Origin of the sequence: Nocardiopsis sp. NPDC006832, assembly GCF_040635885.1 — a bacterium.
Lineage (GTDB): Bacteria > Actinomycetota > Actinomycetes > Streptosporangiales > Streptosporangiaceae > Nocardiopsis.
Genome location: NZ_JBEYLC010000007.1, coordinates 54,163 through 110,266, shown reverse-complemented (window position 1 = coordinate 110,266; position 56,104 = coordinate 54,163). Strand labels below are relative to the sequence as shown.

General features: G+C 68.7%; 54 protein-coding genes and 3 pseudogenes (2 of these 57 running past the window's edge). 25 read left to right on the top strand and 32 right to left on the bottom strand.

Annotated elements, in window-relative coordinates:
* The 4 genes from ABZ717_RS05650 to ABZ717_RS05635 all read left to right on the top strand — a co-directional run.
* A protein-coding gene (locus tag ABZ717_RS05650; protein ID WP_067599601.1) for an SDR family oxidoreductase crosses the window boundary here: on the top strand, positions 1-466 show its 3' portion. It extends 269 nt beyond the left edge of the window; 466 of the gene's 735 nt are visible here — the last part of the coding sequence; its start codon lies beyond the left edge, outside the window; the stop codon is at positions 464-466.
* A 179-nt stretch (positions 467-645) separates the two neighbouring features.
* The gene (locus tag ABZ717_RS05645; protein WP_157090958.1) at positions 646-1,134 is read left to right on the top strand and encodes a hypothetical protein; all 489 of its coding nucleotides are present in this window, start codon (positions 646-648) and stop codon (positions 1,132-1,134) included.
* A 178-nt stretch (positions 1,135-1,312) separates the two neighbouring features.
* Positions 1,313-1,921, top strand: coding sequence for a DUF3887 domain-containing protein (locus tag ABZ717_RS05640; RefSeq protein WP_358506219.1), 609 nt, complete (start codon positions 1,313-1,315; stop codon positions 1,919-1,921).
* A 53-nt stretch (positions 1,922-1,974) separates the two neighbouring features.
* Positions 1,975-2,946, top strand: a complete 972-nt coding sequence (locus ABZ717_RS05635; protein ID WP_358506105.1) for a CPBP family intramembrane glutamic endopeptidase — start codon at positions 1,975-1,977, stop codon at positions 2,944-2,946.
* Between the two features lie 359 nt (positions 2,947-3,305).
* On the opposite strand, the gene ABZ717_RS05630 is transcribed toward ABZ717_RS05635, so the two are convergent.
* On the bottom strand, positions 3,306-3,602 hold the full coding sequence (locus ABZ717_RS05630) for a YrhK family protein (protein WP_067599614.1): 297 nt from the start codon (positions 3,600-3,602) through the stop codon (positions 3,306-3,308).
* 882 nt (positions 3,603-4,484) lie between these two features.
* Here ABZ717_RS05630 and ABZ717_RS05625 point away from each other — a divergent pair.
* Positions 4,485-6,614, top strand: a complete 2,130-nt coding sequence (locus tag ABZ717_RS05625; protein ID WP_358506101.1) for a UvrD-helicase domain-containing protein — start codon at positions 4,485-4,487, stop codon at positions 6,612-6,614.
* A gap of 109 nt (positions 6,615-6,723) precedes the next feature.
* On the opposite strand, the gene ABZ717_RS05620 is transcribed toward ABZ717_RS05625, so the two are convergent.
* The 7 genes from ABZ717_RS05620 to ABZ717_RS05590 form a co-directional block, all read right to left on the bottom strand.
* Positions 6,724-7,359: a histidine phosphatase family protein gene (locus ABZ717_RS05620; protein ID WP_067599620.1), complete on the bottom strand. Its 636-nt coding sequence runs from the start codon at positions 7,357-7,359 to the stop codon at positions 6,724-6,726.
* On the bottom strand, positions 7,356-8,468 hold the full coding sequence (locus ABZ717_RS05615) for an ABC transporter ATP-binding protein (protein WP_358506098.1): 1,113 nt from the start codon (positions 8,466-8,468) through the stop codon (positions 7,356-7,358). Before ABZ717_RS05615 ends, ABZ717_RS05620 begins: the two co-directional genes overlap by 4 nt.
* A gap of 38 nt (positions 8,469-8,506) precedes the next feature.
* The gene (locus ABZ717_RS05610) at positions 8,507-10,285 is read right to left on the bottom strand and encodes an iron ABC transporter permease (protein WP_067599623.1); all 1,779 of its coding nucleotides are present in this window, start codon (positions 10,283-10,285) and stop codon (positions 8,507-8,509) included.
* 50 nt (positions 10,286-10,335) lie between these two features.
* Positions 10,336-11,502, bottom strand: a complete 1,167-nt coding sequence (locus ABZ717_RS05605) for an ABC transporter substrate-binding protein (RefSeq protein WP_358506094.1) — start codon at positions 11,500-11,502, stop codon at positions 10,336-10,338.
* Between the two features lie 83 nt (positions 11,503-11,585).
* Positions 11,586-12,419 (bottom strand): MurR/RpiR family transcriptional regulator, encoded by an 834-nt coding sequence (locus ABZ717_RS05600; protein ID WP_358506091.1) that lies wholly within the window; start codon positions 12,417-12,419, stop codon positions 11,586-11,588.
* A gap of 123 nt (positions 12,420-12,542) precedes the next feature.
* The gene (locus tag ABZ717_RS05595) at positions 12,543-12,785 is read right to left on the bottom strand and encodes a hypothetical protein (RefSeq protein WP_067599639.1); all 243 of its coding nucleotides are present in this window, start codon (positions 12,783-12,785) and stop codon (positions 12,543-12,545) included.
* Positions 12,782-13,063 carry a hypothetical protein gene (locus tag ABZ717_RS05590; protein ID WP_358506088.1) on the bottom strand — a complete coding sequence of 94 codons (282 nt, stop codon included), beginning with the start codon at positions 13,061-13,063 and terminating at the stop codon, positions 12,782-12,784. Before ABZ717_RS05590 ends, ABZ717_RS05595 begins: the two co-directional genes overlap by 4 nt.
* 98 nt (positions 13,064-13,161) lie before the next feature.
* Between ABZ717_RS05590 and ABZ717_RS05585 the strand changes: the two genes are divergently transcribed.
* Both ABZ717_RS05585 and ABZ717_RS05580 read left to right on the top strand, forming a co-directional pair.
* Positions 13,162-13,923 (top strand): Scr1 family TA system antitoxin-like transcriptional regulator, encoded by a 762-nt coding sequence (locus tag ABZ717_RS05585; RefSeq protein ID WP_358506086.1) that lies wholly within the window; start codon positions 13,162-13,164, stop codon positions 13,921-13,923.
* On the top strand, positions 13,920-14,105 hold the full coding sequence (locus tag ABZ717_RS05580) for a DUF397 domain-containing protein (protein ID WP_067603829.1): 186 nt from the start codon (positions 13,920-13,922) through the stop codon (positions 14,103-14,105). Before ABZ717_RS05585 ends, ABZ717_RS05580 begins: the two co-directional genes overlap by 4 nt.
* Positions 14,106-14,293: 188 nt before the next feature.
* Here the strand turns inward: ABZ717_RS05580 and ABZ717_RS05575 are convergent.
* Positions 14,294-14,506 (bottom strand): annotated as a pseudogene (locus tag ABZ717_RS05575) (Uma2 family endonuclease); the annotation flags it as partial.
* Between the two features lie 457 nt (positions 14,507-14,963).
* Between ABZ717_RS05575 and ABZ717_RS05570 the strand changes: the two are divergent.
* Positions 14,964-16,469: a hypothetical protein gene (locus ABZ717_RS05570; RefSeq protein ID WP_358506083.1), complete on the top strand. Its 1,506-nt coding sequence runs from the start codon at positions 14,964-14,966 to the stop codon at positions 16,467-16,469.
* A 149-nt stretch (positions 16,470-16,618) separates the two neighbouring features.
* On the opposite strand, the gene ABZ717_RS05565 is transcribed toward ABZ717_RS05570, so the two are convergent.
* Together ABZ717_RS05565 and ABZ717_RS05560 are read right to left on the bottom strand one after the other, a co-directional pair.
* Positions 16,619-19,216, bottom strand: coding sequence for an FtsX-like permease family protein (locus tag ABZ717_RS05565; RefSeq protein WP_358506080.1), 2,598 nt, complete (start codon positions 19,214-19,216; stop codon positions 16,619-16,621).
* 6 nt (positions 19,217-19,222) lie between these two features.
* Complete coding sequence (locus ABZ717_RS05560; protein ID WP_358506216.1) at positions 19,223-19,981, bottom strand: ABC transporter ATP-binding protein; 759 nt, start codon at positions 19,979-19,981, stop codon at positions 19,223-19,225.
* A gap of 499 nt (positions 19,982-20,480) precedes the next feature.
* On the opposite strand from ABZ717_RS05560, the gene ABZ717_RS05555 reads away from it, so the two are divergent.
* Positions 20,481-21,671: an FAD-dependent oxidoreductase gene (locus tag ABZ717_RS05555; protein ID WP_358506077.1), complete on the top strand. Its 1,191-nt coding sequence runs from the start codon at positions 20,481-20,483 to the stop codon at positions 21,669-21,671.
* A 10-nt stretch (positions 21,672-21,681) separates the two neighbouring features.
* Positions 21,682-22,617 (top strand): sigma-70 family RNA polymerase sigma factor, encoded by a 936-nt coding sequence (locus ABZ717_RS05550; protein ID WP_358506074.1) that lies wholly within the window; start codon positions 21,682-21,684, stop codon positions 22,615-22,617.
* A gap of 49 nt (positions 22,618-22,666) precedes the next feature.
* Here the strand turns inward: ABZ717_RS05550 and ABZ717_RS05545 are convergent, their stop codons facing one another.
* Together ABZ717_RS05545 and glsA are read right to left on the bottom strand one after the other, a co-directional pair.
* On the bottom strand, positions 22,667-23,770 hold the full coding sequence (locus tag ABZ717_RS05545) for an Rv2578c family radical SAM protein (protein ID WP_358506071.1): 1,104 nt from the start codon (positions 23,768-23,770) through the stop codon (positions 22,667-22,669).
* 244 nt (positions 23,771-24,014) lie between these two features.
* Complete coding sequence (glsA, locus tag ABZ717_RS05540; protein ID WP_358506068.1) at positions 24,015-25,286, bottom strand: glutaminase A; 1,272 nt, start codon at positions 25,284-25,286, stop codon at positions 24,015-24,017.
* A gap of 150 nt (positions 25,287-25,436) precedes the next feature.
* Here glsA and ABZ717_RS05535 point away from each other — a divergent pair, with 150 nt between their 5' ends.
* A complete protein-coding gene (locus ABZ717_RS05535) occupies positions 25,437-26,177 on the top strand; it encodes a helix-turn-helix domain-containing protein (protein ID WP_358506066.1) in 741 nt (246 codons plus the stop codon).
* Between the two features lie 151 nt (positions 26,178-26,328).
* Here ABZ717_RS05535 and ABZ717_RS05530 read toward each other — a convergent pair whose 3' ends face one another.
* Complete coding sequence (locus ABZ717_RS05530; RefSeq protein ID WP_358506063.1) at positions 26,329-26,637, bottom strand: hypothetical protein; 309 nt, start codon at positions 26,635-26,637, stop codon at positions 26,329-26,331.
* On the opposite strand from ABZ717_RS05530, the gene ABZ717_RS05525 reads away from it, so the two are divergent.
* A complete protein-coding gene (locus ABZ717_RS05525) occupies positions 26,605-27,066 on the top strand; it encodes a hypothetical protein (RefSeq protein WP_358506060.1) in 462 nt (153 codons plus the stop codon). The genes ABZ717_RS05530 and ABZ717_RS05525 overlap by 33 nt on opposite strands.
* A gap of 118 nt (positions 27,067-27,184) precedes the next feature.
* Positions 27,185-27,640: a DUF6653 family protein gene (locus ABZ717_RS05520; protein ID WP_358506058.1), complete on the top strand. Its 456-nt coding sequence runs from the start codon at positions 27,185-27,187 to the stop codon at positions 27,638-27,640.
* Positions 27,641-27,661: 21 nt separating this feature from the next.
* Here the strand turns inward: ABZ717_RS05520 and ABZ717_RS05515 are convergent, their stop codons facing one another.
* Positions 27,662-28,288, bottom strand: coding sequence for a TetR/AcrR family transcriptional regulator (locus ABZ717_RS05515; protein ID WP_358506055.1), 627 nt, complete (start codon positions 28,286-28,288; stop codon positions 27,662-27,664).
* 62 nt (positions 28,289-28,350) lie between these two features.
* Here ABZ717_RS05515 and ABZ717_RS05510 point away from each other — a divergent pair, with 62 nt between their 5' ends.
* Positions 28,351-29,760 (top strand): aldehyde dehydrogenase family protein, encoded by a 1,410-nt coding sequence (locus tag ABZ717_RS05510; protein WP_358506052.1) that lies wholly within the window; start codon positions 28,351-28,353, stop codon positions 29,758-29,760.
* 106 nt (positions 29,761-29,866) lie between these two features.
* Here the strand turns inward: ABZ717_RS05510 and ABZ717_RS05505 are convergent, their stop codons facing one another.
* The 3 genes from ABZ717_RS05505 to ABZ717_RS05495 form a co-directional block, all read right to left on the bottom strand.
* Positions 29,867-30,589, bottom strand: coding sequence for a polysaccharide deacetylase family protein (locus ABZ717_RS05505; RefSeq protein WP_358506049.1), 723 nt, complete (start codon positions 30,587-30,589; stop codon positions 29,867-29,869).
* A gap of 195 nt (positions 30,590-30,784) precedes the next feature.
* Positions 30,785-32,446, bottom strand: coding sequence for a polysaccharide deacetylase family protein (locus ABZ717_RS05500; protein ID WP_358506046.1), 1,662 nt, complete (start codon positions 32,444-32,446; stop codon positions 30,785-30,787).
* Positions 32,447-32,594: 148 nt separating this feature from the next.
* Complete coding sequence (locus ABZ717_RS05495) at positions 32,595-33,665, bottom strand: pyroglutamyl peptidase (protein WP_358506044.1); 1,071 nt, start codon at positions 33,663-33,665, stop codon at positions 32,595-32,597.
* 175 nt (positions 33,666-33,840) lie between these two features.
* On the opposite strand from ABZ717_RS05495, the gene ABZ717_RS05490 reads away from it, so the two are divergent.
* From ABZ717_RS05490 to ABZ717_RS05480, 3 genes are all read left to right on the top strand, one after another.
* Complete coding sequence (locus tag ABZ717_RS05490; RefSeq protein ID WP_358506041.1) at positions 33,841-35,388, top strand: aldehyde dehydrogenase family protein; 1,548 nt, start codon at positions 33,841-33,843, stop codon at positions 35,386-35,388.
* A gap of 167 nt (positions 35,389-35,555) precedes the next feature.
* A complete protein-coding gene (locus ABZ717_RS05485) occupies positions 35,556-36,053 on the top strand; it encodes a MarR family transcriptional regulator (protein WP_358506038.1) in 498 nt (165 codons plus the stop codon).
* A 14-nt stretch (positions 36,054-36,067) separates the two neighbouring features.
* A complete protein-coding gene (locus tag ABZ717_RS05480) occupies positions 36,068-36,493 on the top strand; it encodes an organic hydroperoxide resistance protein (RefSeq protein ID WP_358506035.1) in 426 nt (141 codons plus the stop codon).
* Here ABZ717_RS05480 and ABZ717_RS05475 read toward each other — a convergent pair.
* On the bottom strand, positions 36,468-37,478 hold the full coding sequence (locus ABZ717_RS05475) for a DMT family transporter (RefSeq protein WP_358506032.1): 1,011 nt from the start codon (positions 37,476-37,478) through the stop codon (positions 36,468-36,470). The genes ABZ717_RS05480 and ABZ717_RS05475 overlap by 26 nt on opposite strands.
* Between ABZ717_RS05475 and ABZ717_RS05470 the strand changes: the two genes are divergently transcribed.
* Positions 37,477-38,880 (top strand): PLP-dependent aminotransferase family protein, encoded by a 1,404-nt coding sequence (locus tag ABZ717_RS05470; protein WP_358506029.1) that lies wholly within the window; start codon positions 37,477-37,479, stop codon positions 38,878-38,880. The genes ABZ717_RS05475 and ABZ717_RS05470 overlap by 2 nt on opposite strands.
* Positions 38,881-38,896: 16 nt before the next feature.
* Here ABZ717_RS05470 and ABZ717_RS05465 read toward each other — a convergent pair whose 3' ends face one another.
* On the bottom strand, positions 38,897-39,493 hold the full coding sequence (locus ABZ717_RS05465) for an XRE family transcriptional regulator (RefSeq protein WP_358506026.1): 597 nt from the start codon (positions 39,491-39,493) through the stop codon (positions 38,897-38,899).
* Between the two features lie 81 nt (positions 39,494-39,574).
* Here ABZ717_RS05465 and ABZ717_RS05460 point away from each other — a divergent pair, with 81 nt between their 5' ends.
* Together ABZ717_RS05460 and ABZ717_RS05455 are read left to right on the top strand one after the other, a co-directional pair.
* On the top strand, positions 39,575-40,582 hold the full coding sequence (locus ABZ717_RS05460) for an NAD(P)/FAD-dependent oxidoreductase (RefSeq protein ID WP_358506023.1): 1,008 nt from the start codon (positions 39,575-39,577) through the stop codon (positions 40,580-40,582).
* Positions 40,579-41,253, top strand: coding sequence for a class I SAM-dependent methyltransferase (locus ABZ717_RS05455; protein ID WP_358506020.1), 675 nt, complete (start codon positions 40,579-40,581; stop codon positions 41,251-41,253). Before ABZ717_RS05460 ends, ABZ717_RS05455 begins: the two co-directional genes overlap by 4 nt.
* A 54-nt stretch (positions 41,254-41,307) precedes the next feature.
* Here the strand turns inward: ABZ717_RS05455 and ABZ717_RS05450 are convergent, their stop codons facing one another.
* Genes ABZ717_RS05450 through ABZ717_RS05440 form a run of 3 tightly spaced genes read right to left on the bottom strand, consistent with a single transcriptional unit; the run spans position 41,308 to position 42,463 of the window.
* Positions 41,308-41,757: a DUF6292 family protein gene (locus ABZ717_RS05450; protein WP_358506017.1), complete on the bottom strand. Its 450-nt coding sequence runs from the start codon at positions 41,755-41,757 to the stop codon at positions 41,308-41,310.
* Entirely contained in the window at positions 41,754-42,197 is a 444-nt protein-coding gene (locus ABZ717_RS05445; protein ID WP_358506014.1) for a hypothetical protein, read from the bottom strand. The genes ABZ717_RS05450 and ABZ717_RS05445 overlap by 4 nt, the downstream gene beginning before the upstream one ends.
* Complete coding sequence (locus tag ABZ717_RS05440) at positions 42,194-42,463, bottom strand: helix-turn-helix domain-containing protein (protein ID WP_358506011.1); 270 nt, start codon at positions 42,461-42,463, stop codon at positions 42,194-42,196. The genes ABZ717_RS05445 and ABZ717_RS05440 overlap by 4 nt, the downstream gene beginning before the upstream one ends.
* A 511-nt stretch (positions 42,464-42,974) precedes the next feature.
* Here ABZ717_RS05440 and ABZ717_RS05435 point away from each other — a divergent pair.
* From ABZ717_RS05435 to ABZ717_RS05425, 3 genes and pseudogenes are all read left to right on the top strand, one after another.
* On the top strand, positions 42,975-43,934 hold the full coding sequence (locus ABZ717_RS05435) for a tyrosine-type recombinase/integrase (RefSeq protein WP_358506008.1): 960 nt from the start codon (positions 42,975-42,977) through the stop codon (positions 43,932-43,934).
* Between the two features lie 563 nt (positions 43,935-44,497).
* Positions 44,498-45,262, top strand: a complete 765-nt coding sequence (locus ABZ717_RS05430; protein WP_358506005.1) for a hypothetical protein — start codon at positions 44,498-44,500, stop codon at positions 45,260-45,262.
* Positions 45,263-45,996: 734 nt separating this feature from the next.
* Positions 45,997-47,787: pseudogene (locus ABZ717_RS05425) on the top strand (Tn3 family transposase).
* Between the two features lie 6 nt (positions 47,788-47,793).
* Here the strand turns inward: ABZ717_RS05425 and ABZ717_RS05420 are convergent.
* From ABZ717_RS05420 to ABZ717_RS05395, 6 genes are all read right to left on the bottom strand, one after another.
* A complete protein-coding gene (locus tag ABZ717_RS05420) occupies positions 47,794-48,060 on the bottom strand; it encodes a hypothetical protein (protein ID WP_358506003.1) in 267 nt (88 codons plus the stop codon).
* Between the two features lie 71 nt (positions 48,061-48,131).
* Positions 48,132-48,296, bottom strand: a complete 165-nt coding sequence (locus ABZ717_RS05415) for a hypothetical protein (protein WP_358506000.1) — start codon at positions 48,294-48,296, stop codon at positions 48,132-48,134.
* Positions 48,297-48,433: 137 nt separating this feature from the next.
* Positions 48,434-49,444, bottom strand: a complete 1,011-nt coding sequence (locus ABZ717_RS05410) for a hemolysin family protein (protein WP_358505997.1) — start codon at positions 49,442-49,444, stop codon at positions 48,434-48,436.
* Entirely contained in the window at positions 49,441-50,820 is a 1,380-nt protein-coding gene (locus ABZ717_RS05405) for a hemolysin family protein (protein ID WP_358505994.1), read from the bottom strand. Before ABZ717_RS05405 ends, ABZ717_RS05410 begins: the two co-directional genes overlap by 4 nt.
* A gap of 251 nt (positions 50,821-51,071) precedes the next feature.
* The gene (locus ABZ717_RS05400; protein WP_358505991.1) at positions 51,072-51,632 is read right to left on the bottom strand and encodes a TrmH family RNA methyltransferase; all 561 of its coding nucleotides are present in this window, start codon (positions 51,630-51,632) and stop codon (positions 51,072-51,074) included.
* 126 nt (positions 51,633-51,758) lie between these two features.
* Positions 51,759-52,418 (bottom strand): methyltransferase, encoded by a 660-nt coding sequence (locus tag ABZ717_RS05395; RefSeq protein ID WP_358505988.1) that lies wholly within the window; start codon positions 52,416-52,418, stop codon positions 51,759-51,761.
* Positions 52,419-52,576: 158 nt separating this feature from the next.
* On the opposite strand from ABZ717_RS05395, the pseudogene ABZ717_RS05390 reads away from it, so the two are divergent.
* Both ABZ717_RS05390 and ABZ717_RS05385 read left to right on the top strand, forming a co-directional pair.
* A pseudogene (locus tag ABZ717_RS05390) lies at positions 52,577-52,904 on the top strand (DUF1876 domain-containing protein); the annotation flags it as partial.
* A 220-nt stretch (positions 52,905-53,124) separates the two neighbouring features.
* Positions 53,125-54,390 carry an APC family permease gene (locus ABZ717_RS05385; protein WP_358505985.1) on the top strand — a complete coding sequence of 422 codons (1,266 nt, stop codon included), beginning with the start codon at positions 53,125-53,127 and terminating at the stop codon, positions 54,388-54,390.
* Between the two features lie 53 nt (positions 54,391-54,443).
* Here the strand turns inward: ABZ717_RS05385 and ABZ717_RS05380 are convergent, their stop codons facing one another.
* The 3 genes from ABZ717_RS05380 to ABZ717_RS05370 all read right to left on the bottom strand — a co-directional run.
* Entirely contained in the window at positions 54,444-55,220 is a 777-nt protein-coding gene (locus tag ABZ717_RS05380; RefSeq protein WP_358505982.1) for an NUDIX domain-containing protein, read from the bottom strand.
* A complete protein-coding gene (locus ABZ717_RS05375; protein WP_358505979.1) occupies positions 55,220-55,945 on the bottom strand; it encodes an HAD family hydrolase in 726 nt (241 codons plus the stop codon). Before ABZ717_RS05375 ends, ABZ717_RS05380 begins: the two co-directional genes overlap by 1 nt.
* 128 nt (positions 55,946-56,073) lie before the next feature.
* Positions 56,074-56,104, bottom strand: the 3' portion of a protein-coding gene (locus ABZ717_RS05370; protein WP_358505976.1) for a VWA domain-containing protein. 917 nt of this gene lie beyond the right edge of the window; the window shows 31 of its 948 coding nt (coding positions 918-948); its start codon lies off the right edge, out of view; the stop codon is at positions 56,074-56,076.

The following is a 56,104-nucleotide window of genomic DNA, read 5'->3' as shown; positions in this document are numbered from 1 at the left end:
CGCTGGCGTCATGCCGTTGTCGCCGCTTGCCGCGCTCAAGACGGACGAGTGGACTCGCATGCTCGACGTCAACGTGCGTGGACTGCTGCACGGCATGGCCGCGGTACTCCCCGTGTTCGAGGCCCAACGCGGCGGCCACGTCGTGACGATCGCCTCGGTCGGGTCCCACGAGGTGTCGCCCACGGCGGCCGTCTACTGCGCCACCAAGTCCGCCGCCTGGGCGATCACCGAGGGGTTGCGCCTGGAGAGCGAACCCTGGCTGCGCGTATCGACGATCACGCCCGGCGTGGTCGAGTCCGAACTCGCGGAGACGATCACCGACCGCACCGCACGCGAGGCGATGGTCGCCTATCGGGCCAACACGATCCCGGCGGCGGCGATCGCCCGCGCCATCGCCTTCGCCATCGAGCAGCCAGAAGAGGTCGACGTCAACGAGATCGTGGTGCGGCCGACCGCGCAGCGTTGAGGTGAAGCGGCCGGTGCGTCCTACGTGGTTCCCAGGGGCCCGAGGGACGCACCGGTCCCGTTCTCGCTAGGCTCTCGCGAAAAGAATCGAACAGATGGGCGACGATGCAGACGAATCCGGTACGCCACACGGTCAACGCCGTCACCCTCACGTCTTTGATGTCCTTTATCGTTCTTTTGATGCTGGTCATCTTCGTGATGTCGACCAAGAGCGGTGTCAATTCCTCGGACACACTCCTGCGAATCCACCTATGGGGATCGCTCGCCCTGGCCGTCGTCCTGTGGCTCACCTTCAAGGTGGCCACCCGTCAAGTGTTGATCACCGACACAGGATTCGAGTTGCGGGGCATGTTCGTCGACCGCTTCGTGCCCTTCCACCTGGTCGACTTCGTGACCATCACCGGAGGGCTCGCCCTGGTGCTGACCGATGGCGGACATCGGCCGATTCCCGGATTCGACCCCTCGCCCTATGGGGAAATGCGGCGCTACCGGCTCCACCACGCCCCGGGGGATCGACTTCAGGAGGAACTCGACCGCTCTCGGCTTCGGGACGTGGAAGGGGAGGCGCACGAGACGACTCGGTTCCGGCCGGACCTGCTCGTACTCGTGGCGACCCTGGTTTTGAGCTTCCTCTCCGCCCAGGCTATCGAGTACCTCTTCGCGTCCTGACAGCAGCACCAGAAGTCCATCGCGCTCTCCGCGGAGGTACCGAACTCCGCCGCGTAGTCCACCGCCTCCGCGACCGACTTCGACGACGCCCCTGAGGATGCCTCCGCGCCCCCGTCGCGCCACACCGTTGCGCTCGCTGGCTTGACAAGAGCCCTACGTGTCAACTTATGCTTTACGCATGCAAGAGAAGTTAACAGAAGCGCTGCGGGCTTTGAAATCCCACACGGACGCCCTCCTCGCGTCACGCGTCCTGACCGCCACCAACGACTGGGCCAACCCGATCGGGCACGCCGTGAGCATGCAAACGGCAGCCGAGGACGTTGTGCGCGCGGTCGTGGAGCAAGCACGCCAGAACGGCGCTACGTGGCAGGTGATCGGCGACGCCCTCGGCGTGAGCAGGCAAGCGGCGTTTCAGCGCTACGGCAAACCCATCGACCCCAGAACAGGACAACCCATGAACAACACCCCGCTCCCCGGCACCGTCGAACTGGTCGCTTCCGTGATCGAAGACCTCGCCTCCGGGCACTGGTCACGTGTCACCGAGCAGTTCGACCCGACCATGCGCGACGGACTTTCAGAGGACGCGCTCGCCGCCGCGTGGGCGCAGATCGTCGGCCTGTCGGGAGCGTTCGAGGGGCAGGGAGAACCGGAGGTCGCCCGGGCCGGTGAATTGACGGTCACGAACACGCCGATCTCGTTCGAGGCGGGCGACTACACCGCACGGATCACGTTCCGTGACGACCGCACCATCGCCGGGCTGCACATCCTCGAAAGGCAGACGTCGTGACCATGAAACCTCCAGTCGGCTCGAAGACGGCCCAGGCCCGAGGCGGACCCCGCATGAACAGACGCGACCTGCGATCCATCAGCGTGTTCACCATCTTGTCGTTCGCGCTCGCCTGGTTGCTCGCGCTCCCGCTCTGGCTCGGCGATGGACTCACCAGCCCTTGGTTCCCCGCCGTCGCCGTCGCGACGATGATGACACCGACGATCGCCGCCCTGATCGTCGTGTTCTTCATGGAACGACCGCGGCACAAGGCGTGGACGCTGGGACTATGGCCGCTCAGGCCGGCTCCAAGGCTGCTCGGCTACGCCGCCCTGGGGATCTTCGTGCCCATCGCACTCGTCCTGGTTGCGCTCCCAGTCGGCGCGCTCCTGGGGGTCTACCCGGCCGACTTCGCGAACTTCTCCGCCTTCCAGCAGTCCCTCGACGAGCAAGTGGGCACATCGGGAGCGGCCGAAACCCCGATCCCGATCGGCGCGCTCATCGCCCTCCAGCTCGCCACACTCCCCCTGGCGGCGTTCATCAACCTCATCCCAGCGCTGGGCGAGGAACTCGGGTGGCGGGGATGGCTGCTTCCCAAGCTGATGCCTCTAGGCACTCTTCCGGCTCTGCTGGTCTCCGGCGTGATCTGGGGCCTTTGGCACGCCCCGCTCATCCTGCTCGGGTACAACTACCCCGGCGCGCCGGGCCGGCTCGGCCTGACCGCGATGGTCATCATGTGCGTCCTGGTCGGTGCGGTCTTCGGCTGGCTGCGGCTCCGATCAGGATCGGTATGGCCCGCCGCCCTCGCCCACGCCGCGTTCAACGGGGCCGGCGGCAGCTACCTCCTCTTCGCCATGGCGGGCGAGCACATCGACACCACGCAAGCGACGATCCTTGGCTGGAGCGGTTGGATCGTACCGCTCGCGTTCGTGGTGATCCTGATCGCCACCGAACAGTTCGACCCGGCCAAGCACCCGACCACCCCGCCACGGAAATCCGAGTCACCGTCACCATCTACCCATCGAATCAACGACTCGGAACACTAGGCGTTCGCGAAAAGAAGCGAACCGGTAGGCGACGATGCGGACGAAACCGGTATGCCGCACGGTCAACGCCGCCACCCTCACGTCTCTGATGTCCTTCACCGCCCTGTTGACGCCGGCCATCACCGGAGGGCTCGCCCTGGTGCTGACCGATGGCGGACATCGGCCGGTCCCCGGCTTCGCCACGCCCCGGGCACCCTTCTCCAGAACGAATTCGACCGCTCTCGGCTCCGGGATGTGGAAGGGGAGGCGCACGAGAGAACCCGATTTCGCCCGGACCTGCTCGTACTCGTGGCGGCCCTCGTTCTGAGCTTCCTCACCGCCTACTCCCTCTTGTGCCTTTTCGCGTCCTGACCGGGGCACTAGAAGTCCATCGCGGTCTCCGAGGACGTGCCGCCGGATCCACCTTGGCCCTGAATGCTCCGAATGTGCACCAGGCGGGTGAGTCGAATGGCCGGGCGGATCAGGAGTTCGATGCTGCCGATGAGAAAGCACCAGGTCCCGGGGACCATCATGCTCGAATAGAAGAACATGATGCTCCCGGCGATGAACCACGCCGCGATCAGGATGTCGTTGCAGATGCTGACGACTTCGTAGCGACGCCGGATGACCAGCTCATGGTGGCCGATGTGCACGGTCAATGGCCGGTGCTCGGGCATGTGTCCTCCCTCGGGTACCTCCTCGTATCCTGCACGTGCTGTACATGCCGGACACGCTCCGTGATGGGGCGTGTCGCCCAGAATCCGTTTTTCCCGCTCGTATCCGGGGTCTGAGCGCCTCGTCCATCCCTCTCCGCGAGGGGTGCTCCCGCAGGAGTGCCCGCCGGTCGTTCTGCGTGCTGTCACCGTCCGGTGCCCGAGTGATGAACGTGTTGAGTCGGATGGTTCCGCGTTCGATCCAGGACCGGATCGTGGCTCGAATCGTTGGAGCACGAACGAACGCGGACGACCTGTTGACGTGTCTTCCCGAGGAAGGTGCGGAGACCGACCCGCGCGGAACGAAGGCGGGATGAGACTCCGGTCGAATCTCAGGTCTTGGTGGCCACGAGCCGGTTCGCGGTCGTTCGGGGATGCTCGACCGCGCTGGTGTGGTCATTCCCCGAACACGCGAACGGCCACCGTCCGATGAGCCAGGACACCACCTTCGGCATTCCTGTTCCTCCTCGGTCGAGGGGAAGACTCTGGGAAACCGGGTTCGGAATTCGGGATGACAATCGAGAATGCGGAATTCGGTATTCGCTAACAGACACCGGGGCCTCACGCAACCGTCTGGCCGTGACCACAAGATAGGTATAATGCCATCGACGGTCACTGTGATGTCAGGGACTTCCGCGCCATCGGATGACGGGTTGCATTAACATCGAAGATGTGGCCTAGCGTTCATGACGCCCATCGAACCCGATGGGCGATAAGCGCCCCGGGTCGTCCTTTCCGGCAAGCACGACTCAGGTATGACTCTCCTCGCGGACGCCCCTGATATCCCACGACGTCGTGATGGTTCGCTCTTTCCGATCATCGTGAAGCATAGAGAACGGAGTGCGAGTGCACCTGGACAGTGTCTCCACACCACTGAACGAAGACTCCGCCGCGCACGCGGCGGCCGTGGCCGAGGAGCAGTCGGTCCTCGACGAGGCCTTCGCCCGCCGCGACGAGCTACTCCAACACCTCGACGCCGAACTCGCGATCCCGGCGGGCGACGCGACCGGGCATGCCCGGATGCGCGTGTTGGCCGCCCACCGCGAGGAGCTGCGGCGCGCCGACCAGGGTCTGATCTTCGGCCGACTCGACGCGCTCGACCGGACGGTCCTGCATGTGGGGCGGGTCGGCATCTCCAGCGCCGGAGACGACGATGATCCCCTGGTGATCGATTGGCGTGCACCGGCCGCACGGGCCTTCTACACCGCGACACCGATCGACCCCCAGGGCCAGGGCCGACGTCGCCACGTACGCGTCGACGGGTGCGTGGTGATCGGCGTCGATGACGAACCACTCGATGGGTCGGGTGCGAACGAGCTGGTCGGTGAGGGCGCCCTGCTCGCAGCCCTCGACGAGCGGCGCACCGGCCGAATGGGCACCGCCGCGGCCACCCTGCAACGTGAGCAGGACTATGTGATCCGCGCCGACCCCCGCGGGCCGCTGGTCGTCCAAGGCGGCCCGGGCACCGGCAAGACCGTGGTGGCACTGCACCGAGTGGCGTACCTGCTCTTCACCCATCCGCGGCTCGCCGCACAGGGCGTACTGGTTCTCGGACCGTCACTGCGTTTCCTGGACTACATCACCCAGGTGCTGCCGGCACTCGGGGAGACCGCCATCGTCTCGGCGACCTGCGACACCCTCGTGCCGGGAATCGGTGTGGAGCGTGCCGAGTCGCGCGAAGTCGCGGAGATCAAAGGTCGGGCGCTCTGGCAACAGGCACTCTCCGAGTACTCCGCGACGCTCGTCCCGCGGCCCGTCGACCTCGAACTGGAGTGGGAGGGGGAGCGGTACACGATCGATGAACGACGGGTCGCCAGAGCCCTCGCCTCGGCTACCTCGGGGCACTCCTACCACGCGGCGCGCGCCGGCTTCAGCGAACAGGTCCACCATCTTCTGACCGATGCGATAGCCGAACGCAACGAAGAGACACTGGCGAGAATGGAGGAGGGCTTCGAGGACATACTCGATCGGTTCGACGCCGGATTCGCTCACTCCGACAATCGTGCCGCGAGCAATGGCACCACCGGCACCGATGTCGACGGGGAACTCACGGAGGAGGACCTGGAGCGGCTGCACGACCGGATCGCCACCGACCCCGGCGTGGCCGCGACGTTGCGGGAATGGTGGCCGACCCGCGATACGAAGGTGGAACTACGTCGGCTCCTTGGTGACGAAGCGCTCTTGCGCCGATGGGTGCCGGGGCTCACCGACACCGAAAGAGGAATGGTTCTCGCTGAACCGCGGGAGTGGGCGAGCAGCGACATCCCCCTGTTCGATGCCCTGGCCGACTCGCTGGGTGATGCTCGGTCGAACGGTGAGCAGGGGGAGTTTCTGACCGATCGTGCCGCGGCGCGCAGGGACTGGGTCTACGGACACGTCGTCATCGACGAAGCCCAGGAGCTCTCGGAGATGCAGTGGCAGATGGTGATGCGCCGATGCCCTTCGCGGTCGATCACCGCTGTAGGCGACATCGACCAGGCCGAGGCGCCGCACCGGCACACCACCTGGGAGGAGGCGGTCGGTGCGGCCTTCGGCGAGAGGTGGACGGAGGCCCGATTGACCATCTGTTACCGCACTCCGTTCGAGGTCATGGCTCTCACCGGGCCGGTGCTCCAGAACGCGGGTAGCCGGAACGAGCCGCCTCGCGCGGTCCGGGCCTCAGGCGTCGAGCCCTGGGAACGCGCTGTGGAAGAGGGCCATCTCGTGGCCGAGGCGGCACGTGTCGTCGAGGAGCTGTCGAAACGATGGACGGGAGGGCTGGTCGGTGTCATCGCGCCCCTCGAACGCGTGCCGGCTTTGCGCGCGGCGCTACCCGACGTATCGGTTCTCTCCGCGACCGAGGCCAAGGGCCTGGAATGGGACGCCACCCTGCTCATCGACGCCCCGGGCATCGTCGCTGAACCGCGAGGCTGGAACGGGCTCTATGTCGCGCTCACCCGATGCACCCAGGAACTGGGGCGACTGCATCTGACGTGAAGGGATCCCGTTCCCACCGATCGCTTCGCCGGACGCTCGGCCGGGGTTCCCCGGCCGAGCGCCGTGCGTGGTCGACCACCGGGTCCGGTCGTCGACCTTCGCACGGCCGTCAGTCCGGCGGGTCCAGCGGTGACATCGCGGGGGAGTGGTTGAACAACCGGAGTTTGGCCGCCCCCGGTTCGATGAGGGAGACGAAACCCGAAGCGACGTCGACGATGCTCAGACTCGCCGGATGGCTCGGCACCGTGCGACTCGGGTCCAGTCCCACGGCGGCCCCGAGGAAGGCCCGGACCGGCCCGCCATGGGTGACGACCAGGAGCGTCCCATGGTCACCCTCCCTCGCCCGCCGCACGGCGGCGTCCACCCCGGCGACCACCCGATCGGTGAGTTCGCCGAAGCTCTCGGCGCCCGGGGGGTGGAACCTCCCCGCCCGCCACTCGGTGTACTCTGCGGCGTCCTCCTCCTTGATCTGCGCCGAGTACCGCCCCTCCCAGTCGCCCAGGTAGGCCTCGTTGAGCCTGGGATCGCACACATCCGGTTCGACACCGAGCACCTCGGCGGTCTCCCGCGTGCGACACAGACTCGAAGTGACGACGTACCCGGGGGCCAGGTGAGCGACCGTCCGCGCCAGCGCGGCGACCTGCCGGCGCCCGTCCTGCGACAGGCCGATGTCCTGCTGCCCTTGGAGACGGCGCTGTCCGTTCCACGCGGTTTCGCCGTGGCGGACCAGGATCAGTCGCGTCATCGGACCACCTCGGTGTCCAGAAGGGCGCCATCGACGTCGAAGTAGGCGTCCGGAGCCTGCGGTGGCCGCAGCCCGATCCCGTCGCCGGGCAACAGGTCGACCGGTGTGTCGCGGGAGACGCTCACCCGCGTACCGTCGAGAAGGTCCACGCCCACGACCCACTTGTCGGCCATCGGAACCTGGTCGGCGAACGTCGCCTCCAGACATCCGGAAGCCGACGCCCCAAGATCGATTTCGATCGAACCCGCCCGGTACATCGCCTTGAGCGCCCCGCCCCGGACCGAAGCGGGGGCGGCGCCGCAGTCGACGCCGAACGCCGACAGACGCCCGCCGGCGACCTCGCAATCGATGATGTTCGCCGGTGGGGTGCCGATGAACGTGGCGGTGAACGCGGTACGCGGTGATTCGAGCAGTTCCCGCGGAGTGCCGAACTGTTCGATCCGGCCGTCCTTCATCAGCGCGATGTGCGTGGCCATGGTCATCGCCTCGACCTGGTCGTGCGTGACGTAGACGCTCGTGGCACCGGTCGACCTGTGCACGCGCATCAGTTCGCCACGGGTGTCCACCCGAAGTTTCGCGTCGAGGTTGGACAACGGTTCGTCGAACAGCAACACCTTGGGCTGCGGGGCGATCATGCGGGCGATCGCCACGCGCTGCTGTTGACCGCCACTGATCTCTCCCGGATACCGGTCGGCCAGGTCGGAGATCGACAGCAACGACAACACCTCCTCGCCCCGGGCCCGCCGCGCCTCCTTCGACCACTTGGCCACGGTCAGCGGCCAGGTGACGTTCTGGAACACGGTCTTGTGCGGCCACAACGCGTAGGACTGGAAGACCAGACCGGCCTCGCGTTCGGCGGGTGGCACCATCTCGGTTCCGTCACCGCGGGCGATGACGCGGTCGCCGAAGCGGATCTCACCCCCGGTGGGATCCTCCAACCCCGCGAGCATCCGCAGAGTCGTCGTCTTTCCGCACCCGGACGGCCCGAGCAGCACCAGGAACGAGCCCTCCGGTACGTCGATCGATATGCCGTCGACGGCCGGGGTGTCGCCGAAGTCCTTGCGCAGGTCGGTGATGGTCAGGGAGGCCGAGGAGGCTCGGGGTCGCATGTCGGTCCTTTCGACCCGGTGAAGGCCGGTCCTTGAGGTCATGAGTTCGAGTTCCAGGGCTGGGCGGCGCCTTCGAAACGCCGGGCGATGATGGTCGCCGCGACCGAGATCACCGCGATGACGACCGTGACCGCGTTGGCCAATTGAGTGAAGTTCTCCGAGGAGTACTGGTAGGTGAGGACGGCCAGGACCGGCATCGCCGGGGTCGCCAGCAGCACGACCAGGGAGAGGTCGCGCACCATCTGGACGAACACGAGCACCCCGCCGGTGAACAGACCACGGGCCGTCAACGGCGCGATGATGGCGCCGATCCTGCGGAACAGACCGGCGCCGGCCATCACCGCGGACTCCTCGACGTCCTTGGAGACCTGGCTCAGGGCCGCGGTGCCCGACCGGACCGAGAACGGGATCGTCGCCGCGATCCCGGCCAACACGAGGATCGCGAACGTTCCGTACAGGCTCGGAAGAGGGCCGATGGGCGCCCCGAACTGCGCGATGAACGCCGCGCCCAGCGCGATTCCCGGGATGAGGAACGGCACGAACGAGGTGACGTTCAAGGTCCCCACCAGCCACTTCGGGCCGCTCGACCGGGTGATGACATAGGAGATGAGCAGCCCGAGGACACCGGCGCCGATCGCCACGCACACCCCGAGCAGGACGGTGTTCCAGGTGGCCTGAAGGATCTGCGGGTTGTTCAGCACACCCGGCTGTCCCTGGGCGAGCGCGGGGTCCGAACCACCGATCCAGTAGTGCAGGGTCAGCCCGGAGGTGAAGTCGTTCGTGTGTCGGGTCAGCGAACTGAGCACCAGCACGATGCCGGGCACGATCGTGGTGCACGTGACCAGCAGCCACGCGAGCCCGGCCACGGGGCGCCCCAGGATCCCGAGTTCGACGCCCCGTCGACGGCCGCCCTTGCCGGTGATCGTCTCGAAGCTCCGTCGACCCCCGGTGACGCGGGTCGACGCGTACATGATCAGCGCCGCGACGAGGATGAGCACGATCGACAACACGTATCCGCGTGAGACGTCACCGGTCGAGATCGCCCCGTACAACCGGGTCGAGAGCGTGTGGAACCGGACCGGCAGACCCAGCAGGGCGGGTGAGACGAAGTTGGAGACCCCTTCGGCGAACGCGAGCAGCGCGCCGGAGATCATCGCCGGGGCCACCACGGGCAACGCGATGTCCTTGGCCACCCGCAGCGTGGAGGCGCCCGTCATCTCAGCGGCCTCCATGAGGTCGCCGTTGACACCGGCCAGCGCCGCCGCGATGAGCATGAACGACAGTGAGAAGTAGTGGGCCGTCAAGGTCGCGGCGATCGGCACCGGGCCCCAGGCCAACCAGTCCGGGACGGAGATCCCCAGGTTCACGAGGATTCCGGTGGATCCGCCCACCAGGTCGTTGCGAAAGACCGACTCCCACGCCAGCGCCAGCGCGAAGCTCGGTAGCGCGAAGGGGATCATCGCCAGCAATCCAAGGAGCCTTCGCCCGGGGACGCGGGTCATCACCACGACCCAGGCGAGGAATCCACCGATCACCGTGGAGCCCACGGCCGTGGCGACCCCCATGAGGATCGAGTTGCCCATGGGCCGCCACAGCAGGTTCTGCGACATCGGGCTGGCGAACACGTCCGACCACGCCTGGCGGTTATCGCTCTGCAAGGTCGTGTTGACCAGCCCGATGAGCGGTGCCATCACCAGGACCAGGAGGACGAGCAGGGTGCCGGCCCCCAGCACCACGGTCGGCCGGGTGAGCGCCGTGCGCGCACGGGCCACCGTACGGCCGACCGTGGTGCGGCGGGGAGCGGGTGCCGTTGACATCGGGTCCTTTCGGGCGGTGAGGAGATGGAGAGAGGGGCGGGGCTATGGGGTCACAGGGTCAGCAGGAAGTCCGCCACGTCCGAGCGGATCTCCGCGGTCGCCTCGGGGTCGATGTCCCAGGCACCGAGCTCGTCGAGGGAGGCGGCGTCCTCGGGCTGGTCCATGTCGGTGCGGACCGGGTAGTCACCGGGGACGTAGAAGGGCTCGTAGCCGGCGCCGCCGGTCGCGGAGTCGTCGCCCATGAGGAAGTCCGCGACCAGGCGTGCGGCGGCGGGGTTCTCGGCGTCCTGCACCATGCCGATGTAGGCGGGGAAGGTGATGCCGAGCGAGGGAGTGGTGTCCAGGGAGGCCTGGAGCGCCCAGCCCTCCTCCTCGTTGTCCCGGCGGTCGGAGTAGGAGGTGATGCCGACCGGCGGGTCCTCCTGCCCGGTCTGGCCCACGGCGGCGTTGACGTTGTCCGTGTCGTCGACCAGGACCAGTCCGTTGGCGTAAAGGTCCTTGACGAACTGCTGTCCGGCGTTCTCGACGTCGTCGTCGAGCTCGATCTCGGACCCGTTCAGCTCCTCGTAGGCCTGGGCCATCTCCTCGGACTGGCGGACGATCTCCGTCATGAGGTCGAGGTAGTCGCCGCGCACCCCGGGGTCGACCATGACGACCTTGCCGTTCCACTCGTCCTCGGTCAGCTGCCACAGGTTCTCGATCGGGCTGCCGTCGGGGTGGGCCTCCTCGTTGTACATGAGGATCTTGGTCGAGAGTCGGTTGGCCAGCAGCGGCTCCTGGTACTCCTCGGGCACGGAGTCCGCGACGCGCTGTGGCACGTGGTTCCGCAGGATGCCGCTCGCGAGCAGTTCGGTGATGACCACCGGCGCGTCGGAGATGTAGGCGACGTCCGCCGATGGGGTTCCGGCCTGTGCCTCGGACTGCAACCGGGTGATCTGCTCGGAGGAGGAGATGTCGTGGCCGACGAAGTCGATGCCGGGGTACTCCGCCTCGAAGGCCTCCTCGACCGAGGTGATGCGTGAGGTGAAGGAGTAGACGGTGACCTCTCCCTCCTCCTCGGCCAGTTCGACGAGTTCCTCATGGGTGGCGTCGTCGAGTTCGTGGGATTGGGCGGCCGCGTCGGCGTCGGGGGTCTGGGGAGTGCCGCCACCGCAGGCGGCGAGCGTCACGACGAGTGGGAGGGCGATGGAGGTGGTGAGCAGTTTCGAGGAGCGCATGACAGTCCTTTGTGTCGGTTTTCGCGCATGGGGGAGCGAGACCGGTGCGAACCGGCCGTCGTGTGGAAGGGGGGACCGAGGTGTCAGTCGAACGCTGTGAGCAGGTCGTCCAGTCGGTCCAGGGCGGGCAGGATGGTTTCCGGGTGCCGCTGGGCGATGGTGAGCACGATGGCGTTCGCGATCATCATCGGGACGCTCAGGGAGGAGAAGCCCTCCTGATGCCCGCGCGGGGCCGAGAGCACGGTGGTGGGAGCCGGGTCGAGGGTGTGGAGGGTGTCCGTGACGAGCACGGAACGAGCCCCCACCTCGGCGGCGTGGGCGTATAGATCCGTGAGGTTGCGTGGAGCGCGACGAAACGCGAACGACACCACGACGTCGGAGTCCGACATCGCCAGGACACGCTCGGCGACCTGCCGGCCGGGGCCGAGGAGGTTGACCGCGTGCATCCCGAACCGTCGCAACCGACTATCGAGAAGCTCGGCCAGGACCCCCGCGTTGCCGCGGGCGAAGAGGTAGACCACGCGCGCGCCGACGAGGCGGTCGGCGACCTCGTCGATCCGTGCCTGGTCCACGTGGTGGGCGACCGCGGCGAGGGAGTCGAGTTCGGTGGCAAGGAGTGTGTCCAGGACACTGCTCTGACCCTGCTCTCGAAGTTCCGCGCGGAACCGGTCGCCGGCACCGTTGAGGTGTGCTTCGTGGGCTTCGCGCAGGTCTTCGCGTAGTTCCAGGTAGCCCTGGTACCCGAGCCGTTGCGCCAGCCGGGTGGCGGCGGCGGGGTGGACCCCCGCACGTTGGGCGACCTCTCCGCCCCGCCACAGCGGGGCCTCGGCCGGGTTGGAGAGAAGTTCGTCGAGAAGGACGCGATCCGACTTGGTCAGCCGGTCGCGGTACCTGTTCATTCGCTCCTGTAGGTTCACGACGCCCACATTACGAGCAATTTTTCTTGCGACAAGGTGTGAGATGGCAATTTTAGTTGCAGTTCATGAGGGCTTCACCGTCCCACCTGGAGGTTGGCGCCGTGTTCACCCGAGCGCCCGTGCTCAGCCGGTGTCTCCCGGTCCCTCTTCGGGAGGTCGCGCCTTGGCTTTGTCACGCCAGGGTTGGGGGAGTGGTTTACCGGCGCGCAGCCAGGCGTGGAGGGCGTCGAAGGCCCGGTCCGCGACACGCAGGGCGTCGAGTGCTTGGGCCGGGTCGTCAGGGATGTGGCGTAGCGCGGCGGAGAGTTCGTCGAAGAGGAAGTCGGCCTGCTCCTGAGGTGTGGTGGTGGCGTGCCGGTCGGTCATGGCAACCGGTCCAGGAGCTCCCGCGCCAGTTGCCGGCCCAGGGCTTCCTCGCAGCCCTGGGCCGCCAAGCGGACGGCGGAGCCGGGACGTTCGGGAAGGTGTCGCACCCAGCCGTCATCGGTGAGGTGGACGGTGACCCGGCGGTAGCCGAACTCCACGGTCACCGATCCGTCGTCGGGATTCTCCCAGGGTGCGAGCCCGCGTCGCCGCAAGGCGGAGAGCAGCGCACACAGCGCGATTTCTTCTGAGTCTGTTACGGGGTCTTTACGAGGAGTCATGGTCCGATGGTGTGCACTCCAAGAGGCATCTCACAGGGTTTCGATCAAACTTGGGATTTGCTGTGCGAGGTTGGAGTCTTGAGGGTAAAAATGAAGACGTGGCCCCCAATGATTTCGCCGAAGCCCTCGCTCGATTGCGTGAAGTCGCAGGTCTCACCCAGTTGCAGTTGGCCAAGAGATCTCAGACGGCGCACTCATCCGTGAACCGTTGGGAAAAGGGTGGCTCCCTCCCAAAACGGGACAACGTTGAAGCCTTGGATGAAGCCCTACAAGCAGACGGGACACTGCTGGCGGCTTGGCGTGCCGTGACCACGGGCAACGGATTGCCTGAGTGGGCCAGGAACCTTGACGCCATAGAGAGAGCGGCAAGACAGGTGACGATCGTGGCTCCCGCGCTCGTGCCCGGCCTGCTTCAGTGCTCCGAGGTGGCTCGGGGGGTGTTCCGGGCGGCGCATCCGCTCGCCACCTCGGACGACCTCGACCGATTGGTCGCGCTGCGTACCGGCAGGTTGAAGGAACTCCCCGAACTGGAAGTGACCGCTGTCTTTCCGGTGACGGCCGTCTCCGCTCTCACCGAGCCGCTCCGTCGGGCCCAGGCGCTTCATCTCATTGAGTGGGTCGAAACCGGGCGTGTGGGCGTCCATCTCGTACCAGAGGGGACAACGCTGCTGGCGCCTTCCGCTCCACTGATGCTGTTCCGTCTCGCTTCGGGGGAACTGGCGGTCGTGAGCGATCACGCTGACGGTAACGTGATCCACGAAGACGGTTCGCATGACAGGCTGTCCAGTCAGGCCACCGCAGCGCTGGCAGCGTCTTTGCCACTCACATTCTCACTCGAAGTACTGAGGAAGCTCACATGAACACCACCTCCGAATGGCACAAGTCCAGCTACAGCGCTAATGGTGGAAACTGTGTCGAGCTGCGCGAGGGTGTTGACGGAGCGGACGTGCGTGACACCCAGAACCGCGAGGCCGGGCACCTGACCTTTGCCCGCGATGAATGGGTGGCATTGCTGTCCGGGGTGCGCTCCGACTTGCGCTGACTCATAAACCACAACGGCCCTTCGCTCCGGCGAGGGGCCGTTTCCGTGTTGGAGGTCCTCAATCCATTCCTGGATCCGGTGCTGTCTTCGTGGAGCCTCGCCTATCGCTGGTGGCCGGCCCGTGAGGAGTTGTCGAAGTGCCTCACTTAGCCGTCTCGCCGCAGGCCCCCGCAACGGCCCTTCGGTGATCAGCGGGCGAAACGCTTGAGAGACTCGGTGTCCAGGGCGACCCCGAGGCCCGGAATGGGGACGGCCTCGCCATGGAAATGGGTGCTGCGTTCCAGGTACTGACCGTGGGCGGGGCGGCTGTGGACTACGACGGTGTTGGTGTCGCGATCCACCAGCAGGTAGACGCCGATGCCTGTCGCCGCGTAAGCGGCCGGCTTCTCGACACGGTTCCGGTCGTGGGCCTGCCCTTCAGGGCAGGCGTATGCGAGGGGTCCCGCAGAACCTACCCGGGCCGATCGCCGGGCTCTGTGGAATGGCCTCGCCGAGCGTGTTACGCGAAGGGTCGAAGGTGGCCTTGAAGCGGGTCGGGGCTTTCCAAGGCCCATCTTGGAAAGGGGTTTGGGTAGGAATCCCAGCTCTCACTGCGGTCAATAAGCTGGCATATCGATCCAAATCGAACCAATCGGGAAATGCCGACATTGTGAACCGGTGGGGCCAAACTCCACTCTCGGGCAAGTGTGGATTTGAGAGAAAGACCCACGAACTCGGTTTAGTTCGGCTAGCTTGAATGTCGACAAGAAAAAACCCGACCGGGTGCAATCAACACCAGGTCGGGTTTTGGTCGACGCCTGCGCAAACAGGTGTGTCGGCCGTGCCACCTACCTGTACGCACCAGGAAGGCGACTCGCCGTGAACTCTACCGCCTCGGCCCCCGCCACCACAGCCCAATCGCCGAATCCGCCCGGTCTTTCTCTGGCCCGCAAGCGTCGCAAGGGTGAGTTCGAGGGCATCGGCTTCATCCTCTCCCTGTGGGTTCAGCGGCTGTACCGCAAGGGGCGGCTGCCCACGGCCCGCTCGTTCCTGTTCCTGGTGGCCCTGGCCGAACTGGTGGACGTCGACGGCCGCTGGAGCTTCTGTTACCTGGAGAACCTGCCCGAACGCTGTAATGGGTTCCTCAGCGTCAGCAGCATCAAGCGGGCCATCGAGGACCTGATTGAGGCGGGTCTGATCCGCAAGTTGAGCCGTTCGGAGACGCTGGACTTCTTCGCCGCCGACATCGCCCGTGGCCGTTCCATCTACCGGCTGCCGTGCGTGCTGGAGGTCCTGGTCCCGGCCGAGGTCTACCCCGAGCCGGTTTTGGCCGAGATCAACGCCTGCCGGGAGAGCCTGGGGGAGGAGCCGCTCACCCCGCACAATCGTCCCCCTTTGAAGCGGATACCGAAGGCCGGGACCCGAGCTCAGAATGGGCTGGGCCCCAGCTCAGATCGAGCTACAGACTCTTTTGATGGCGACTGTTCGGGGAATGGGGTGGGTGGTTCCGTCCGTGGCAGCGAAACCACAGAGGAAGAAAATCGGCAAAGGCGGCAAAAGTCGGAAAACGGACCGCACGGAATCATCGATCGCATTCATGATCGGTTCCTGTCCGATCCGCAAGCCGACCGACAACAGCTCGGCGAAGCGGTGGACCACCTCCTGAGTCAAGGCCTGAGCGTGGGGCAGACGCGAGCCCTACTTTCGGGGCTCGATGGGGTGCGGCGGCCCTTCCCGGCCCTGATGATCCGAATGCGCAGTCTGCAAGCCGCCCACGCGTTCCTGGCCGGAACCCTGGGCAGGGGCATGGACGCTTCGGGGTCCTCGTGGGCGGGACCGCCCACGATTTGGCCGACCACCGGCGAGCCCGAACCCTTCGCCCTACCCGAACGGTTCCTGCTGGACAGCCAGGGCAAGGCCGACCAGACCTGCCCGGTGCACCAGAGCACCCGTAACGAACCCGGTGGCACCTGTGCGATCTGTGGCCGGCGGTGTCGGTCGGTGCCGAACGAACTCATGCACGATCCTCTGCCGGAAACGACCGCTCCATCCGAGGACCGGAGGTCCGCTCCCATCGCACTGAAAGCGGTACCGGAACTCCCCGCCGTCCCCGAGGAAGGGCTGGATCCGGCACTTCGAGCGCTCATCGCCGCCTCCTTGGAGAGGGCGGGCGGATCGGCTCCGCCGCCGCCCTCGGTACCCGACGCCGGCCCATGGAAGACCCTGGGCTCGGGCATCTCGCCCACGAGCCGGACCGTCCTCGACGGACTGCGCACGGAACTCGGCAAGGGGCGCGCCGAGGGCCTGGTCCCGCCACCACGAACGGCCCTGGATCTGACGACTGCGCGGGCGATGTGGGGTGTTCCGGAGTCGTCCGGGACATGATTGGTCCTCCACGATGACACCCGATGTAATCTACGAGGTAAAGGTGCCGGGTCGGTGGCGTCGCACGATCGTCCCCGGACATGCGAAGACCGGGGTGGCCACCTGGACGGTGGGGCCACCCCGGTCGGGTCACACGCTCCCGGTTCGGGTCACTGCGAGGCGAGCGCCCCGGTGATGGAGGTACGCGCCGCCCGGCGAGCGGGCAGCAGGGAGGCGACCAAACCGGCCACGATCGCGATGGCCAAGAACGTGGCCACCTGACCGATGGGGAACCCGAAGACGATGTTGGGCAGGGTCGCGGAGATGGCAGCCCAACCGAATACCACGCCGAGCAGGACACCGATGCCGGCACCGATCAGGCACAGCAGCACCGCCTCGACCCCCAACATGCGGCGCATTTGTGCCTTGTTCAAGCCCAGGGCCCGCAGGATCGCGGACTCGCGGGTGCGCTCCAGCACCGACAGCGCCATGGTGTTGGAGATACCGAACACCGCGATGATGATGGCCAGACCGAGCATCGCCGCGATCGCGTAGAAGGCGATGTCCAACATGTCCTCGAACTGCTGGCGCATCTCGCCCATGGACATGACGTTCAGGGTCGGGTGGTCGTCCACCGCGGAGTAGACGACCTCGCGCAGCTCCGAGGACGACGCGGAGTCACTGCCCCGGATCATGACGCTGGAGTCACCCGTGATCTCGGGAACCACCTGCTCGTAGTCGGCCGGGTCCAGGTTGACGCCGTAGAACATCCCGGTGTCCGCGACCACGGCAGCGATCTCGAACTCGTGTTCGGGATCGCCCAGGGAGATGGTGTCGCCGGCTTCGAGGGATCCTGCCCGCTCCTCGGTGATCAGCACGCTGCCCGGGCCGAAGTCGGTGAGGTCGCCCTTGACCACGTCGACCTCGACCTCCTCGCCCACGGTGGCGCCCACCACGGAGGACACCGGGACGGTTCCGTCGTCGTTGGTGATCCTGTCGTCATCGCTGTCCACGGAGTCGAAGCGATTGGCGAAGACCTGATCGATCTCCGAGCGCGCCGCCAGGTCCGAACGCACCGACTCGGGGATGGTGCTCAGGTCGGTGCCGCCGACCTCCTCGGAGGTCTCCTCCGTGCCTTCCTCCGCTGACTCGCCCCCCAGGTCCAGCATCGGCGAGAGCTGGTAGTCCACGGGGTACTTACCGTCCAACTCCTGGGCGATGCTCTCCTGCATGGTCGCGTTGATCACCGAGTATCCGGTGATGAGGGTGGCGCCCACGGTCAGGGCGATCATGGCGGTGGCGGCGCGGCGCGGGCTGCGGGTGGAGTTGTCCACCGCCAGCCTGCTCGGCACACCGACGTGACGCAACGGGACACCGATCAGACCCACGATGGCGCGCACCAGCAGGGGGCCGAGCACGACCACGCCCAGGAAGGCGACGATGGCGCCGACGGCCACGATCCACATCGCCGAGCTGTCGGGGTCGCCCTGCAGCCCCAGCGCCACGATCCCGCCGGAGACCAGGAACAACAGGATCCCCATGACCGCGCGCAGCTTGCCGGTGCCCTTCTCCATGCCGGCCGCGGTGGCGCTGGTGCTCAGCGCGGCCAACGGGGGCACTCGGGTGGCGCGCATGGCCGGGACCATCGCGGAGAACACGGTGATGGTCACGCCCACGGTCAGACCGATGATCACGGCGGTCGGGCTGATCACGGTGGCGACGTCCATGTCCTCACCCATGAGTGGGCCGACGAAGCGGAACCCCAGCATCCCGAGGCCGACTCCGGCCAGTACGCCCAAGGTCGAGGCCACCAGGCCGACCACGAAGGACTCGGTCAGCATGGAACGGAAGACCTGGCCGCGCTTGGCTCCCACGCAGCGCAGCAGGGCCATCTCTCGCTGGCGCTGGGCGACGAGGATCGCGAAGGTGTTGTAGATGACGATGCCCGCGACGAAGACGGCGATGAGCGCGAACAGCATCAGGCCGGTGCGGATCATATCGGCGCTCGCGCCGGCCTGAGCGGCCATCTCATCACCGAACTCGGTGGAGGTCTTCACGTCGGAGCCCTCACCGAGCACCCCGGCCACGGCGGTGGCGAGGTCCTCTTCGGAGGTCCCGTCGGCGGCCAGGGCGTCGATCTCGTGGTAGCCCTCGGCGCCGGTCACCGACGCGAAGGCCTCGGGGGTCAGGATGAAGGCTCCACGGTAGCTCAGCTCGGAGCCCACCCCCACGTCGAGCAGGCCGGTGACGGTGAACTCCTGCTCCTGCTGCTCGGCGTCGAGCACGGTGACCGAATCGCCCACCTCGAAACCGGTCTGGTCACTGATGGTGGTGGCCAGAACCATCTCGTCGTAGCTGTCGGGAAGTTCCCCCTCGGTGATCTCGTAGCGGGTCACCTCTTCCACGGCCATGGCCTCGGGAGGAACATGACTGAAGGCGCGTCCCTCGGCGTCCAGGAGCAGGCCGGGGCCTTGCCGAACTCCGTCGGCATCGGCGACCTCGGGCAGGTCCCGGATCTGGTCGAGCTGTTCTTGGGTGAAGGGCTCCGGATCCTCCCAGGTCCCGTCCTGGGCCTCCAAAGCCTCGGGGACGGCGATGGTGTCGACGCTGGAGGCCGACCCCATCACGGACTTCTCGTAGCTGGCCTTGAGGGTGTCGGCGAAGACCATGGTGCCGGAGATGAACATGACTCCGAGCAGGATGGCCAGGGTGGTGGTGACGTAGCGGGCCTTGTGCATGCGTAGGCCGGCCAGGGTGGTGCGCAACATGGTGGCTCAGGCCTCCAGCTTCAGCAGGCGCTCGGAGACCAGCTCGGCGGTGGGGTCGCTGACCTCGTCCACCAGACGCCCATCGCGCAGGAACACCACACGGTCGGCGTAGGAGGCGGCGACGGGGTCGTGGGTGACCATCACGATGGTCTGGTTCAGATCACGAGCCGAATCGCGCAGGAAGGTGAGGATCTCGGCGCCGGAGCGGGAGTCGAGGTTACCGGTGGGCTCGTCGGCGTAGACCACCTCGGGGGCGTTGAGCAGGGCACGGGCCACGGCCACGCGCTGTTGCTGGCCGCCGGAGAGCTTGGCGGGCAGGTGCCCGAGGCGATCGCGCAGCCCCACCACGTCGACGATGTGGTCGAAACGGGCGGGGTCGACCTTGCGCTTGGCGATCTGGGAGGGCAACAGGATGTTCTGCTCGGCGGTCAGCATCGGCAGCAGGTTGAAGGACTGGAAGATGAACCCGATCCGGTCCCGGCGCAGCAGGGTGAGGTCGCCATCGCGCATGCCGGTGATCTGGGTGCGCCCCAGGTGCACACTGCCGGAGGTCGGAACATCGAGCCCGGCCAGGCAGTGCATGAGGGTGGATTTACCGGACCCGGAGGGGCCCATGATCGCGGTGAAGGCACCGCGGTGGAAGTCGACGTCGACGCCGGCCAGGGCGTGGACCTGGGTGCCGCCGGTGTCGTAGGTCTTGGTCAGGGCCCGGGCCACCACGACCGGAGGGGCCTGGATGGGGGACTGGGGTTGTGCTGACGGCATGCTCACGGCGGGTGACTCCTGGATGGGACGGTGACTGGTCGACTCCGGTAGGGCGGACCTGAACCGGGCGTGTTCATCACGCTAGGTCCGCGAAGGTGCCCGAAACCTCCACCCACAGGCCGAACCGCTTGTCGGCCAAAGGCATGATGCGGGGCGGGTTCGCGACGCCTAAGTGGGGGAGGGCCCCCTACTTTCGTCGGGGGTTCCACCGGGGGCGCGTTCCGGTACGGACCCGGGCCCGGGTCCGTACCGGGGTGTGTGAGGTGGGTGTTCGGCGTGTGGCGGTCCCGTGGGCGTGAATCGGTGGGGGTGGCCGACGGGGAGCCGGGCTCGCTGGTCCCGGGCACTTCGATTTCGATTGTGAATCTACGTCGTCAAGGTGCTGGTTCGGATCTATTCACACCCTTAGAAGTCATGTGACTCAAGTCACGTCAAGACCCTGTCAGGAACACGCGAGCCGTCTCGTTCAAGGGGCACACGAACGGACAGGAGCAAGCTCATGCGACACCGCGTCATCGTCCTCGGGGCCGGCTACGCCGGAGCCGCCGCGACCGGATACCTCGCCCGTCACCTGCACCCCGACGACGTCCACATCACCGTCGTCAACGCCGAATCCGACTTCGTGGAACGAATGCGCCTGCACCAGGTCGCCGCCGGACGACCACCGCGTCGCCGCGGGCTCGCGGACATGTTCGCCGGCACCGGCGTCCACTTGAAGATCGCCCGGGTGACCGCTCTGGCCCCCGAGCGACGGACCGTCACCGTGGTGGGGGAGTCGGGCACCGAGGAACTGGAGTACGACACCCTGCTGTACACACTGGGCAGCACCATCGCCGACCACGGTGTGCCGGGAGTACGCGAACACGCCTTCCACGTCGCCGGACGGCCCGCCGCCGAACGGTTGCGGCAAAGGCTGGACACACTGGAGCCGGGCGGCCGAGTGCTCGTGGTGGGCGGCAACCTCACCGCGGTCGAGGCCGCCACCGAGATCGCCGAAGCCCACCCGCGGCTGCGGGTCGCCCTGGCCACCACCGGCGAGCCGGTCGGTTGGTCGGGCTCCCAGGCCCGAGACCACCTGGCCCGGGCCTTCGCCCGGTTCGGCATCGAGGTGCACGAACACACCACCATCACCAAGGTCGGAGAAGGGGAGGCCATCGCGGCCGATGGCCAGGTGTTCGAGACCGACGTGACCGTGTGGGCGGCCGGGTTCGCCGTCCACCCCATCGCCGCCGACAGCGGACTGGCGGTGGCCGCCGATGGTCGGATCAGCGTCGACCGGCGGATGCGCTCGGTCTCCCACCCCCAGATCCACGCCGCCGGAGACAGCGTCCACGCCATCGACGACCACGGTCGGCCGCTGCCGATGTCCTGCGCCTCGGCCGGATTCACCCGGATGCAGGCCACGTCCGCGATCATCGCCGAGCTGACCGGGACCGAACCCGCGAAGGTCCCGCTGTCCTACCTGGGCAACTGTGTCAGCCTCGGCTCCCGGGACGCGTTCTTCCAGGTGGTCGACGGCCGGGCCCGCCCCAAGACCTGGGCGCTGCGGGGATGGGCGGCCACCAGGGTCAAGTCGGCCGTGCTCCGCACCGTCGCCTGGAGCATGGGTCACCCCACCTTCGGGCTGCCCACACGCAGACGCCGGATCCGGCCGGTGTCCGTCGATACGGGGAAGGTGGTCGCCGACTAACGTGGCCTTCGTGGACACCGTCACCGTTGAACGGTTCGAGGCCAACCGCGACCGGTTGGCCTCCCTCGCCTATCGCCTGCTCGGCTCGGCCGCCGACGCCGAGGACACCGTCCAGGACGCCTACCTGCGTTGGCAGGCCTCCGACCCCGCTCGCATAGAGGTGCCCGAGGCGTGGCTGACCAAGGTGGTCACCAACCTCGCCCTGGACCGGCTCCGGTCCGCGCAGGTCAGGCGGGAACGCGCGGCCGGCGACTGGTTGCCCGAACCCCTGCTGGACGGAGACCCGATGCTGGGCCCGGCCCAGACCGTCGAACAACGCGAGTCGGTGACCCTGGCGGTGTTGCTGCTCATGGAGCGCCTCAGTCCGGTCGAACGCGCCGTCTACGTGCTGCGCGAGGCGTTCTCCTACAGTCACGCGGAGGTCGCCGACATCCTCGACATCACCGAGACCTCCAGTCAGCAGCATGTGCACCGTGCCCGGCGGCGGGTGGCCTCGGAGAGGGTCGCGGGGGAGGCCGACCGTTCGGCTGCGCGGCGCATCGTCGAGGCGTTCGTCGAGGCCGCGTCCTCGGGTAGGACCGAACGGTTGGTGGAGTTGTTGACCGACGACGCCACGGTGGTCAGCGAGGGTGCCGGTGTGGGCGGCAAGCTGATGCGCCGCACGGGTGTGGGACCGATCGCCGCGAACCTGCGGGCCGGTTTCAAACCGACCCCGGCCAAGCGCAGGCTCGTCGGTGGGTCGCCGTCGATCCACGCGGCCGTGGTCAACGGAACGCCCGCCATGGTCGCGGCGCTGGGGGACCGGGTCGTGGGTGTGGTGGCCCTGGGACTGCGGGAGGGCAAGGTCGTGAACCTGGTCGGTGTGTCCTCCCGGGGCCGGTTGGAACGCCTCAACGAACTCTGGCGTCGCGCCGAGCACGACGACCCGCTCATCGAACAGTGGTGACCCGGGTCCTTCGATGGCCGTTCCGCGCCGAGGCCGGTACACGGAGCGCTCACGCGGACGAGTATGCCCCGGTTCGGTCGGTGGGGGCGGGCAGGTCGAGGGGGAGTCGCCCGTCGGTGTCGGTCTCGGCGACGGGGGGCTCTCGGCCGGCGTCGCGGGGTGAGCCCGGGCGGTTCAGGCCGTGGCGGGCGGCGATCTCGCGTACCGCCGAGGTGACGATGCGCCGGTAGGAGGCGCGGGCGTAGGAACCGTTGCCGTACAGCTCCCGATACAGCGGTACCAGGCGCGGGTGTTCGCGTTCGAGCCAGGACCGATACCACTCGCGGGCGCCGGGGCGCAGGTGCAGCACGATCGGGGTCAGGCGTTGGGCTCCGGCCTCGGCGATGGCGGCGACGGTGCGTTCGATCTGCTCGACCGAGTCGGTCAGACCGGGCAGGATCGGCGCCATCAGCACCGAACACTTCAACCCTCGGTCGGCCAGTCGGCGCACCATGTCCAGGCGGGCCCGGGGCGCGGGGGTGCCCGGTTCCACGGTGCGCCAGACCTGTTCGTCGACCGAACCCACCGAGACCGCCAGCCCCACCTCGGTGACGCGGGCGGCCTGCTGGAGCAGGTCGGCGTCGCGCAGGATCAGGGTGCCCTTGGTGAGGATGGAGAAGGGGTTGGCGGCGTCGCGCAGCGCGGAGATGATCTGTGGCATGAGCCGGTAGTGGCCCTCGGCCCGCTGGTAGGGATCGGTGTTGGTGCCCATGGCGATGTGTTCGCCCCGCCAGGAGGAACGAGCCAGTTGGGCGCGCAACAGCTCACCGGCGTTGGTCTTGACCAGGATGCGGGTGTCGAAGTCCCGGCCGCTGTCCAGGTCCAGGTACTCGTGGGTGCGTCGGGCGAAGCAGTACACGCAGGCGTGCGCGCACCCCCGATACGGATTGATGGTCCACCGGAACATGGGGTCGGCGCCGGGGACGCGGTTGATGATGGAGCGGGCCCGGATCTCGATGGCGACCGGTTCGCCGTCCGCGCCCGCCTGGATGGGCGCGGGGGAGGGCGCGGTGAGCCCGGCCCGGCCGCTGCCTCGGGCCGGTGATGTGGTGGGTGCTTCGAACAGTGCGGTCTGTCCTGAGTCGCTGTCTTCTCGCAGGTTCTCCCAGCGCATGCCCTGATTCGAACATGTTTTCGAATGACTGTCCAGTCTTCCGACAGGGCAGGGATTCTCGCGGGGGAGAGGGCGGGCCGTCCACAGGCGCGAGGGGCCGAGGTGGCGCGGGAGGGTTCGCGTGGTGTCCCATTGATATGGGGGAGCCACGGTCTTCGCCCACTTCGCGCTGCCCACACCTCGAACGACCCCCGCCGCCCCACCACCCCGGGCACCTCGGCGGTTCCGCCGACTCCAGGCCCGGCTAGTCCAGGTGACGCGCCAGGTACGCGCTCGTCCAGCGCTGCATCCCACGTCCCTGAGCGTCCTGGAACCCCGGCATGGTCTCCTCGGGGTCGATCAGGATGAGGGTGTGGCCGGCGTCGATGAGTTTGGTCGCCATCGCCGCCGACGTGCGGCGCGCCACCGGCAGTACTTCGTCCACCCGACTCATGTCGAAGATGACCAGGTCGGTGGAGGGCGGGTTGTGGACCAGTTCGTGCACCAGCGCCTCGATGCTGCTCAGCACCATGTCGCCCTGGAGCACGTAGATGGTGGCAGGTTCACCCTCGACCGTCTCCTTTCGGATTTCGCGCAGCGCCGAACGCGCCGGCCGACCCGGTTCCATCAGGTGCAGCCCCAGGTCCTGCGAGAGCTTCTCCATCATCACCACGCCGCGGGCGCTGTTGCCGTGCTCGTCCAGCCGGGGTGAGAACGCCGCCACGCCCACCTGCCCGGGAAGTACCCCGATGATGCCGCCGGCCACGCCGCTCTTGGCGGGGATGCCCACCGAGGTGAGCCAGTCCCCGGCCGCGTCGTACATGCCGCAGGTGGTCATCACGCTCAGCAGGTGCCGGGTGGTCTCCCGGCCGAACAGTGACCGGCCGGTGTTGGGCTGGACCCCGCCGTTGGCCAGGGTCGAGGCCATCAGGGCCAGGTCGCGCACGGTGACCGAGGCCGAACACTGGCGGATGTATCCCTCCACGGTGGCGGCGGGGTCCTTGGACAAGCGTTCCGAGGTGTGCAGCAGGTAGGCCAGACCGAGGTTGCGGTCGCCGGTCGCCAGTTCGGAGGCGGCCAACGACTCGTCGATCACGATCGGCCGCTGGGTGAGTTCGGAGTAGAGCGCGAGCAACCGGTCCACCGCCGGCGCCGGTTCGTCGTGGATGAGCGCGTGGGTGGCGATGGCCCCGGCGTTGATCATCGGGTTGCGCGGTTTGCCGGTCTCGGGGTCCAACGAGAGTTCGTTGAAGGCCTCGCCACTGGGCTCCACACCGACACGGTCGAGGATGTCGTCCAGTCCGCGGTCCTCGATGGCCAGCGCGTAGGCGAACGGTTTGGACATCGACTGGATGCTGAACTCATGGTCGGCCTCTCCGCTCGTGTACACGGTGCCGTTGACCGTGCACAGGGCCACCGCCACGCGGTCGGGGTCGGCGGCGGCGAGTTCGGGGATGTAGTCGGCCGGGGCCCCGGAATCGACGTGGGCGGTCTGGGCGATGATGTCGTCCAGGTAGTCCATGATCGGTGAGCGCATCGGGTTCCCCTCGTGGACGCTGTGCCGTGGAGGCACCCTTGGCCGACGAGCCCCACGGTAACCACGATCGTGCCCGCGCCCGGCCCGACATGCGCGAACACCCCTTCGGCGCAGCGGCGGCGGTACGGTCGAGGCGAGGAGGCGACGGCGATGGGCGACTACCGGGCATGGCGCGGTCCCCGCACGGGGGCGACGCTGTGGCGGCTTCGGACCGGCCCGGACGACGTGCGCGTCCTGCCCGACGCCGTCATGGACCTGATGTGGTTCAACGGTCGCTTCCGGTTCGCCGGCGCGGACACCACCGCCATGCTCTCTCCGGGCGAGGACGGTGCGGTGACCTGGGGACTGAGACTGGCCCCCGGCGTGGCGTATTCGCTGTTGGGCATCCCCGCCTGGGAGATGACCGATCGGCGCTTGGAGTTGGAGGAGCTGACCACGATCCCGCCCCGAATCAGGGAAAGCGCTTACCTAAATCCGGCCGCAGCACTGGAGAATCTCTACGTGGAGCTGTGGCGGCGGGCCGAACCCGATCCGGCCGTTCTGGGGCTGGCGGCGTCGCTGGACCGCTTCGCCCGGGCCGGGCTCGGCGTCCCCGACCTCGCGTACCGGCACGAGATGTCCGAACGTACCCTGCGCCGCCTGGGCGACCGCGTCTTCGGGTACGGACCCAAGACCCTGACCACCATCCACCGTTTCCAGCACGCGCTCCACCTGGCACGTTCCGGCACATCGTTGGCCCAGGCGTCGACCGCGGCCGGCTACGCCGACCAGTCCCACTTGAACCGCGACGTGCGACGCCTGGCCGGAACGACCCCCGGAGACCTCCTGGGCCGAGGCCGGCCGATTCCTTCAAGACGATCGGCTCCGCGCATGACACCGTCGACGGCATGAGCATCGACATCGACCGGGCCACCTCGTTCATGACGGCCCACGCACGTGTGTTGGATCGGCGCCGCTTCGCCCTGCTCACCGGCGAGGCCACCGAGCGCGACCGGCGGGCCGTCCTCGCCGCGCTGGAGGGCTACCGCAACGACGACGGCGGCTACGGCTGGGGGATCGAGCCGGATCTGCGCGCCCCCGAGAGCCAACCGGCCGGCGCCCTGCACGCACTGGAGGCCATCGCCGAAGCCGGACCCACCACCACGCCCGCGACCCTCGGGTTGCTCGACTGGCTGGACTCGGTGACCCTGCCCGACGGCGGCCTGCCCTTCGCGTTGCCCGTCGCCGATCCGACCGCGTGCGCGCCCTTCTGGGCCCAGGCCGACCCCCGGGTGTCGTCGTTGCAGATCACCGCGGCGGTCGCGGCCAGGCCCTCCGCGTGGGGCGATTCGACGCCGAGGCGAGGACGCATCCCTGGACCGCGCGAGCGACGAGGTACTGCCTGGACGCGATCGCCCGAATCGAGGAGGCCCCGTTCGCCTACGTCCTGTTATTCGCGCTGGGGTTCCTCGACGCCGCCGCGGACACACATCCCCAGGCGCGTGAGCAGCGGGCGCGCCTGGCACGGTTCGTTCCCGCCGATGGGGCGCTCCCGGTCGAGGGAGGCACCGAGGGTGAGACGCTCCACCTGCTGGACCTGGCGCCCTTGCCCGAACACCCGATGCGCGATGTCGTCGACGCCGCCGCCGTCACCCGTGACCTGGACCGTTTGGAGCGGGGCCGGCGCCCAGACGGGGGTTGGGCCGTCGACTTTTCGAGTCACTCCGAAGCCGCGGCCCTGGAGTGGCGCGGGTACACGACCGTCTCCGCGGTGGCCGTTCTTCGCGCCAACGGCCGATGAGGCGCGAGGTCGCCTGAGGGCTCATCCCGGGAGTGGGGCGGTAGGGCCGGGGAGGGGAGTTGAACCGTTTCCGCTCTGGGGATAGCGTCCGTGGTTCGCGAGAGGGAGCGCAGCGCACATGAGCAAGACTTCCCCGGGTGGCGGGTTCGCTCGGATCAGGCGGGCGGTGTTCGCCCGCCACTCGAATCCGTGGAGTGCCTGGAGCCGGTGGGCCACCATCCCGCTGGTCCTGCTCCCCGTCTGGACGCGCAGTCGAGGACAGGCCGCCGCGGTGGCCGTCTGGTTCGCCCTCAATCCGGTGATCTTCCCCCGGCCCGCCCATGAGCGGGCGTGGTCGACGCGGGCGATGCTCGGTGAGGAGCGGTGGATGCTGGAGCGGCCCCGGGACGCGGCCCTGGCCGTCAACGTCGCGGCCACGGCGGCGGCCGTGGTCGCGTTGATCGGGGCGAGGTACCGTCGCCCGTTGCCCACGGGGGTGGCCTGTGCGGCGCAGATGGCGCTCACGCTCGTGTACTGGGAGCAGATGGTCCGCTACCACGACCGCTCGCCGCGACGGGGAGAGCCCGTGCGGTGAGGGCCTCGAAGAGTCCTCGTCTCAGGGGCGATGGCCCAGGGCGCGCAGGAGATAGGGCAGGAGGCGGTCGGCGATGTCGTCGCCGTGGTCACGGCCGTCGTCGTCCGGTAGGAGGAAGGTGTGGCTGACCATGGGGCCGATGACCATCTCGGCGACGACCGGTGGGTCCTCCACCGGTGGGATCTCCTCGCGCAGCACACCGCGCTCCAGCAGGGCCAGGACCCGGTTTTGCAGGGGCAGGATGAACGCGTCGTAGAGGACGTCGGCCAGGGCACGGTTGTGGGCGGCCTCGCCCAGGATGGCGCGCAACAGCAACCCGGAGGGGCCCTGGAGCGCGGCGGCCTTGTCGTGCAGCAGGGCGCCGAGGTCGCCGGGCAGGGTGCCGGTGTCGTGGTCGGGCCCCAGGTCCTCGGCCCAGGCCTGTGCGGCTCCCACGACCAGGTCCTGTTTGGAACTCCAGCGCCGGTAGAGGGTGGCGGTGGAGACACCGGCGCGTCGTGCGACGGCGGCGGTGGTCAGGCCGCTGTAGCCGTTGAGTCGGAGTTCGGTGAGGGTGGCGTCCATCAGCGCGCGGTCCCGGCCGGCGTCGCGGGGCCTCCCTCGGGGGGCGACCGGTGCGGTCGTGTCGGGCAGATGGTCCGTCGTCATGGGATGAATCCTAGTGGCCGGCACCTGGTAAAAACGAAACGTTTTCGTTTAGTATCCAGGGCATGGCTGACACCGAGACTCCCCAACCCCTGACGTTGACCACCGAGATCCCGCCTGTGGTCGCGCGTCTTCGGTCCACCTTCGACAGCGGCCGGACCAAGCCGATCTCCTGGCGAAGGGCCCAGCTGCGGGCGTTGCGCCGGATGCTCACCGAGGAGCGTCCCACCTGGGACAAGGCCCTGAAGGACGATCTGGGCAAGCCCTCCCTGGAGGCGCACACCACCGAGATCGGGTACGTGGTCAATGAGATCGACCACATTCTGAAGAACCTGGCATCGTGGCTGCGGCCCAAGCGGGTGGGGGTGCCGATGGCGCTGGCACCGGCCAAGGCGCGATGGGTGCGTGAGCCGTTGGGCATGGTGCTGATCATCAGCCCGTGGAACTATCCACTGAACCTGGCGTTGGCGCCGTTGGCCGGCGCCATCGCGGCGGGTAACAGCGCGGTGATCAAACCCAGCGAGCTGGCCCCGGCCACCTCCGGCGCGCTCGCCGAGTTGGTGCCGCGCTACCTGGACACCGAGGCCGTGGCCGTGGTCGAGGGCGGGGTGCCCGAGAGCACCGCCCTGCTGGAGGAGCGGTTCGACCACATCTTCTACACCGGCAACGCGGCGGTGGCGCGGATCGTGATGGCGTCCGCGGTCAAGCACCTGACACCGGTGACGTTGGAGCTCGGCGGCAAGAGCCCGGCGGTGGTGGAGCCGGGCGTGGACCTGGCCACCACGGCTCGGCGTCTGGTCTGGGGCAAGTTCACCAACGCGGGCCAGACCTGTGTGGCTCCGGACTACGTGTTGGCCATCGGCGACACCGCGCGAGGGCTCCAGCGTGAGTTGGCGACGGCGATCACCGAGATGTTCGGCTCCGACCCCAAGACGAGCCCCGACTACGGGCGCATCGTCAACGAGCGGCACTTCGACCGGCTCAGCGCGTTGTTGGACAGTGGTGAGGTCGTCGCCGGTGGACGCGCCGATCGTGATTCGCTGTACATGGAGCCCACGGTGTTGGGCGGTGTGGACCCCGACAGCCCGGTGATGGCAGAGGAGATTTTCGGTCCGATCCTGCCGGTGCTCACGGTCCCGGACCTGGACGCGGCGATCCGGTTCGTCAATGAGCGGGACAAGCCGTTGGCGCTGTACGGGTTCACCGACTCAGAGGTCACCAAGCGACGGTTGATCACCGAGACGTCCTCGGGCGGGGTCGCGTTCGGGTTGCCGATCGCGCACCTGGCCGTGCCGGACCTGCCCTTCGGCGGTGTGGGTGAGAGCGGGATGGGCGCCTACCACGCCGAGGCCTCCATCGACACGTTCTCGCACGTCAAGCCGGTGTTGGACAAGTCGTTGGCGCTGGACACGATGAAGCTGGCCTACGCCCCGATCACGGAGTTCAAGGAGAAGCTGATGCGTCGGATGGTGTGAGGTGGCGCCGGTATCGCGAAGGGCGGCCGGGCGGTCCGAACACGAGGGCGATCCTCCGCGTGTTCGGACCGCGGTGCGTTACCCCTCACGGTTCCGCCCCGCCCGGTCAACCCAGGGAACGGGCGTCGGAGTAGGCGGTGCCGGCCTCGACCTCGGAGCCCATCATCTCGTCGACGGTCACGAACTCGTAGCCGTCCTCGGAGAGGGTCTCCAGCACGTCGGGGATGGCCTCGACGGTGGTCTCGTGGATGTCGTGGAAGAGCAGGACGCTGCCCTCGTCGGTCTCCTCTTCGGCGATGTCCACGGTGGTCTCGGGGTCGCGGTGCTGCCAGTCCAGGGTGTCGACGTCCCACAGGAGCATGGGCTTGTCGATGGTCTCGCGGGCGGTGTCGCTGAGGGAGCCGTAGGGCGGGCGCATGGTGGTGGGCGTCTGACCGGTGACGTCCTTGATGGCCTTGTCGGTGCGCTGGAGGTCGTCCTTGATCTTGCTCGCCGACAGGGTGGCCAGGTCGGCGTGGTCCCAGGTGTGGTTGCCGACCTCGTGGTCTTCCCGGACCATGCGCTCGACCTCCTCGGTGTGGGAGTCGAGTTTGGAGCCCAGGACGTAGAAGGTGGCCTTGGCGTCGTTCTCGTCGAGGATGTCGAGGAGTTCGTCGGTGTGCTCACCGGGGCCGTCGTCGAAGGTCAGGGCCACGCACTTGACGTCGGCGCAGTCGGGTCGGGGGCGTTCGGTGTCCGCGGCCGCGGGGAGCGTGGTCAGGGTCAAGAGCCCGGTGGTGGCCAATACCCCGCCAGCGGCGGCCTTACGCATCAAAGAGGTAACGTTCACGCGTCGAAATGTATGCGAAGTTTCGGGTGGGGGCAAAGGTAAGCCCAGTTCAGAGCCTCGAAGTGAGCAAGGACTCCTCGCTCCGTCAGGGGGATGGAACGAGGGTCGCGCCGTGCCCCAGGGGATGCGGGGGCCGGATGGCACACGCAGAAGGGGCCGGGGCGTCGTCCACGCCCCGGCCCCTTCTACCCCCGATCAATTCAGTCGGGCGTCGGTGATGACCTCGCCCGCCTTCATATCGTTCAATCCGAACAGGTCCTTGACCGTCACGAAGTGGTAGCCCTCCTCGTGCAGGCCCGCCAGGACCTTCGGGATGGCGTCCACGGTGGACTTGTGGATGTCGTGGAAGAGCACCACGCTGCCCGCCTGGGTCTCGTCCAGGGCGTGCTTGGACACGGCCTTGGTGTCGCGGCTCTCCCAGTCCATGGTGTCCACGTCCCACAGGATGAGCGGATGCCCGGTGGCGCTGCGCACGGTGGCGTTGAGCGAGCCGTAGGGCGGGCGCATGGTCACCGGGGCCTCGCCGGTGATCTCCTCGATGGCGTCGTCGGTGCGCTGTAGGTCCTTTCGGATGGCGTCGTCGGACATGGTGGCCAGATCGTCGTGCTTCCAGGTGTGATTGGCGACCTCGTGTCCTTCGGCGGCGGTGCGCTCGACCACGTCGGGGAACTCGCCCACCAACGAGCCCAGGACGTAGAAGGTGGCCTTGGCCTGGTAGTCGTCCAGGCTGTCCAGCAGCGCCTCGGTGTGCTCACCGGGGCCGTCGTCGAAGGTCAGGGCCACACATTTGGCCTGGGCACAGTCCAAGGTGGTGCCTTCGGTGGTGGCCTCGGGCCCCAGGTCCAGGCTCTCGGTCGAGGCGTTGCCGTGGACGGCGGCGTCCCGGGCCTGGTAGCCCAGTTCGGACAGTGTCTCCTCGGCCACCTCGGGTTCGATGGGAACCAGGACCTCGTCGTCGTTGCCGGACCCGGGCACCTGGTCGGGGGCCATGCGTACGGCCAGGCCGCCGGCGGTGCTGAAGGCCAGGTCGGCCAGTGGCGAGTGAGCCCAGGCATCGGCCACCTCTTGGGCCTGGTCGGGGTCGGTGAGGTCGGCCTCCCCCGGAGGCAGGGCCGCACGCTCGTCCCCGTCGGAGTCGTCGGTGTCATCGGAACGGTCGGAGCCGTCCTCGTCCTCGGAGTCCTTGGATTGGTCGGAGGAGTCGGCGGGCGCCGGTTGCTCCTTGGTGTCGCGGCCCTCCTCCTCTTGGGTCTGGCTCTCCTGGCCCTGCTGTTCGGTGGCCAGGGACTCGGCGTAGGCGGCGACCTCGCCGAGCGGGTCGGGCAGTTCCTCGTCGGTCAGTTCGTACTCCTCCCGCAGGACATCGATCAGGTTCACGTGTGCCTGGGCCAGGGCCTGTTCGTCACGGAACAGGGAGGTCCAGGGCAACACCTGCCCGCCATGGGCGTCGTACCACAGCGTGGAGGACTCTGGGCCCTGCGCGGTGGAGTCGACGACGTTGAGGCGTAGGCCGATGACGTCGGCGGAAGCGGCCAACAGTTCGGTGTCCTGGTTCAGCTCGGGGGCGCGCCCCTCGGGTGCCTCTTCCAGGAAGGCGGTCTGGCGTTCGGCCATGGCGGTGCGCACTTGGATCGAAAGCGGGTGCGACTCACCCAGTACCGGATACCGGTAGCTCACCGTGTTGTGGTCGGTTTCCACGGACACGGTGCGCGTGTGCAGGTCCGGTAGGTCGGCGGAGATGAATCCGATGGCTTCGGCGTAGGGATCGGTCGTGTCCGCCGCCTGGCAGCCGGGGAGCAGAAGCAGCCCCAGGGCGCTACAGACGGTGACTTTTCGTTGCAGTGAGGTGACAACCACGGGTGGACCATATCGAAGGAGGGGGGTCCTGGGTGGGACGCAGCGCGACCTTGCCATTTCAAAGAGTAATAAATCGCCCCATCGTGGGTGGAATGCGAAGTTCGGGGCTCGACACGCGGCCGGGCGCGTCGGGCCCCGAAGGAAGGCTCTACTCCGTCACCGCCGCGGCCACGAGCAGGCGCAACTGTTCCACCATCGGCACGTGCTCGTCCGGGCGGGTGGTCCGCGGCAGGTGCACGTGACCCGAACGCGCCCCGGTGCCGGTCCGATCACGCAACACGGTGTTGCGGTAGGCGATCTCGTTGGACAGGTAGTCCCCGCCGCCTCCGGCCCGGGCGGCAGAGCCCTCGCTCGGTCCCTGGGGGCGCCTCACCTCTTCGTCCCCGTCCGCCGCCACCTCGACGATCTCGGTGTTGGCCATCACGGTGAAGGGGCCCGAGGCCGCCTCCACCATGCGCTCCACCGGCAGGGACGAACGCGTCCACTGGGGGCCCGGCCCCTCGGGTAGCGGGATCTGCCCGGTGCGACCCACACCGACGTTGTCCAGGCCCCCTCCGCGCCAGGCGCCGTTGAACACCTCCAGGTCGAAGCGGTCGGGGCGACCACGGCTCAGGGTCAGTGCGGCGTCGACGACACCGTGCCGGGTGGCCAGGGCGTCCTCCACCAGGCCGTGGGCGAAGTCGTCCCAACGCACCGGGAACAGCGCCGAGCGCACCACCGCGGTGCGCTCGCCCACGGGGAAGGTCCAGCCGTGCAGGGCCAGGGCGGCGGCCCCGGAGGGGTTGGAGCACTCCAGGTCCTCCTCCAGTCCGAAGGGGTCGAAACCGGTCACGACCACGCGCACCCACCGGTCTCCCGGTGGGAATTCCAGGTCGGTGATGCCGCGGGAGGTGCGTTCCCACAGGCGCAGGAGTTCGGCGTGCTCGTCCGGGCTCAGATCGAAGGACGGACTCCAGGCGCGTAGGCGCGCCGAGAGGGTGAGCCTGGCCCAGTACAGGGGGCGGTCGTCCACGGGGCCGTTGATGGAGGTGCGGGTGGCCTCCGTCCACAGGCGGGAGGCGTGGGAGGTGACCACCTCCCGGACCTGTTCGTAGGTGGTGGAGTCGCGCAGGTCGGCGTTGAAGAGAGGATCGGCGGCGTCGAATCCGGACCGGGCCAGCGACCTGCGGGGGAAGGGCAGGCGGGCGCGGTCCTCTTCGAGGGTGGTGGCAGGGTGCACGGGGTGGTCTGTCCGAGTCGGGGATGGGCCCGCCGAGTCTAACGTTCACCGGTGACGAAAAAGCCGTGAAGGCCCGTGGGGCGGGGCGAGAGTGACGATGGGTCTGGTTTGTGGGGCGCGGAGTTGGCAAGGTGTGAGGTGTCCGTCGTCCCTCTCAACGGAGAGAGCAAAACTGATGACCAACGGTTCCCTACCCGAAACGCAGGTCCTCGCCGAACGCGCGCGGACCGCTTTGGAACGGTGCGGTGTGACCCATCTGCCCGAGCCGGTCGGGGCGAGCGGGAGTGCCCGCACACCGATCACCGGGCAGGACCTGTTCGACGTGGAGTTCGATACCCCCCAAAGCGCCGAACGGGCCGTGGCCGAGGCCGCCGAGACCTTCGCCTCCACCTGGCGTGACACCCCCGCGCCCCGGCGCGGAGAACTGGTGCACCGTCTGGGCGAGTTGCTGCGCGAACACAAGGGGGACCTGGCCGAGCTGGTGACCATCGAGGCGGGCAAGATCCGCTCCGAGGCGCTGGGCGAGGTGCAGGAGATGATCGACATCTGCGACTTCGCGGTGGGGTTGTCACGCCAGTTGTACGGGCGCACCATGCCCTCGGAGCGTCCCGGGCACCGGCTGATGGAGACCTGGCACCCCTTGGGGGTGGTCGGGGTGATCACCGCCTTCAACTTCCCGGTGGCGGTGTGGTCGTGGAATACCTGTGTGGCCCTGGTGTGCGGTGACACGGTGGTGTGGAAGCCCTCGGAGACGGCCTCGCTGACGGGGTTGGCCTGCCACGGGTTGTTGATGCGCGCGGCCGCGGACGTGGGCGCCCCGGAAGGGGTGCACCGGGTGGTGCTGGGCGGCGCCGAGGTGGGTTCGGTGCTGGTGGAGGACGCCCGGGTGGCGTTGGTGTCGGCGACCGGGTCCACGGCGATGGGTCGCGCGGTGGCGCCGAAGGTGGCGGCTCGGATGGGTCGGTACCTGTTGGAGCTGGGGGGTAACAACGCCGCGGTGGTGGCGCCCTCGGCCGACCTGGACCTGGTGGTGCGCGGCAGCGTGTTCTCCGCCGCGGGCACGGCCGGTCAAAGGTGTACGACGCTGCGCCGGCTGATCGTGCACGAGGACGTGGTGGAGGCGGTGTGTGAGCGGGTGGTGGACGCCTACGCCCAGCTGCGCGACCGGATCGGTGACCCCTATCAGGAATCGACCCTGGTGGGGCCGTTGGTGGGCGAGCGCGGTCACAAGGCGATGGTCTCGGCGCTGGAGCGGGCCCAGGGCGATGGTGGGCGGGTGCTGGTGGGCGGTGGACGCCGGTTGGAGGAGGAGGCCGGTGACGCCTTCTACGTGGAGCCGGCCGTGGTGCGCATGCCGTCCCAGACCGAGGTGGTGCGGGAGGAGACCTTCGCGCCGATCCTGTACGTGATGTCCTACCGCACCTTCGAGGAGGCGGTGGAGCTGCACAACGGGGTGCCGCAGGGGTTGAGCTCGGCGATCTTCACCCAGGACCAGGCCGAGGCCGAGCGTTTCCTGTCGGCGGCAGGGTCGGACTGCGGGATCGTCAACGTCAACATCGGTACCTCGGGGGCCGAGATCGGTGGGGCCTTCGGTGGCGAGAAGGACACCGGTGGGGGACGGGAGTCGGGTTCGGACTCGTGGAAGGCGTACATGAGGCGGGCCACCAACACCGTCAACTACGGCGGTGAGCTGCCCTTGGCCCAGGGCGTGGAGTTCTTGTGAGGTGATCGGCGGAGCCCGTGCCCCCAGGGGTGCGGGCCCCGCCGGGGCGCCCGTTCTCGGCCGGGCGAGGACACCGACCAAAATAGTCGCGCCCAATAGTGTTGTGCACAACCGAATTCTGTTAGCGTGGCCGACGAACGCCGAGACGCGCATCGTGGGGAGGGGACATGGCCGGCACCGAGGAGGGGGACCCCCTCGCTCTGGACAACCAGCTGTGCTTCGCCCTCTACACCGCCTCCCGGGCCCTGACCGGGCTCTACCGGGAGATCCTGACCGAGCTGGAGCTGACCTACCCGCAGTACCTGGTGATGCTGGTGCTGTGGGAACGGGGGACGTTGCCGGTCAAGGAACTGGGGCTGGCGTTGAGCCTGGACACCGGTACGCTCTCGCCCCTGCTGCGTCGGATGGAGGGGGCGGGGCTGCTCACCCGCAGACGCGGACCCGAGGACGAACGCATCGTCCACGTGGCTCTCACCGATGAGGGCGAGCGCCTACGAGAGCGCGCAGAGGGGATTCCCCCTCGTGTCCTGTGCGCCACCGACCTGCCCGAGGGCAAGGTCGAGGACCTGCGTGCGCTACTCGACCACGTCACCCGTTCGGTGACCGCCCAGGCGGGGCACCGAACCACATCGCGAACGGGGCCGAGCGAGCGGCTCGACCCCTGAGGAAGGGACAAGTCATGGCTTTCCAGAAGATGTACACGGCCAGCGCCACCGTCACCGGTGAGGGCCGCAAGGGCTCGGGCAAGACCGACGACGGCCGCCTGTCGGTGGACCTGTCGGTGCCCAAGGGCGTGGGCGGCGACGACGGCCCGGGCACCAACCCCGAGCAGCTCTTCGCCGTCGGGTACGCGGCCTGCTTCCACGGTGCCCTGAAGAAGGTCGCCGCCCAGACCAAGGCCGACGTGTCCGGATCCAGCATCGACTCCCAGGTCACCCTGGGCAAGGACGAGGGTCTGGACCTGGTGGTCGACCTGACCGTGAACCTGCCGAACCTGTCGCAGGAGGAGGCCGACAAGCTGGTCGAGGACGCCCACCAGGTGTGCCCCTACTCGCGCGCCACCCGCGGCAACATCGTGGTCAACCTGGCCGCGAAGACCGCCTGAGCGTAGCCGCTCGCCCGCGGGGCCGTAGCCACCCGGTGTGGGTACGGCCCCGCTCGTGCGTGCCCGGTTCCAGGCGTGCCCGCACCGCCACGGCGGCGCAGGCCAGCACGGCCGCGCCACCGGCCAGGACGGGCCCGGTCAGGGGCTCGCCCAGCAGCAGGGCGGCCCAGGTGATGGTCATGACCGGTTGGGTGAGTTGGACCTGGCTTACGCGGGCCATGGGGCCGATGGCCAGGCCCCGGTACCAGGCGAAGAACCCCAGGTACATGCTGACCAAGGCCAGGTAGGCGAAGGCCGCCCACTGGGCGGCGGTGGCCTGGGGCGGATGCTGGGAGAGCGACCACAGGGTCAGGGGAAGGGTCACCGGGGCGCTGAGGACCAGCGCCCAGGACACGGTCTGCCAGGCGCCCAGTTCCCGGGCGAGCAGGCCGCCCTCGGCATACCCGAGGGCTGCGGTCACGACCGCGCCGAACAGCAGCAGGTCGAACAGGTCGGGTGGCCCGGGAGCGGCGCCGGTGAGCGTGGCGAAGGCGACCGCGGCCACGGCTCCCAGGGCGACCATGGCCCAAAAACGCGCACCGGGGCGCTCGCCGGTGCGAAGCACGGCCACGGTGGCGGTCGCGGCCGGCAGCAGGCCGATGACGACGGCGCTGTGCGCGGCGCCGGTACCGGTCAGCGCCAGCGAGGTCAGTACGGGAAAACCGACGACGATTCCCGCGGCGACCAGACCCAGTCGGGCCCACTGCCAAGGGCGTGGAAGACGTTGTCGGGTCAGGACCAGGGCGCCGGCGGCGAGCAGGGCCGCCACGACCGCCCGACCGGTGCCGGTGAACAGGGGTGCCAGGCCTCCGTCGGCCACGGCCAGGCGGGTCAGGGGGACGGTGAGGGAGAAGGCCGCCACGCCCAATAGGCCCCAGCCCAGACCGGCCCGCGAGATGAGTAGCGGTGGCGCCTCTTGCGCGATAGCGCTATCGTGTTTCTTCATGTCCAACGATAGCAGTGAGCGGATCGTGGCGTGGCTTCGCGAGTGGATCGGTGGGGCCGCGCCCGGGGCGAGGCTGCCCACCAGCCGGGAGTTGGTGGCCCGCCACGGGGTGAGCCCGGTGACGGTGCAGAAGGCGCTGCGCGTGCTGGTGACGCAAGGGCTGGTGGAGAGTCGACCCGGGGCGGGTTCCTTCGTGCGCGCTCCTCGGGTGGTGCGCGCCCGTGACTACGGTTGGCAGAGCGCCGCTCTGGGCGCCTCCCCAAGGGCCCGGCGTCCCTCGGTGGCGCTTCGCACCGCCCCCAACGACGTCATCGCCCTGCACTCGGGCTATCCGGATCGGGAACTGCTGCCCGAGTCCTTGGTGCGTTCGGCCCTGGCACGGGCCGGCCGGGGCGGGGCGGTGGTGGATCGACCTCCAGCGGCGGGCCTGGCCGAATTGCAGGAGTGGTTCGCCGCCGCCCTGGCCGAGTCGACCCCGGGCACGCTCAGCCCGGTCACGGCCGGGGACGTGGTGATCTTCCCCGGCAGCCAGAGCGGGCTGAGTACGGTGTTCCGTTCCTTGGCGGGCCCGGGGAGACCGGTGTTGATGGAGTCGCCCACCTACTGGGGCGCCATCTCCGCGGCGGCGCGATCGGGGATCGCCGCGGTGCCGGTGCCCAGCGGGGCGTACGGACCGGACCCGGTGGAGTTGGACCGGGCGTTCGCCACCACGGGGGCGCGCGCCTTCTACGCCCAACCCACCTTCGCCAACCCGACCGGTGCCCGGTGGTCGACGCGCACCATCGAGGAGGTGCTGGAGGTGGTGCGCTCGCACGGGGCGTTCCTGATCGAGGACGACTGGGCGCACGACTTCGGGATCGACGCCGACCCCGTTCCGGTGGCGGCCCGTGAGGACGACGGGCACGTGGTGTACGTGCGTTCGCTGACCAAGAGCGTGTCGCCGGCGGTGCGGGTGGCGGCGGTGGTGGCCCGTGGGCCGGTGCGGGAACGGGTGTCGGCCGGGGCCCAGAGCGAGTCGATGTACGTGTCCGGTGTGCTGCAACAGGTGGCCTTGGACGTGGTCACCCGCCCGGCCTGGCATACACACGTGAAGGGGTTGCGCCGGCGGTTGGCCCAGCGTCGGGACCTGTTGGTGGCGGCGTTGACCGAGCACGCCCCCACCACGATGGTGGAGGCGGTGCCGGCGGGCGGGTTGAACCTGTGGGTGCGACTGCCCGAGGGGAGCGACGTCAAGGCCCTGGCGCGTCGGTGCGAGGAGGAGGGGGTGTTGGTGGCGCCGGGCGATGAGTGGTTTCCGGCCGAGCCGGCCGGACCCTACCTTCGGCTCAACTACGCCGGTCCCGATCCGGGCGGTTTCGTCGAGGGCGCCCGTCGGCTGGGCCGGGTGCTGTCCCGGGGGTGAGGGCGTCGACGGGTCTTCAGGCGGGTCGATCACCCTGCTTGGGGCGGGCGCGCAGGTGGGCCTTCTCGCCCTGTGCTCCGAAGAGGCTGAGGAACTCCACCGCGCGCTCGTCGGCGGAACCGAACCAGTGGGGGACACGGGTGTCGAACTCGGCGGCCTCACCGGCCTTGAGAACCAGGTCGTGTTCGCCCAGGACCACGCGCAGGCGTCCGTTGAGGACGTAGAGCCACTCGTAGCCCTCGTGGGTGCGGGGGTCGGGTTCGCGGCGGTCGGTGCCCGGTGGAAAGACGAGTTTGTAGGCCTGGATGCCGCCGGGGCGGCGGGTCAGGGGGATCATCGTCATGCCGTCTCGGGTGGTGGAACGCATGTGGATACGCGGGTCGCCGGTGGGTGGTGCGTCGACGAGTTCGTCGAGGGTGACCCCGTAGGCGCGCGCCAGGGGCAGGAGGAGTTCGAGGGTGGGTCTGCGCTCGCCGGTCTCCAACCGTGACAGGGTGCTCACCGAGATGGCGGTGGTGGTGGCCAGGTCGGACAGGGTGATGCCGCGTTGGGTGCGCAGGGTGCGCAGGCGTGGTCCGACGGAGTTCAGAGCCTGATCGAGATCGTGGTCCATCCCCGTATTTTGCCACACCGGCAACAGGGCTTGTCGGATGGTGGGGGCGGGGCGCACTGTGGTCCGTGGAGGTGGTCCACAGTGGACGATCAGGTCGAGGACTTCTACGAGGTGTTGGTGATCGGCGGCGGCGCGGCGGGGCTGAGCGGGGCGCTCACCCTGGCCAGGGCCCGACGATCGGTGCTGGTGGTGGACGCGGGTGAGCCGCGCAACGCCCCGGCGGCCGGGGTGCACGGTCTGCTGGGCCTGGAGGGCACGCTCCCGGGTGAGCTGTTGGAGAGGGGGCGGGCCGAGGCCCGCTCCTACGGGGCCCACGTCACGCGGGGGCGGGTGCGTTCGGTCGAGGGCGAGGCGGGCGCGTTCGTGGCCTCGCTGGAGGACGGGCGCACGGTGGGAGCGGCCCGGGTGCTGGTGGCCACCGGACTGGTCGACGAACTGCCCGACATCCCCGGACTGGCCGAGCGCTGGGGCCGCGACGTACTGCACTGCCCCTACTGCCACGGGTGGGAGGTACGTGACGAACCCATCGGAGTGCTGGCCACCGGGCCGATGTCGGTGCACCAGGCGCTGATGTTCAGCCAGTGGAGCGCGGACGTGCTCTTCTTCGCGAACGGGACCACGGTGGAGGACGAACAGGCCGAGCGGCTGGCCGTGCGCGGCATCAAGGTGATCGAGGAGCGGGTGGCCGGGGTGGAGACGGTCGCCGATGCCCTGGCGGGGGTACGTCTGGCCGGGGGAGGACTGGTGGAGCGCCGGGCACTGGTCGTGGCCGGCCGGATGGTGGCCAGGGTCGACTTCCTGGCCCCGCTGGGTCTGGCACCGGTGACCCACCCCATGGGAGTGGGCGAGCACCTGACGGTGGATGCCATGGGCCGCGCCGAGGTGGCCGGGGTGTGGGTGGCGGGCAACGCCACCGACGTGTCCGCCCAGGTGGGGGCCTCCGGGGCGGCCGGCACCCTTGTCGCGGCGCAGATCAACGCCGACCTCGTCAACACCGAGATCGACCGGGCCCTGGCCGCGCGGCGCCCCTTCTCGGCCGAGGCCGAGCGTGAGGTGGCCGCGCGTGTGGGCCAGGGGCACCGACTGTGAGCAACGACGACGGGGGGACGCACATGGGGAACGACTTCGACCGGGAGTTCTGGGAAGAACGCTACCGGGACGGCCACGGCCACGGTGAGCACGGGCAGGACGGGCCGGGTGAGCCCAACCCGCAACTGGTGGCCGCCGCCGGCGACCTGGATCCGGGTCGGGTGTTGGAGGTCGGCGCGGGGCTGGGCGCCGACAGTCTGTGGCTGGCCCGGCACGGCTGGGAGGTCACCGCGGTGGACATCTCCGCCAACGCGCTGGATCGGGCCCGGGCATCGGTGGGCAGGGTCGACGCCGAGGCCGCCGCGCGCATCCGGTGGGTGCGGGCCGACGCCGGCGCACTCGACCCGCACCTGAGCGGGTTCGACCTGGTCACCAGCCACTACGCCCACCCCGAGGGGCCCTTCGTGAAGCTGGTGGAACACCTGGCCGACCGGGTCGCGCCGCGGGGGCGGCTGCTCATCGTGGGCCACGACCCCTCCGACGCCCACGGGCACGCCCCGCACGCCGGCCACGGGCGCGCCCACGTGGCGCCTGAGGAGGTGACGGCGGTACTGGGAACCGACCGGTGGCGGGTGCTGGCGGCGGAGCCGCGGTCGCGCACACGCCGCCGTGGTGACGGCACCGAGGTGACCATGACCGACGCTGTGGTGCTGGCCCACAGGGTCCGCTGACGGGTGTGGGGTCCTCCTTCCCTCCCGTTTCGAAGGAGGACTCTCCCGGGAGGGTTACAGATCCCGGTAGGCCGCCAGTCGGCGTTCGAAGACCACGTCCACCGGATGGGCGAACAGGCGGGAACGATCCAGGACCATCACCAGCTGTCGGGTCCCCGGCCTCAGCAGGGCGGTGACGGCGTGGGCGAAGGCCTCCGGTTCCAGTAGGGGCTCGGCGCCAAGGACCAAGGGACGACGGACGGACTGTTCCAGCCGGGCCCAGCCGCGCTGTTCGTCCCAGGTCAGCAGGACGTCGTCGTGGTCGGGTCCGTCCAGACGCACCAGCGCTCCGCGGGTGTCGCTCCGTTGCAGGTGGCTCTCGGGGAAGTGGACCCGCGGGGCGTGGTCGACCTCCTTGCGCAACCGTTCGGCGCACGCGTGCACGTAGGCGTGGTGGTTGAGCGGCCAAGGAGTGGTGTTGACGTCCACGTACAGCAGACGGGACGAGGATGGGGGAGTGGTCACCTCTCGGACTCCTGTTCGGGGGTGTCCCCGTCGGGGGCGCGGGTGCCGGAAAGGACGGTGAAGAGCACCGTGACGGCGTATCCGGAGTGGTGGCCGCGCAGGGTCACCACACGTTCGCGGCCCTGGGAGCGTTCGCGCCTGGCCTCGGTGGGCGCGTGCAGGCGGGCGCGCCAGCGGGAGACGACCCCGTCGGGGCCGAACAGTGAGGAGGCCAGACCACCGCCGTGCACGGCGGCGTAGTGGACGGTGGTCAGCCCGTTGGTGTCGGTGACACACGTGGTCAGGGCCGGCCACAGCCCGGGGTCCGCCTCGATCAGGGCGGCCACGTCGCGAGCGCACGCGGTCAGTCTGCGGGGTCCGGAGACCGAGGGCTCGATCGGTCGGGTCGGTTCGCGCCTGGGAAGGGCCGGAATTCTTTCGGCTGTGGGTAGTGTATTCACGGGGCACCACCTTTCAACGGTGTCTGTGATCCGTGCTCGTGGTCGATTCGGGATTCGCGTACGGCGTTGTCGACGTACTTGTTGAGTGATTCGCACGTGATTCTACGAATCCATTTCTTGGGTCCGATCTTCACCGACTCCAGTTCTTCGCTGTAGCAGAGGTCATATACCACGCGCTCTGATACATCGAGTATTTGGGCGGCTTTGCGGACACTGACCAGGAGCTTTTTCTGCTCGATGACGCGGAGTTCCCGCGGTTGGGTCATAACGTGAACCTAGCAATCGCAGTGAAGCGTGTACAGGGGTGGGTCTTGAGTGAACACGCCCTGGTAATTCCAGAATGTCAGGGATCGGGACCAGGGTCCCTTCGGTTCTTCCCTCCCGAAGACCTCTTCATACTCTGCGAGCCCTTGCGCCCTTTGAGTAGGGGGTTAACGCGACCGGAGTTTAAAATGCAGGAAGATTTTTTTCGGTCGACGAACGCACGATGACGACGGCCGGGTGAGCACGAAACGAGCGGGGGCGGACGTCCGAAGACGCCCGCCCCCGCTCACGGTGTGGTGCGGGCCGCCGCGCCCACGGGTTCACCGTGGTCGATGATGGGGTCCGAGTAGGAACGGAACGGTGAGTTCCGGTAACTGTCACATCTGTTGACACCCTTGGTTCACATTTCCGCCCCTTCGCCAGCAGGACACGTAGTTCGCAGGTGACTTGCACGGCCTCGCTGCGGGAGGCTCTACTTCTGGAAACACACGCACCGGGCGACCGCGCCGAACCGTGGCGTTGCCCGGCGACCTGGACGCAGAACGTGCGACCTTCGCCGCGAGGCTGGCCTCGGCGACCGACCTGGGCGCGGCCACCCGCGACAAGTACCGGCGCAACGTCGGCTACTTCCTGGCCTGGCTCGCCGACGCGCGCGAGGCCGGCGCGCTGGACGGCGACCCGCTCACCGATGCGACCGCGCGGGATTGGGCGGTGCGCGACTGGCGGCGCACCTTGAAGAACACCCGCACCCGCGGGGGCGCTCGCCTGTCGGCGGCCACGATCAACAACCGGCTCGCCGCGCTGGACGCCTTCTTCGCCCTGCGCGGCTCGGGGCGCCCCGCAGTGGTGCGCGAACACCTGAGCCGCCCCTCCGCGCCCCGGGCGTTGGACCAGCGCACGCTGCTGCGGTTCCTGCGCACCGTGGCCCGGGACGCCTCGGTGCGTGACCGGGTGATCTGCCACCCGGCCTACTACGCCGGGCTGCGCATCGCCGGGATCGTCGCCTTGGACGTGGCCGACCTCCGGGCCTCGGCCCGCAAGGGCACGGTGCGAGTACGTGGCAAGGGACGCCTGGGCGGAAAAGACCGCACGGTGCCGTTGCACGCCGAGATCCGCTCCTCCCTCGAACTCCTCCTGGACGATCTCGGCCGCCCCGGCGCGGGACCGCTGGTGCGCAACTACGACGGGGGCCGGCTGTCGACGCGGGCAGCCGCCGCGGCGGTCACCGCGCTGGGCGCGGCGGCGGGGGTCGGACCGTCAGATGACGGCGAGGTGTTCGGTCCGCACGTGCTGCGCCGCACCTTCGGCACCGACCTGGTGCGCGGCCGTGGCGAGCCGGCACGCGAGCCGGTCGACCTGGTCACGGTCGCCGAACTGATGGGACACGCCGACATCAACACCACCCGCCGCTACGCCCTGCCCACCGAAGCCGATAAGGCCGCCGCGCTGGAGGCGCTCACGGTGGACCGATGACCGGTCCACGCACGCCCCCGTTCCTCGAGGTCCATCCCGTCATCCGTCGGCGCGCTCCGCGCGAGCACGCCGTGTCCGGGGTGCCACCTCGCGGAGCGAGGCTCGGCCCGGGAACGCTGCCGGGTGACCGGGTGGAGCGACGTAGAGCGGAAGCCGCAGCTCCCGGTGGCGCGGAGGGCTGGCGGCCTCGGGCTCGGTGTGCTGGTCTTCGACCGCTGGTGGGTGACGGGGTGAGAGCTGAGGGTCCCTGCCCCGGCCACAGCAGAGGTGCACCCGACTGGCCTCCCCTCCCCAACCTGGATTCCTGAGGCCCTCGCCGGAGGCGTTTGGGTTGTGGTAGACCGCCGGGTTTTCTGCCACAGTGGCGGCTGGGATGCAAGGGGTATTGAGGCCTTGGTATAGGCCTACTTCTCCTACTATTGCCGTGAGCAGTGATTTCACTGCTTAGTGTGACCGAAGGTGGCCCCGTGTGATTGTCTCGCCGCCGCTACGGCAAGGGGAGGGTCTGACCCCATCCATCCCTCATCGAGAGGACCCCCATTCGTACGATCAACGTGATCGGTGTGGTCACCGCAGCGTTTCTGATGATCCCGGCCGGAACGGCTGTGGCATCGCCGACGCCGCCAAGAGCGGGTTCGGTTGAGGTGTCGTCGGCCCAGTCGGCCACCGAATGTTCTGACAACGGCGCCGTGGCCGCGGGCGCCAACCAAGATGACGCGTACGACATGGCCCTGATCGAGGGCGCACCGGCCGAACGGCTCACGGCCGATGTGTCCGCGCTCGTCGGCGACGGCGAAGTGACGGTGCACGCGTCGGCCGAGGCCCTGGTGCGCGACGGAGCCAAGGCCTACCAGATCGAGACCGACTCGGACCAGCCGCAGCACACGTCGGTGAGTGTCCCGATCTCGGGCGGCTACAGCGAGCCATTGAGTAACCTGACGGTTCTCTTCGATGCTGAGGGCGCCGTCATCCAGTACGCCGAGACCCTGTACAGCCAGGCCGACTCCGGCAATTTCCACATCAGCAGCTACGTGGACGGTGCGCTCACGCAGAGCGAGGACACCGGTATCCCGTTCGTGGGTGACGAGCAGCTCCGTGACGAGACAGCGGCCGCGAACGAAGCGGTCGCCGAGAGCGCCAACACGGGCGCGTGCGTCGCCGCGGTGCTCGGTGTCAGCGGCGCGGTGGGCGCCGCCATCGCCTATGCCTGCGTCGGTTCCTGCTCCGTTCCCATGACTCCTGTCACCGCCCCGGTCTGCGCGGCGTGCGTCGGCGGGTTCGCGGTCGTCGGCGGTGCTTCGATCACAGCGATCGCGAGCTGTTTCTGAGGTGATCACCATGTCTAAAGGGAAGGGGTCTTACCGGCTCTTCCTCGCCTTTCTCATCCCCATGGCGTTGGCCGGGGCGGGATTGGTTCTGCTCGTCCCCAGCCTCGCTGACTCCGGAGGCACCCTCCATTGGTTGGGCTTCGCGGCTTTGGGGCTGATCGTTGTCGGGTGCATGTTCGTCTTGAGACGTGTCCGGCCCGATCGTGTAGACGCACGGTAAGACGTCTGTGACATGAAGGTGAAAACGCCCCGCTCTCCTCTGGGAGCGGGACATGTTGGGGGTGCGGACCGGATATGGGAGAAAGCGGTAACAGAATATCGTTTCCGCAGGTAGGCCCGCGATTCCTGGAGCTACGGCGAGCCGCGAAATCTCGTCGCTAACGATCACCTAGCGGGCAAGGTGCTCAGCTCCGCCTCCGAACAGAGGCGGAGCTGAGCTACGTGTTCAAGGCCTGACCGAAGCCATCGCCACCAGCACCTCGTGGTCGGTGCTGTCATGGACGGGTTGGAAGGCCACAGTCGAGCTACCGTCGCTCTGGCCGCACTCGAACGGCAGCGTGTTGAAGCAGCCCTATAGAGGGCTGCGACAGCGCAGGGTGAGCGGATAACCGCCCCCATATCCGAGCTTTTGTGCCGAATCGGCCTCCTGATCGGCTTGCCCCTGGGACAATCCCCGTGCCGAGCCCGCCCACCGCCCCAGGGCGGTGGGCGGGCTCCATGGAAGGCATCCCCTCATGCCGGTCAACTTCCTCACCGCCGCCCAGCGCGAGCGCTACAGCCGCTTCAACACCGTCCCCGACGAGTCACAACTGGGCGCCTTCTTCCACCTGGACGCCGACGCGCGCCGCCTGGCGATGAGCGCCTACGGGCCGCGCAACCAGCTCGGCCTGGCCCTGCAACTGACCACCGTGCGCTTTTTGGGCACGTTCCTGGATGACCCCACCGAGGTGCCCACCGCCGTCGTCGACTTCATCGCCGAACAACTCGGCCTGACCGCCGACGACCTCAAGGGGTACGGGGAGAAGAAAGGCCGCTGGGACCACCAGAAGCTGATCCGCGAACGCTACGGCTACACCCTCTTCGACCCCCACCAGTGGCTGTTGCTGGGCATCTGGGCCTACCGGCGCTCCTGGTCGGGCAACGAGCGCCCCAGCGTGCTGTTCGACCTGGCCACCAACCGCCTGGTCGAGGCCAAGATCCTGCTTCCCGGCGTGACCACCCTGGAACGGCTCATCGCCGGTGTGCGCGAGCGCGTGGCCCTGCGCCAGTTCAAACTCCTGTCCTCGGCCCCCACACCCGAGCAGCGCACAACCCTTCAGGCCCTGGTCAACGTGGCCGAAGGAGGGCGCGTCTCCCAACTGGACCGCTACCGCAAGAGCCCCACCGACATCAGCGGCAAGGGCGTCGTCAAAGCCCTGGACCGCTACGCCGCCATCCGCTCCCTGGGCGCCTCCGCCTGGAACCTGTCCTCGGTTCCACCGGGACGGATTGTGGCCCTGGCACGCTTCGCCAAGGCCGCCCGCGCCCAAGCCGTCGCCCAACTCGCCGACGGCCTTGCGGCCAACCCCTCGGTGCGCATCGAAGATCGCGAGGGTCGTGACCACCTCGTGTTGTCCGGCCTGGACGCCTTGGACGAGCCCGCCTCACTGTCCGCGCTGCGCGCCGATGTGGCCGCCCGCGTTCCCGTTGTGGACTTCCCCGAGGTGCTGTTGGAGGTCCACTCCTGGACCGGGTGCCTTGACCGGTTCACCCACGTGGGCGGCCAGACACCCTCTCGCAAGGAGGACATGATCACCTCCATCGCCGCCGTGCTGTGAGCCCAGGCCATGAACGTCGGCATGCGCCCGATGGTCTCCGAGGCCAGCGAGGCCCTGTCCCTGGACCGGCTGTTTTGGACCGAGCAGAACTACATCCGCGAGGCCACCCTCACCCCGGCCAACGCCGACCTGGTCGACTACCACTCACGTCTGGACATCGTGGCCGTCTGGGGCGGCGGCGAGCCGGCCTCCGCCGACGGGCTGCGCTTCGTCGTCCCGGTCAAGACCAGCGAACTGTTCCGCTACCTGGCCGGAGGCGGCACCCCCACCCCGATCGGCCGGGCCCTGATGGAGCTGGGACGCCTGGACCGATCGATCTACCTGGCCTCTTACTTCGACGATGAACTCCTCTGAAGCCGGGGCAACACCCAGCTCAACCGTCAAGAATCCCGCCACACCCCGGCCCGCAAGATCTTCCACGGCCAAAAGGGTGAGCTGCGCCAGCGCTACCGAGAGGGCATGGAGGACCAGCTCGGTGCGCTCGGCTTCGTGGTCAACGTCGTCATCTTGTGGAACACCGTCTACACCGCCCGCGCCATCGAGCAGATCCGAGCCGAGGGCACCCGGGTGAACGCCTCCGACATCGCTCGCCTGAGCCCTTTGGGCAGCGAGCACCTGAACATGCTGGGCCGCTACAGCTTCAAGCTCGCCCCTGAGATCGGTGCCGGGCAGCCGCGTCCCCTACGCGCGCCTCGCTCCGGCCAGTAGGGCCCCTCATCCCGCGGTGCCCTCGTCTGCTGCGGCGAGGGTGCGCCGTACCTGCTCGTGGGAGACGGACGAGAACGCCGCGATCCGGCGCAGCCCCCACCCCTCGGATCGGGCGTCGCTCATCGCGGACACGGCCGCCTGGCCGAGGGTCTCGTCCAGGGCCGCTCGCAGCTCGGCGAGCTTGCGTAGCCGCACTGCCGGGGCCAGGTCTGCGAACTCCGCGCACACCCGTTCCACATCGGCCTTGACGAAGGCCACCGCGTCACCGTCCATCCCGACAGGGTGATGGGTCCCGCTATGGGTGTCAACAGATGTGACAATTGTCGGGACTCACCGTTCCGTTCCTACTCGCCCCCCATGATCACCGGGCGCGGATGCCCGCTCTCTGGGCCCATCACGATGATCCGCTCCAGCGCTGTGACCAGGGTCGACATCACCACCACCCACGGGGCGCCGTCCAGGGCGTCGGTCACGAGTACGCGCGTCTGCTTCAACGAGCGGCCGGCCACGAGCACACCTGGAAGGCGGAGGACGTTTCCTTCCGGAGCCGAGGGACCGGGTTCCCACGCCCAACGGACCAATGAAACGGGGAGGGCCCAAGAGCCCTCCCCGTGGTTCCCGTCCGCGCCGCGTCGCGGCGCCGACGTCAGGCGGCGGTGTCCAGCAGCAACAACCGCTCCAGGATGTCCTGCAGGGTCACCAGCCCCACCAGGCCGTCCTCGTTCTCGACCAGGGCCAGGTGGTTGCGGCTCTCCCGCATGATGCCCATGGCCGCGTACATGGGTGTGGTCGGATCCAGGGTCAGGACCGGACGCATCAGGTCCTCGGCGGTGGTGTCGGCCGCGCCGGTCAGGGCCTCGCGTACGTGCACGACCCCTACGGGCTGCTCGTCCTCCATCACGACCAGACGCAGGTGCGTGGTCTGTCGGGAGACGCGCTTGATCTCCTCCACACCGGCGTCGGGTCCCACCCAGGCGATGTCCTCGCGCGGGGTGATGTGCTCGCTGATGGGCTGGGAGTTGACCTCCAAGGCGGTGGCCAGCTGGTCACGGCGCTCGGAGTCCAGGGCACCGGCCTTGGCCGAGTGCTCGACCAGCTCGCGCACGTCCTCGGGGTTGTGCCCGCTGGCCATCTCGTCCACGGCCTCCACACCGAAACGGCGCAGCACGGCGTTGGCCATGGAGTTGAGCATGACGATGATCGGGCGGGTCAGCCACATGAACGCCCGCATGGGGATGGCCAACATGGTGGCGGACTTCTCCGGGTGGGAGATCGCCCAGGACTTGGGCGCCATCTCACCCACGATCAGGTGCAGGAACGTCACGATGATCAGGGAGAAGACGAAGGAGAGCACGTACCCCACCGATCCTGGCAGGGAACCGAAGAGCGGCTCCAGCAGGTGGTGGAAGGCAGGCTTGGAGATGGCACCCAGGGCCAGGGTGGCCAGGGTGATGCCCAGCTGTGAGCCGGCCAACAACAGCGACAGGTCGCGGGCGCTCTTGAGAGCGGCCCGGGCCGAGGCGCTGGTGTGCGCGGCCTCCTCCAACCGGTAGCGGCGGGCCGCCACCAGGGCGAACTCGATCGCCACGAAGAACGCGCTCAACGCGATGAAGACCACGGTCAGCGCCATCGCCAACCACACGTTCATCTCACTCATGCGCGCACCTCCTGTGCGTCCTCGCCCTGGACCTCACGCAACCTGACCTCGATGCTGTGGGGCACGTGCCGTTGGACGGCGTGGACGATCATGGCCAACGCCATGTCGGGATCGTCGTCATGGGCACTGGAGGGTCGGGGCAGCGGCAGGTCGACACGGTCGCCGGCCTTGGGCAGCCGGTGCAGCTCGTGGATGACCAGACCACCCAGGGTCTCGTAGTCGCCATCGGGCAGGTCGTGGCCGATGAGCCGCTCGACCTCGTCGATGTGCAGCCCACCGGGGACCAGGTAGCCGTTGTCCCCGCCCAATCGGGCGGGCGACTCCTCCTCGGGGGTGTGTTCGTCGGCGATCTCGCCGACGAGCTCCTCGGCCAGGTCCTCCGTGGTGATGACGCCGGCCAGACCGCCGTACTCGTCGACCACGCAGGCGAACTCCTCGTCGACCTCGCGCAGTTGGCCGAGCACCCCGGGCAGGGGCAGGGACGCCGGGACCATCACTGTGGGCCGGGCGATCTCGCTGACGCGCACGCCCGCCAGGTCACGGTCGCCCAGGGCGAGCACGTCGCGCAGGCAGATGACACCGACGATGTCGTCCACTCCCTGTCCCAGGACGGGGAAGCGCGAGTGTCCGGAGGACATGTGCTCCACGACCAGGCTGACCGGGTCGTTCTCCTCCACCGTGGTGACCTCCGGGCGGGGGATCATCGCGTGCTCGGCGGTCTGGTCGTGGAAGTCCAGGGTGCGGTCCAACAGGGTGGACACCTCGGCGGGCAGGTCCCCGCTCTCCCTGGACTCGGCGATGATGCGTTCCAGGTCGCGCGGGGTGGCCGCGTGCTGGACGTCCTCGACCGGCGTGATGCCGACCGCCTTGAGCAGCAGGTTGGAGGCCTGGTCGAACAACCAGATGACGGGCCCGAAGACCTTGAGGTAGATACCGGTGGACAGCGCCAACCAGCGGGCCACGGGCTCGGGTCGGGCGATGGCCAGGTTCTTGGCGAACAGTTCACCGAAGACCATCTGTACGACGGTGGAGAAGATCAGGGCCAGGGCGGTGCCGATGGCCAGACCGGTGCCGTTCGGTACGCCGGCTTCACCGAGCAGTTCTCCGACCCCGGTACCGATCATCGGTTCGGCCACGTAACCGACCAACAGAGTGGTCACCGTGATGCCCAACTGGGCGCCGGAGAGCATGAACGAGGTGCGATTGGTGATCGCCAGGGCCCGTTTGGCCCCATTGTCACCGGCCGAGGCCCGCGCCTTCAGGCGTGAGCGATCCACGGCCATGTAGCCGAATTCCTGGGCGACGAAGTATCCGGTCGCCACGGTGATCAAGAAGACCACCAGCGCGCCGAAGGCGATACTGAGGACGGTGCTCATCGGGCACACACCGCCTGGGTCCGTCTAAGGGCCGAGTTCTTTCGAAGGTGTGCGCCCCGCCAAGAAGGGGGCTCGTCTGTGTCAGAGTCACAGCATCCACGGGGGATGCTGCTGGTACTTCGGGACGAATCCACTGTTCCTCTCTCTGCGCCGTAGCGCCTCGGATGATGTGATTGTCGTGGAACATGGGGTCGAAGAGGATACGTTCGGGGGCGGTGAAAGATTCCCGCCCCCGGTGACGATTCTTCGATTCAGGAACCGGTGGGGGCGTCGGCCTCGTCGCCGAAGCCGGCCCACTCCCTGCGACGGGCCTCGGTCAGGGCGATCGCGGTGGCCACGGCCACGTTGAGCGAGCCGACCCGACCGATCTGGGGAATGTAGGTGATGGCGTCCGCGCCGTTGAGCAGCGCGGGGGAGCACCCGTGGTCCTCGGCGCCCACGGCCAGACACACGTCGGGCTCAAGGGGCGCGGTGTGCAGGGGTACGGCACCCTTGGCCAGTTCCAGGGCCACGACCTTGTAGCCGTCGGCGCGGGCGGCCGCCAGGGCCTCCGCGGTGGTGGCCAGGCGCTCGTGGGGGACCTTGGCCCCGGTACCCAGGGCGGTCTTGCCGACCTTGGGGTCATCGGGGTCGGCGCTGTTGCCGGTGAGCCAGAGCCGGTCCACGCCCAGGGTGGCGCAGGTGCGCAGGATCGAACCCAGGTTGAAGGGTTGGGTGACCGACTCGACCATCAGGGACAGGCGTCCTTCGGTGCGCCTGCGCCACTGACGGTTCAGGCGTTTGACGTCCGTGGGACGCAACTGCGTGCTCAACTGCGGTGTGTTCCTCGTCGATGGGGGCCGGGTGGTCCGGCGCCGGTCGCCCAAGCGTACCGTTCCGTGCGCCGACCTGCACGTGGGGGATCGGGCATGGCGTCCGAAAAGGGGATTTTCCCGGGTTCAGATGGTGGGTGCGGGGTGCACGGTCAGGACCCGGAAGCCGGCGCGGGAGGTGAGCCGCTCGGTGGGGTGGCCCTGGGACTCCAACCACTTCTGCAGGGAGTCCGACCCCAGGTGGCGCTGGACGACCAGGTGGGCGACCCCGCCGGGGGCCAGGCGGGACAGCCAGGTGAGCAGCAGACCGTGCAGGACGTCCTTGCCCACACGGATGGGCGGGTTGGACCAGATGACGTCGAAGGGGCCCTGAAGGTCGCCGGCCCCGGGCGGGCTGTCGGTGCCCTTCCCCTGTTCCAGGGCCAGGCCGCCCTCGGGGGTGACCACGGCGAAGCGCGTGTGGTCCATCCCGTGTTCGGCGGCGTTGCGGCGGGCCAGGGACACCGCGCGGGAGTTGACGTCCACACCCAGGACCCGGGCGTTGGGCGCCCGGTGGGCCAGGGTCAGGGCGATGGGACCGTAGCCGCAACCCACGTCGAGCAGGTCGCCCTCGGGAGGTGGTGCGGGAACGCTCTCCAACAGGACCCGGGTACCCAGGTCGACCTTGTCGGGGGAGAAGACGCCGCGGTCGGTGTGCAGACGCAGGTGCACGTCGGGCAGGACCAGGTCGGCCGTGGAGGGCCGGCTGGCGGCGTCGGGATCGGAGTCGAAGTAGTGCTGGGCCACGCCGTGACGTTATCAGGGGAAGGGTGATGGTCCGGTGGCCAAAAACCTCGCCAACGAGCGGGAACGAAAGGGTCAACCCCCGACGGGGTCGCGGATCCGGGCGCGATGATGGGAGTAGGCGAGGTTCGTGGGGGACCCCGCCGGGCCCTGTCGGCTCAGGGCCCGACGCGAACATCGAACACTCACCGCACGCGAGGGGAGATCGCCATGCAGACGACGAAGCGGTGGAACGTCGACGTGGTCGTGGCCGAGGAGAGCGAGGGGGAGATGGCTCGTACCTGGGCCGAGGTGGGGTTGGAGGCCGAGGACGGTACCGCGTTGCGCGGCCACGGCATGGCCCGCAAGCACCCTTGGGACCTGGACATGCCCGAGATCGGCGAGGAGTTGGCGGTCTCGCGCGCCCTGTCGGACCTGTCCCGACAGCTGCGACAGGTGGCCGCCGAGGACATCAACGACAACACCGGTTCGCCCTGGCGACCCACCTGAGCAGGCCCCCATCGGTCGGCGCCGGTAGCGGCCGACCGGCGGGGGACGGTGTGAGCAGGCCCTCGGCGTGTGCCGGGGGCCTCATCCTGTGTCCGCCCCCGTTCCGGATCGGGCCCCTCCCCGATCCGGAACGGTCGAAGGTCCGGAGCGTGCCTGGGCCCAAGGGTCGGTCACATCGTGCACACTCGGAAAGTCGGATCAGTCGACCAAGGAGAGCTTGTTGGCCACCTCTTCCGGACCGCAGGCCGGACCGGCCCGGGTATTGAGCACCATCGACGCGGCCGCCATCGGCGTCGCGGCGATGCTCGGTGCCGGGGTTTTCGCGGTCTTCGCACCGGCGGCACTGGGCGCCGGAGCCTGGCTTCCGGTCGCCATCGTCATCGCCGGTGCGGTCGCCTACTGCAACGCCATCTCCTCGGCCCGGTTGGCCGCCCGCCACCCCGAGAACGGCGGCACCTATGTGTACGGGCGCGAACGCCTCGGTGAAATGTGGGGGTACCTGGCCGGTTGGTCCTTCGTGGTCGGCAAGGTCGCCTCCTGCGCGGCGATGGCGTTGACGTTGGGCGCCTACGTGCTGCCCGGGTGGGAGAAACCCCTGGCGGTGGCCGTGGTGGTGGCGTTGGCCGCGCTGAACCTCCAAGGGGTGCGGCGTTCGACGGTGGTGGTCAAGACCCTGGTGGTCCTGGTGCTGGCGGTGCTCGTCGCGGTGTTCGTGGCGATGGTGCTCAGCGGACGCTTCGCCGCGGTCGCCGAGGTCGACGGCATGGGCCCTTGGCCCGGATCCTTCGGCGTTCTGGGCTCGGCCGGGATGATCTTCTTCGCGTTCGCGGGATATGCGCGCATCACCACGCTCGGCGGGGAGGTGCGCGATCCGCGCACCACCATCCCGCGGGCCGTCACCTTGGCGCTGGGCGGGGTGTCGGTACTGTACCTGGCCATCGGCACGGGGCTGCTGATCGTGCTGGGGCGCGAGCGTTTGACCACCTCGACCGCGCCGATGGTGGACGCGGTCCGGGTGGCCGGGTTCCCGATGCTGGCGCCGTTCGTGGTGGCCGGCGCGGTGCTGGCGTGCACCGGGGCCTTGCTGTCGTTGCTGTTGGGGGTCTCGCGCACCGTGGCGGCCATGGCCTCGGACGGTCACCTGCCCCGCTCGTTGGGGGTGTCCCACACCCGACTCGGGGTCCCCTACCGCGCGGAGATCGCCGTGGCGGTGGTCGTGGTCGTCCTGGTGATGGTGGCCGACCTGGCCGGGGCGATCGCCTTCTCGGCCTTCGGTGTGCTGGTCTACTACGCCATCGCCAACGCCTCGGCGCTGAGGTTGGGCCCGCACGAGGACCGGCCGCCGTTGATCGCCCCTGTTGGCGGTCTGGCGGGGTGTGTGGTGCTGGCCACCAGCCTGCCGCTTCCGGTGGTGGCCCTGGGCATGGCGGTGCTGGGCGCGGGCGCCGGTGTGTGGTGGTTGCTCCACCGGACGCCCTCCTCCTGAAGAGCGTCCGGTGAGCGGGCCGGCGGGGCGAGCCCCGTTGGATCCGCCGTGGGTCAGTGGCCCGGTCGGGAGACCAGGAGGCCCATCCCGATCCGGGCGGTGGTGGACAGGCGCAGGCCGGGGAGTTCCTCGGGGGTGAACCAAGCGCAGTCGCAGGTGGAGCCGTTCTCCTCGGTGACGTGGGCCCGGGTCGGCGCGCCCACGTGCACGTGGGAGAAGACCCAGACCGCGTAGATGTGCAGGGCCGCGGCGGGTGGCCTGCGGTGGTGGGCGGAGACCGAGATGAGTTCGCCGACCACCCCGTGTTGTCCGGTCTCCTCCAGCACCTCGCGGCGCAGCGCCGCGCGCACGTCCTCACCGGGGTCCACGCCGCCGCCGGGCAGGTGCCAGGTACCGGCGCCGGGGAAGCCCTCGGCGATCTTGCTGAGCAGGATGCGCCCGGCCGGGTCGGTGACGAGGCCGTAGGAGGCGAATCGGCGCAGCCGGGGCAGGTCCTTCGGCCCGGGGCCGGGTTCGTCCTCGGCCAGTTCGGGCGCGGTGGGAGTCAGACCCTGGACGGGCACCACCGAGGGCCAGGCCGAGCGCAGCTCGGGCCTGGTGTAGACGATGCGGTCCACGTGCAGGGCCCGGCTGCGCGAGAGGCTGACGGTCTCGGTGACCACGTCCAGGGCCACCAAGGGGACGTCGGCGGCCAATCCGCCCAGTTCGCGGGCGAGCTCCTCGGGATCTTGACCGAAGAGCACGCGCGCGCCCCGAAGCTCCGGGCCGTGGGGCCCGGAGGTGATCAGGTGCACGGTGACCCGACGGGCCAACACCTCGTCGGAGATCATCAGATGCCACCGGCGGGAGCGGCCAGTCCGAGCATGCGCGGCAGGCTGTCCAGGTCGGTGATGGTGGTCAGACCCTCGAAGGGCGGGCGCCCGGTGCGGTCGATGATGACCGGGTGCATGCGCGCGGCGGTGGCGCCCACGGCGTCGGCCTGGATCTGGTCGCCCACGTGCCAGCAGGCGGAGGGGTCCACGCCCAGTCGCTGGGCGGCGAAGTGGAAGATGCGCGGGTCGGGCTTTCCCGTCCCGGCGGTGTCGGCGCACACCACGGTGTGGAAGTAGCCGGTCAGCTCCAAGGCCTGGAGCTTGGCGTGCTGGATGGCCTCGACGCCGTTGGTGACCACGGCCAGTCGGTAGCCGGCCCGGCCCAGCGCGGCCAGAGTGGTGTGGGTGTCGGGGTAGACCTGCCAGGCGGAGCGGTGGGCGTCCAGGTAGAGACGGTAGAGCTCGTCGCAGTGCTGGTCGGCGATGTCGTTGTGGCCGGCCTGGACCGCCAGGGCGCGGATGCGTTGGCGTCGCTGTTCGTCCAGGGACAGGTGACCGCGCAGGTAGGCACCGAAGGAGATCTCGGTCTGGGTGTCCCACAGGGCGCGGGCGGAGCCGAAGTGGGAGTGTCCGAGCCGCTCCATGACCGCGCGCAGTCCGGTGGAGGATGCGGCGACGTCGTCGATGAGGGTGTCGTCCAGATCGAAACAGAGCGCGGTCGGGGGTGCGGGTGTGTTCGGCATCGTTCCTCGTTGTGGCTGGGCATGGCAAACATGCCAACGCTAACCGGTTACATCAGAGGAATTGGTGTAAAGCCCACCTAAAGGGATGTGACCAAAGTCACCATCTCTTCGGGTGGGTCTCGGACCGATCAGGGAAGGCGCTGGAACCACAGCAGGGAC

Excerpts from the sequence above, each read along its gene's own strand:
- ABZ717_RS05645 (WP_157090958.1), top strand. The coding sequence starts at position 646 with ATGCTGGTCATCTTCGTGATGTCGACCAAGAGCGGTGTCAATTCCTCG.
- ABZ717_RS05640 (WP_358506219.1), top strand. The coding sequence starts at position 1,313 with ATGCAAGAGAAGTTAACAGAAGCGCTGCGGGCTTTGAAATCCCACACG.
- ABZ717_RS05635 (WP_358506105.1), top strand. The coding sequence starts at position 1,975 with ATGAACAGACGCGACCTGCGATCCATCAGCGTGTTCACCATCTTGTCG.
- ABZ717_RS05630 (WP_067599614.1), bottom strand. The coding sequence starts at position 3,602 with ATGCCCGAGCACCGGCCATTGACCGTGCACATCGGCCACCATGAGCTG.
- ABZ717_RS05620 (WP_067599620.1), bottom strand. The coding sequence starts at position 7,359 with ATGACGCGACTGATCCTGGTCCGCCACGGCGAAACCGCGTGGAACGGA.
- ABZ717_RS05615 (WP_358506098.1), bottom strand. The coding sequence starts at position 8,468 with ATGCGACCCCGAGCCTCCTCGGCCTCCCTGACCATCACCGACCTGCGC.
- ABZ717_RS05610 (WP_067599623.1), bottom strand. The coding sequence starts at position 10,285 with ATGTCAACGGCACCCGCTCCCCGCCGCACCACGGTCGGCCGTACGGTG.
- ABZ717_RS05605 (WP_358506094.1), bottom strand. The coding sequence starts at position 11,502 with ATGCGCTCCTCGAAACTGCTCACCACCTCCATCGCCCTCCCACTCGTC.
- ABZ717_RS05595 (WP_067599639.1), bottom strand. The coding sequence starts at position 12,785 with ATGACCGACCGGCACGCCACCACCACACCTCAGGAGCAGGCCGACTTC.
- ABZ717_RS05590 (WP_358506088.1), bottom strand. The coding sequence starts at position 13,063 with ATGACTCCTCGTAAAGACCCCGTAACAGACTCAGAAGAAATCGCGCTG.
- ABZ717_RS05580 (WP_067603829.1), top strand. The coding sequence starts at position 13,920 with ATGAACACCACCTCCGAATGGCACAAGTCCAGCTACAGCGCTAATGGT.
- ABZ717_RS05565 (WP_358506080.1), bottom strand. The coding sequence starts at position 19,216 with ATGTTGCGCACCACCCTGGCCGGCCTACGCATGCACAAGGCCCGCTAC.
- ABZ717_RS05560 (WP_358506216.1), bottom strand. The coding sequence starts at position 19,981 with ATGCCGTCAGCACAACCCCAGTCCCCCATCCAGGCCCCTCCGGTCGTG.
- ABZ717_RS05555 (WP_358506077.1), top strand. The coding sequence starts at position 20,481 with ATGCGACACCGCGTCATCGTCCTCGGGGCCGGCTACGCCGGAGCCGCC.
- ABZ717_RS05545 (WP_358506071.1), bottom strand. The coding sequence starts at position 23,770 with ATGCGCTGGGAGAACCTGCGAGAAGACAGCGACTCAGGACAGACCGCA.
- glsA (WP_358506068.1), bottom strand. The coding sequence starts at position 25,286 with ATGCGCTCACCGATCATGGACTACCTGGACGACATCATCGCCCAGACC.
- ABZ717_RS05535 (WP_358506066.1), top strand. The coding sequence starts at position 25,437 with ATGGGCGACTACCGGGCATGGCGCGGTCCCCGCACGGGGGCGACGCTG.
- ABZ717_RS05530 (WP_358506063.1), bottom strand. The coding sequence starts at position 26,637 with ATGCGTCCTCGCCTCGGCGTCGAATCGCCCCACGCGGAGGGCCTGGCC.
- ABZ717_RS05520 (WP_358506058.1), top strand. The coding sequence starts at position 27,185 with ATGAGCAAGACTTCCCCGGGTGGCGGGTTCGCTCGGATCAGGCGGGCG.
- ABZ717_RS05515 (WP_358506055.1), bottom strand. The coding sequence starts at position 28,288 with ATGACGACGGACCATCTGCCCGACACGACCGCACCGGTCGCCCCCCGA.
- ABZ717_RS05510 (WP_358506052.1), top strand. The coding sequence starts at position 28,351 with ATGGCTGACACCGAGACTCCCCAACCCCTGACGTTGACCACCGAGATC.
- ABZ717_RS05490 (WP_358506041.1), top strand. The coding sequence starts at position 33,841 with ATGACCAACGGTTCCCTACCCGAAACGCAGGTCCTCGCCGAACGCGCG.
- ABZ717_RS05485 (WP_358506038.1), top strand. The coding sequence starts at position 35,556 with ATGGCCGGCACCGAGGAGGGGGACCCCCTCGCTCTGGACAACCAGCTG.
- ABZ717_RS05480 (WP_358506035.1), top strand. The coding sequence starts at position 36,068 with ATGGCTTTCCAGAAGATGTACACGGCCAGCGCCACCGTCACCGGTGAG.
- ABZ717_RS05470 (WP_358506029.1), top strand. The coding sequence starts at position 37,477 with ATGTCCAACGATAGCAGTGAGCGGATCGTGGCGTGGCTTCGCGAGTGG.
- ABZ717_RS05475 (WP_358506032.1), bottom strand. The coding sequence starts at position 37,478 with ATGAAGAAACACGATAGCGCTATCGCGCAAGAGGCGCCACCGCTACTC.
- ABZ717_RS05465 (WP_358506026.1), bottom strand. The coding sequence starts at position 39,493 with ATGGACCACGATCTCGATCAGGCTCTGAACTCCGTCGGACCACGCCTG.
- ABZ717_RS05440 (WP_358506011.1), bottom strand. The coding sequence starts at position 42,463 with ATGACCCAACCGCGGGAACTCCGCGTCATCGAGCAGAAAAAGCTCCTG.
- ABZ717_RS05420 (WP_358506003.1), bottom strand. The coding sequence starts at position 48,060 with ATGGACGGTGACGCGGTGGCCTTCGTCAAGGCCGATGTGGAACGGGTG.
- ABZ717_RS05410 (WP_358505997.1), bottom strand. The coding sequence starts at position 49,444 with ATGAGTGAGATGAACGTGTGGTTGGCGATGGCGCTGACCGTGGTCTTC.
- ABZ717_RS05405 (WP_358505994.1), bottom strand. The coding sequence starts at position 50,820 with ATGAGCACCGTCCTCAGTATCGCCTTCGGCGCGCTGGTGGTCTTCTTG.
- ABZ717_RS05380 (WP_358505982.1), bottom strand. The coding sequence starts at position 55,220 with ATGATCTCCGACGAGGTGTTGGCCCGTCGGGTCACCGTGCACCTGATC.
- ABZ717_RS05375 (WP_358505979.1), bottom strand. The coding sequence starts at position 55,945 with ATGCCGAACACACCCGCACCCCCGACCGCGCTCTGTTTCGATCTGGAC.